The organism is Nocardioides pollutisoli (assembly GCF_040045055.1).
In the GTDB taxonomy this organism is placed as follows: Bacteria; Actinomycetota; Actinomycetes; order Propionibacteriales; family Nocardioidaceae; genus Nocardioides; species Nocardioides tweenelious.
The window spans coordinates 622,160-679,830 of the sequence record NZ_JBDZDU010000001.1; the positions used below are offsets into that span (position 1 = coordinate 622,160).

At 70.7% G+C, this 57,671-nt stretch carries 49 protein-coding genes (2 of these 49 running past the window's edge); 22 read left to right on the forward strand and 27 right to left on the reverse strand.

Annotated elements, in window-relative coordinates:
• A protein-coding gene (locus ABLE68_RS02995; protein WP_348869690.1) for an LLM class F420-dependent oxidoreductase crosses the window boundary here: on the forward strand, nt 1-822 show its 3' portion. It extends 207 nt beyond the left edge of the window; only the last 822 of its 1,029 coding nucleotides appear in the window; its start codon lies off the left edge, out of view; its stop codon occupies nt 820-822.
• A 221-nt stretch (nt 823-1,043) separates the two neighbouring features.
• Nucleotides 1,044-2,297: an HNH endonuclease signature motif containing protein gene (locus tag ABLE68_RS03000; RefSeq protein ID WP_348869691.1), complete on the forward strand. Its 1,254-nt coding sequence runs from the start codon at nt 1,044-1,046 to the stop codon at nt 2,295-2,297.
• A 302-nt stretch (nt 2,298-2,599) separates the two neighbouring features.
• Here the strand turns inward: ABLE68_RS03000 and ABLE68_RS03005 are convergent, their stop codons facing one another.
• Both ABLE68_RS03005 and ABLE68_RS03010 read right to left on the reverse strand, forming a co-directional pair.
• Nucleotides 2,600-2,941, reverse strand: coding sequence for a DUF2200 domain-containing protein (locus ABLE68_RS03005; protein WP_348869693.1), 342 nt, complete (start codon nt 2,939-2,941; stop codon nt 2,600-2,602).
• An 18-nt stretch (nt 2,942-2,959) separates the two neighbouring features.
• The gene (locus ABLE68_RS03010) at nt 2,960-3,646 is read right to left on the reverse strand and encodes a MerR family transcriptional regulator (protein WP_348869695.1); all 687 of its coding nucleotides are present in this window, start codon (nt 3,644-3,646) and stop codon (nt 2,960-2,962) included.
• A gap of 78 nt (nt 3,647-3,724) precedes the next feature.
• Here ABLE68_RS03010 and ABLE68_RS03015 point away from each other — a divergent pair, with 78 nt between their 5' ends.
• Genes ABLE68_RS03015 through ABLE68_RS03030 form a run of 4 tightly spaced genes read left to right on the forward strand, consistent with a single transcriptional unit; the run spans nt 3,725 to nt 9,114 of the window.
• A complete protein-coding gene (locus tag ABLE68_RS03015) occupies nt 3,725-4,873 on the forward strand; it encodes an acyl-CoA dehydrogenase family protein (RefSeq protein ID WP_348869696.1) in 1,149 nt (382 codons plus the stop codon).
• Nucleotides 4,874-4,927: 54 nt separating this feature from the next.
• Entirely contained in the window at nt 4,928-6,781 is a 1,854-nt protein-coding gene (locus ABLE68_RS03020; RefSeq protein WP_348869698.1) for an AMP-dependent synthetase/ligase, read from the forward strand.
• Nucleotides 6,782-6,799: 18 nt separating this feature from the next.
• Nucleotides 6,800-8,212 carry a hypothetical protein gene (locus tag ABLE68_RS03025; protein WP_348869699.1) on the forward strand — a complete coding sequence of 471 codons (1,413 nt, stop codon included), beginning with the start codon at nt 6,800-6,802 and terminating at the stop codon, nt 8,210-8,212.
• A complete protein-coding gene (locus ABLE68_RS03030) occupies nt 8,209-9,114 on the forward strand; it encodes a phosphatase PAP2 family protein (protein WP_348869700.1) in 906 nt (301 codons plus the stop codon). The genes ABLE68_RS03025 and ABLE68_RS03030 overlap by 4 nt, the downstream gene beginning before the upstream one ends.
• On the opposite strand, the gene ABLE68_RS03035 is transcribed toward ABLE68_RS03030, so the two are convergent.
• Nucleotides 9,111-11,315, reverse strand: a complete 2,205-nt coding sequence (locus tag ABLE68_RS03035; protein ID WP_348869701.1) for a CocE/NonD family hydrolase — start codon at nt 11,313-11,315, stop codon at nt 9,111-9,113. The genes ABLE68_RS03030 and ABLE68_RS03035 overlap by 4 nt on opposite strands.
• 139 nt (nt 11,316-11,454) lie before the next feature.
• Here ABLE68_RS03035 and ABLE68_RS03040 point away from each other — a divergent pair, with 139 nt between their 5' ends.
• From ABLE68_RS03040 to ABLE68_RS03060, 5 genes are all read left to right on the forward strand, one after another.
• The gene (locus tag ABLE68_RS03040) at nt 11,455-13,593 is read left to right on the forward strand and encodes an MMPL family transporter (RefSeq protein ID WP_348869703.1); all 2,139 of its coding nucleotides are present in this window, start codon (nt 11,455-11,457) and stop codon (nt 13,591-13,593) included.
• Nucleotides 13,590-16,097 carry a bifunctional FO biosynthesis protein CofGH gene (locus tag ABLE68_RS03045; RefSeq protein ID WP_348869705.1) on the forward strand — a complete coding sequence of 836 codons (2,508 nt, stop codon included), beginning with the start codon at nt 13,590-13,592 and terminating at the stop codon, nt 16,095-16,097. Before ABLE68_RS03040 ends, ABLE68_RS03045 begins: the two co-directional genes overlap by 4 nt.
• Entirely contained in the window at nt 16,094-16,534 is a 441-nt protein-coding gene (locus ABLE68_RS03050; RefSeq protein WP_348869707.1) for a DUF5709 domain-containing protein, read from the forward strand. The genes ABLE68_RS03045 and ABLE68_RS03050 overlap by 4 nt, the downstream gene beginning before the upstream one ends.
• Nucleotides 16,535-16,618: 84 nt before the next feature.
• Nucleotides 16,619-16,765: a GPGG-motif small membrane protein gene (locus ABLE68_RS03055; RefSeq protein ID WP_348869708.1), complete on the forward strand. Its 147-nt coding sequence runs from the start codon at nt 16,619-16,621 to the stop codon at nt 16,763-16,765.
• 82 nt (nt 16,766-16,847) lie between these two features.
• Complete coding sequence (locus ABLE68_RS03060; RefSeq protein WP_348869710.1) at nt 16,848-17,714, forward strand: TIGR03619 family F420-dependent LLM class oxidoreductase; 867 nt, start codon at nt 16,848-16,850, stop codon at nt 17,712-17,714.
• A gap of 141 nt (nt 17,715-17,855) precedes the next feature.
• On the opposite strand, the gene guaA is transcribed toward ABLE68_RS03060, so the two are convergent.
• From guaA to ABLE68_RS03105, 9 genes are all read right to left on the reverse strand, one after another.
• A complete protein-coding gene (guaA, locus tag ABLE68_RS03065; protein WP_348869711.1) occupies nt 17,856-19,424 on the reverse strand; it encodes a glutamine-hydrolyzing GMP synthase in 1,569 nt (522 codons plus the stop codon).
• Between the two features lie 87 nt (nt 19,425-19,511).
• Nucleotides 19,512-20,528, reverse strand: a complete 1,017-nt coding sequence (locus ABLE68_RS03070; RefSeq protein WP_348869713.1) for a hypothetical protein — start codon at nt 20,526-20,528, stop codon at nt 19,512-19,514.
• A gap of 336 nt (nt 20,529-20,864) precedes the next feature.
• Entirely contained in the window at nt 20,865-22,577 is a 1,713-nt protein-coding gene (locus ABLE68_RS03075) for a GMC oxidoreductase (RefSeq protein ID WP_348869714.1), read from the reverse strand.
• Nucleotides 22,577-24,199: a succinic semialdehyde dehydrogenase gene (locus ABLE68_RS03080; protein ID WP_348869715.1), complete on the reverse strand. Its 1,623-nt coding sequence runs from the start codon at nt 24,197-24,199 to the stop codon at nt 22,577-22,579. Before ABLE68_RS03080 ends, ABLE68_RS03075 begins: the two co-directional genes overlap by 1 nt.
• Before the next feature lie 43 nt (nt 24,200-24,242).
• Entirely contained in the window at nt 24,243-25,343 is a 1,101-nt protein-coding gene (locus tag ABLE68_RS03085; RefSeq protein ID WP_348869716.1) for a TIGR03857 family LLM class F420-dependent oxidoreductase, read from the reverse strand.
• Complete coding sequence (locus tag ABLE68_RS03090) at nt 25,340-26,779, reverse strand: aldehyde dehydrogenase (protein WP_348869717.1); 1,440 nt, start codon at nt 26,777-26,779, stop codon at nt 25,340-25,342. The genes ABLE68_RS03085 and ABLE68_RS03090 overlap by 4 nt, the downstream gene beginning before the upstream one ends.
• Before the next feature lie 26 nt (nt 26,780-26,805).
• Nucleotides 26,806-27,927, reverse strand: a complete 1,122-nt coding sequence (locus tag ABLE68_RS03095) for an Rv3169 family protein (RefSeq protein WP_348869719.1) — start codon at nt 27,925-27,927, stop codon at nt 26,806-26,808.
• Nucleotides 27,924-29,060, reverse strand: coding sequence for a phosphotransferase family protein (locus tag ABLE68_RS03100; protein WP_348869720.1), 1,137 nt, complete (start codon nt 29,058-29,060; stop codon nt 27,924-27,926). Before ABLE68_RS03100 ends, ABLE68_RS03095 begins: the two co-directional genes overlap by 4 nt.
• Before the next feature lie 116 nt (nt 29,061-29,176).
• Nucleotides 29,177-30,907 carry a glycerol-3-phosphate dehydrogenase/oxidase gene (locus tag ABLE68_RS03105; protein ID WP_348869721.1) on the reverse strand — a complete coding sequence of 577 codons (1,731 nt, stop codon included), beginning with the start codon at nt 30,905-30,907 and terminating at the stop codon, nt 29,177-29,179.
• Between the two features lie 71 nt (nt 30,908-30,978).
• On the opposite strand from ABLE68_RS03105, the gene ABLE68_RS03110 reads away from it, so the two are divergent.
• From ABLE68_RS03110 to ABLE68_RS03120, 3 genes are all read left to right on the forward strand, one after another.
• Nucleotides 30,979-32,187, forward strand: a complete 1,209-nt coding sequence (locus ABLE68_RS03110; protein WP_348869722.1) for a CapA family protein — start codon at nt 30,979-30,981, stop codon at nt 32,185-32,187.
• 82 nt (nt 32,188-32,269) lie between these two features.
• On the forward strand, nt 32,270-32,620 hold the full coding sequence (locus ABLE68_RS03115) for a YciI family protein (protein WP_348869723.1): 351 nt from the start codon (nt 32,270-32,272) through the stop codon (nt 32,618-32,620).
• Nucleotides 32,617-33,855 (forward strand): RNA polymerase sigma factor, encoded by a 1,239-nt coding sequence (locus ABLE68_RS03120; protein WP_348869724.1) that lies wholly within the window; start codon nt 32,617-32,619, stop codon nt 33,853-33,855. The genes ABLE68_RS03115 and ABLE68_RS03120 overlap by 4 nt, the downstream gene beginning before the upstream one ends.
• Here ABLE68_RS03120 and ABLE68_RS03125 read toward each other — a convergent pair.
• The 7 genes from ABLE68_RS03125 to ABLE68_RS03155 form a co-directional block, all read right to left on the reverse strand.
• Nucleotides 33,846-34,634: a carbon-nitrogen hydrolase family protein gene (locus tag ABLE68_RS03125; RefSeq protein WP_348869726.1), complete on the reverse strand. Its 789-nt coding sequence runs from the start codon at nt 34,632-34,634 to the stop codon at nt 33,846-33,848. The two genes, ABLE68_RS03120 and ABLE68_RS03125, sit on opposite strands and share 10 nt — an antisense overlap.
• A complete protein-coding gene (gene rnhA, locus ABLE68_RS03130; RefSeq protein WP_425475605.1) occupies nt 34,631-35,101 on the reverse strand; it encodes a ribonuclease HI in 471 nt (156 codons plus the stop codon). The genes ABLE68_RS03125 and rnhA overlap by 4 nt, the downstream gene beginning before the upstream one ends.
• Nucleotides 35,094-36,200, reverse strand: coding sequence for a GuaB3 family IMP dehydrogenase-related protein (locus ABLE68_RS03135; RefSeq protein ID WP_348869727.1), 1,107 nt, complete (start codon nt 36,198-36,200; stop codon nt 35,094-35,096). Before ABLE68_RS03135 ends, rnhA begins: the two co-directional genes overlap by 8 nt.
• Before the next feature lie 64 nt (nt 36,201-36,264).
• Entirely contained in the window at nt 36,265-37,065 is an 801-nt protein-coding gene (locus tag ABLE68_RS03140) for a collagen-like domain-containing protein (protein WP_348869729.1), read from the reverse strand.
• 79 nt (nt 37,066-37,144) lie between these two features.
• The gene (locus ABLE68_RS03145; RefSeq protein WP_348869730.1) at nt 37,145-37,756 is read right to left on the reverse strand and encodes a TetR family transcriptional regulator; all 612 of its coding nucleotides are present in this window, start codon (nt 37,754-37,756) and stop codon (nt 37,145-37,147) included.
• 51 nt (nt 37,757-37,807) lie between these two features.
• A complete protein-coding gene (guaB, locus tag ABLE68_RS03150) occupies nt 37,808-39,310 on the reverse strand; it encodes an IMP dehydrogenase (RefSeq protein WP_348869731.1) in 1,503 nt (500 codons plus the stop codon).
• Nucleotides 39,311-39,336: 26 nt separating this feature from the next.
• Complete coding sequence (locus tag ABLE68_RS03155; RefSeq protein WP_348869732.1) at nt 39,337-40,233, reverse strand: GNAT family N-acetyltransferase; 897 nt, start codon at nt 40,231-40,233, stop codon at nt 39,337-39,339.
• 106 nt (nt 40,234-40,339) lie between these two features.
• On the opposite strand from ABLE68_RS03155, the gene ABLE68_RS03160 reads away from it, so the two are divergent.
• Entirely contained in the window at nt 40,340-41,818 is a 1,479-nt protein-coding gene (locus ABLE68_RS03160) for a hypothetical protein (RefSeq protein WP_348869733.1), read from the forward strand.
• Between the two features lie 51 nt (nt 41,819-41,869).
• Here ABLE68_RS03160 and groL read toward each other — a convergent pair whose 3' ends face one another.
• Complete coding sequence (gene groL / locus ABLE68_RS03165; protein ID WP_348869734.1) at nt 41,870-43,495, reverse strand: chaperonin GroEL; 1,626 nt, start codon at nt 43,493-43,495, stop codon at nt 41,870-41,872.
• Nucleotides 43,496-43,579: 84 nt separating this feature from the next.
• On the reverse strand, nt 43,580-43,873 hold the full coding sequence (gene groES, locus ABLE68_RS03170; RefSeq protein ID WP_028643071.1) for a co-chaperone GroES: 294 nt from the start codon (nt 43,871-43,873) through the stop codon (nt 43,580-43,582).
• 192 nt (nt 43,874-44,065) lie between these two features.
• Between groES and ABLE68_RS03175 the strand changes: the two genes are divergently transcribed.
• The gene (locus ABLE68_RS03175; protein WP_348869735.1) at nt 44,066-45,223 is read left to right on the forward strand and encodes a class I SAM-dependent methyltransferase; all 1,158 of its coding nucleotides are present in this window, start codon (nt 44,066-44,068) and stop codon (nt 45,221-45,223) included.
• Between the two features lie 6 nt (nt 45,224-45,229).
• Here ABLE68_RS03175 and ABLE68_RS03180 read toward each other — a convergent pair whose 3' ends face one another.
• Entirely contained in the window at nt 45,230-45,823 is a 594-nt protein-coding gene (locus tag ABLE68_RS03180) for an MBL fold metallo-hydrolase (RefSeq protein ID WP_425475606.1), read from the reverse strand.
• An 8-nt stretch (nt 45,824-45,831) separates the two neighbouring features.
• Nucleotides 45,832-46,920 carry an S-(hydroxymethyl)mycothiol dehydrogenase gene (locus ABLE68_RS03185; protein WP_348869738.1) on the reverse strand — a complete coding sequence of 363 codons (1,089 nt, stop codon included), beginning with the start codon at nt 46,918-46,920 and terminating at the stop codon, nt 45,832-45,834.
• Between the two features lie 130 nt (nt 46,921-47,050).
• On the opposite strand from ABLE68_RS03185, the gene ABLE68_RS03190 reads away from it, so the two are divergent.
• Genes ABLE68_RS03190 through ABLE68_RS03200 form a run of 3 tightly spaced genes read left to right on the forward strand, consistent with a single transcriptional unit; the run spans nt 47,051 to nt 50,880 of the window.
• Entirely contained in the window at nt 47,051-47,563 is a 513-nt protein-coding gene (locus ABLE68_RS03190) for a SigE family RNA polymerase sigma factor (protein WP_348869739.1), read from the forward strand.
• On the forward strand, nt 47,560-48,708 hold the full coding sequence (locus ABLE68_RS03195; protein ID WP_348869740.1) for a hypothetical protein: 1,149 nt from the start codon (nt 47,560-47,562) through the stop codon (nt 48,706-48,708). The genes ABLE68_RS03190 and ABLE68_RS03195 overlap by 4 nt, the downstream gene beginning before the upstream one ends.
• A 48-nt stretch (nt 48,709-48,756) precedes the next feature.
• Nucleotides 48,757-50,880, forward strand: coding sequence for an MMPL family transporter (locus ABLE68_RS03200; RefSeq protein ID WP_348869741.1), 2,124 nt, complete (start codon nt 48,757-48,759; stop codon nt 50,878-50,880).
• Here ABLE68_RS03200 and tsaD read toward each other — a convergent pair.
• Together tsaD and ABLE68_RS03210 are read right to left on the reverse strand one after the other, a co-directional pair.
• The gene (gene tsaD / locus ABLE68_RS03205) at nt 50,854-51,897 is read right to left on the reverse strand and encodes a tRNA (adenosine(37)-N6)-threonylcarbamoyltransferase complex transferase subunit TsaD (RefSeq protein WP_348869742.1); all 1,044 of its coding nucleotides are present in this window, start codon (nt 51,895-51,897) and stop codon (nt 50,854-50,856) included. The genes ABLE68_RS03200 and tsaD overlap by 27 nt on opposite strands.
• A 5-nt stretch (nt 51,898-51,902) precedes the next feature.
• Nucleotides 51,903-52,700 carry a helix-turn-helix transcriptional regulator gene (locus ABLE68_RS03210; RefSeq protein ID WP_348869743.1) on the reverse strand — a complete coding sequence of 266 codons (798 nt, stop codon included), beginning with the start codon at nt 52,698-52,700 and terminating at the stop codon, nt 51,903-51,905.
• Between the two features lie 49 nt (nt 52,701-52,749).
• Between ABLE68_RS03210 and ABLE68_RS03215 the strand changes: the two genes are divergently transcribed.
• Together ABLE68_RS03215 and ABLE68_RS03220 are read left to right on the forward strand one after the other, a co-directional pair.
• Nucleotides 52,750-53,160 carry a DUF2000 family protein gene (locus tag ABLE68_RS03215; RefSeq protein WP_348869744.1) on the forward strand — a complete coding sequence of 137 codons (411 nt, stop codon included), beginning with the start codon at nt 52,750-52,752 and terminating at the stop codon, nt 53,158-53,160.
• 78 nt (nt 53,161-53,238) lie between these two features.
• Nucleotides 53,239-55,044 (forward strand): HAD family acid phosphatase, encoded by a 1,806-nt coding sequence (locus ABLE68_RS03220; RefSeq protein WP_348869745.1) that lies wholly within the window; start codon nt 53,239-53,241, stop codon nt 55,042-55,044.
• 12 nt (nt 55,045-55,056) lie between these two features.
• Here the strand turns inward: ABLE68_RS03220 and rimI are convergent, their stop codons facing one another.
• Nucleotides 55,057-55,521 (reverse strand): ribosomal protein S18-alanine N-acetyltransferase, encoded by a 465-nt coding sequence (gene rimI, locus ABLE68_RS03225; protein WP_348869746.1) that lies wholly within the window; start codon nt 55,519-55,521, stop codon nt 55,057-55,059.
• Nucleotides 55,518-56,156, reverse strand: a complete 639-nt coding sequence (tsaB, locus tag ABLE68_RS03230) for a tRNA (adenosine(37)-N6)-threonylcarbamoyltransferase complex dimerization subunit type 1 TsaB (protein WP_348869747.1) — start codon at nt 56,154-56,156, stop codon at nt 55,518-55,520. Before tsaB ends, rimI begins: the two co-directional genes overlap by 4 nt.
• Before the next feature lie 566 nt (nt 56,157-56,722).
• Between tsaB and ABLE68_RS03235 the strand changes: the two genes are divergently transcribed.
• Nucleotides 56,723-57,671: the 5' portion of an HNH endonuclease signature motif containing protein gene (locus tag ABLE68_RS03235; RefSeq protein ID WP_348869748.1), read on the forward strand. The gene runs 230 nt beyond the window's last position; only the first 949 of its 1,179 coding nucleotides appear in the window; its start codon is at nt 56,723-56,725; the stop codon falls past the right edge of the window.

Consider the following 57,671-nt stretch of genomic DNA (forward strand, 5'->3'; position numbering starts at 1 on the left):
GGCGCGATGCTGCAGACCGCCGCCGGCCTCGACAACGTGTCGGGCGGCCGCGCGATCCTCGGCCTCGGCGCCTCCGGCCCGCAGGTCATCGAGGGCTTCCACGGGCTCCCCTACGACAAGCCGCTGGGCCGCACCCGCGAGATGATCGAGATCCTCCGGATGGGCCTGCGCCGCGAGCCGCTCGTCCACGACGGCATCTTCAAGCTCCCGCTCCCCGCCGACCAGGGCCTGGGCCTCGGCAAGCCGCTCAAGCTGCTCACGAAGCCCGAGCGCTCCGAGATCCCGCTCTACGTCGCGGCCCTCGGCGCCAAGAACGTCGAGATGACCGCCGAGTGCGCCGACGGCTGGCTGCCCTTCCTCTTCGTGCCCGAGAAGGCCAACGACGTCTGGGGCGACGCCCTCGCCAAGGGCAAGGCGCGACGCTCCCCCGACCTGGGTCCGCTGCAGACCAGCGCCGGCGGCATGGTCGCCATCGGTGACGACGTGAAGGGCCTGCTCGACTTCGCGCGGCCGACCGTCGCGCTGTACGTCGGCGGCATGGGCGCCCGCGGCAAGAACTTCTACAACGAGCTGATGGTCCAGTACGGCTTCGAGAAGGAGGCCAAGGAGATCCAGGACCTCTACCTCGACGGCCACAAGCGCGACGCCGAGGCCAAGGTCCCGATGGAGCTCCTCGAGCTCGGCAACCTGGTCGGCCCGGAGTCCTACGTGAAGGAGCGCATCGCCGCCTTCGCCGAGGCCGGCGTCACCAACCTCCAGGTCATCCCGGCCTCCCCCGACCCGGCCGCCACGATCGCGCAGCTGAAGGAGCTCGTCTCCTGACGCCACCGGTGGTTGAGGAGGTCGCGCAGCGACCGTCTCGAAACCCCGCAGCCTGCAGGCCGCTTGTAGTTGCGCGCCAACAGGGCATTGACACGGGTACGGCGGCCTCGAGCTGAGGTCGCTTCCCGGCTTGCGGTGCCTGAGCCTCGAAACCACCCTCGCTGCGAGGGGCATCTGCATTCCTTTCTTGTATTCGAATGTATGTTCGAGTAGAATGTGGTATGGCCCAGCTTCCCGACCCCGAGATCACCCGGTCCCACCGGGTGGCGTCGGCGACCGCGCAGATGCAGGCGGTTGCTGACTCGGTGGTCGACGCATCGGTGTGGTCGATGACCGCGGTCGAAGCCAGCAGGACTCTCGTCGACCTGACTCGTCTCGAGGCCCGGGTCTGCGAGCTGAAGGCACGTGTTGCCGCGCACGCCGACGACCTGGGTGTCGGCGAGAAGGTCGGCGCGACGTCGACCGCGAACTGGTTGGCGCACGAGACGAAGCAGACCCGCCCTGCTGCCCACGGGACCGTTCGACTGGGTCATGACCTCGAGGTCCACACCATCACCCGCGACGCGTTGGCGTCGGGTGACTTGGTGGTGGAGCAGGCGCGAGTCATCGTGCGTGCGGTCGACGCGCTGCCCGACGACCTCGACCAGGAGCTCGTGGCGCAGGCGGAGACGTTCCTGGTCGACCGTGCCTCCGAGCTCGATGCGAAAGCGCTCGCCATCGTAGGCAAGCGGCTCCTCGAAGTCGTCGCCCCCGAGGCTGCGGACGCCCACGAGGCCAGGCTCCTCGCACGCGAAGAAGCGATCGCAGCCCAGTCGTGCCGGTTGACCATGACTGACGACGGCCACGGCACCACCCACGGACGCTTCACTGTCCCAATGGCGCAGGGCGCGATGCTCGCGAAGATCCTCCACGGGTTCGCCGCACCCAGGCACCAAGCCGCGTCCGGCCCGCTCGGTGAACGCCGCCCTGGGCCGCAGCGGATGGGGACGGCGTTCTGCGAGCTCATCGAGCGCTACCCGACCGACCGGGTCCCCGATGCCGGCGGCGTCAACGCCACCGCGGTGGTCATCATGACCCACGAGACCCTGATGGGCGGACTGAAAGCAGCACACCTCGACACAGGCGAACCCATCTCAGCCGGACAAGCCCGGAGGCTCGCGTCCCAGGCCGGCATCATCCCCGTCGTCCTCGGGTCGAAGTCCGAGATCCTCGACGTCGGCCGACGCAAACGGTTCCACACCAAGGCCCAGAGGCTCGCGCTCATGATCCGCGACCAGCACTGCACCGCCGACGGGTGCGACTGGCCCCCCGGCATGTGCCACGCCCACCACGACCACCACTGGGCCCAAGGCGGACCCACGGACCTCGAACACGGCAGGCTTCTCTGCCCCAGGCACCACGCCAGAGCCCACGACCCGGCGTACGAGATCACCAAGCTCCCCGGCGGGAAGGTCGCCTTCCACCGGCGAACGTAAGCCGACGCCCTGCCCTTGGCTTTCCGGGGTTTCGAGACGGTTCCTAGCGGAACCTCCTCAACCAACGGCGAGAGCGCTCCGCGCCTTCCTCAGCCGCCGGCTCTTCTTCTGTCGACCGTCACCACGACGGTCGACCCCAGCGTGCCCGCAAGCCGGCCGCGGACTGGAAATCGCCACCGCAACCACAGACCACGGTGACCACGTTTCTCGTCAACCGCGACCGCAACCACTGACGACCTGAAGGCCGACGTCAGTCCTCCGGGGTTTCGAGGCGGTCGCTGCGCGACCTCCTCAACCGGCGGTCAGCTGCGGAGGACCTTCGCCATCGCCTTGCCCTTGGCGAGCTCGTCGACGAGCTTGTCGAGGTAGCGGATCTTCTGCATGAGCGGGTCCTCGACGTCCTCGACCCGGATGCCGCAGACGACCCCGGTGATCGACGATGCCGCAGGGTTGAGGTCAGCGTCGGCGAAGAAGTCCTCGAAGGTCGTCCCCGCGTCGAGGTGAGCACGCAGAGCGGCCTCGTCGAAGCCGGTCAGCCACGCGATGACCTCGTCGAGCTCGGCCTTCGTCCGGCCCTTGCGCTCGACCTTCGCGACGTACGCCGGGTAGACCGCGGCCACGCTGGTCGTGAAGATCCTGTGCACGCGACCAATCTAGGGCGATCAGCGCGCGAGCGAGCGCCGGATCACGTCGTTCGCGGCGCGCTGGAAGCCGGTGACGACGGCCTCCAGGGTGAGCTGGCGCAGGCGGGAGACGGTGCGCTCGAGGCGTTCGGCGTCCTCGGGCGCGTGGGGTTCGCGGCGGTAGGGCTCGAGCACCTGCGAGTGCAGGATCGTGGTGAGCTCGTCGGCGAGCGCGGTCATGTGCCGGCGGATGGCCTCCTCGGCGAGCCCGGCGCTGGACGCGGGCAGGTCGAGGTCGAGGAGCTCGAGCCCGACGTGCAGGTTGGGCAGCACGAGGTAGCCGTCGTCGACGGGCTCGACGGTGCCGAGCTTGACCAGCAGCGCGAGGTCGTCGTCGGACAGCGCACGGTCGGCCCGCTTCTCCAGCTGCCGCCGGGTCAGCACCTCGGCGGGCGCCGGTGACCACGAGGTCAGCATCGAGCGCTGCAGCATCAGGTCCTCGACCGTGGCGTCGGCCGGCACGGTCGCGAGGTAGCGCTCGATGGCCTGCAACGTGAAGCCGTGGTCCTGCAGGGCGCGCACCATCTCGAGCCGCGCCTGGTGCCCGGCGTCGTAGTAGGCGACGCGACCTCGTCGCTCCGGCGGCGGGATCAGCCCGAGGCTCGCGTAGTAGCGCGTCGTGCGCACCGTGAGTCCGACCGCTGCCGCCAGCTCGTCGATCGTCATACGAAGGACCCTACCTTGAACGTTGACAGTTCTGCTGTCACAGTGTGCCTGTCATCCCACCTGTCTCCGGAGGCCCCCATGCCCGACGCCCCGTCCATCCTCGACCAGGAGCACGACGACTTCCGCCGTACCGTGCGCGCCTTCTTGGAGAAGGAGGTCGTGCCGTTCCACGACCAGTGGGAGAAGGACGGTCACGTCGACCGTGCGGTGTGGACCAAGGCCGGCGAGGCGGGGCTGCTCTGCTTCGACGTCGCCGAGGAGTACGGCGGGGCCGGGGTCTCGGACTTCCGCTACAACATGATCGTCGCGGAGGAGATGTGCCGAGCCGGCGCGAGCGGCCCGGGCTTCCCGGTGCACACGGACATCATCGTCCCCTACATCAGCCAGCTCGGGACCGACGAGCAGAAGCAGCGCTGGCTGCCCGGCCTGGTCAGCGGCGAGCTGATCTCGGCGATCGCGATGACCGAGCCGGGAGCCGGCAGCGACCTCCAGGGCATCCGCACGACCGCGATCGACAAGGGTGACCACTACGTCCTGAACGGCTCGAAGACCTTCATCAGCAACGGCATCCTGTCCGACCTGGTGATCGTCGTCTGCCGCACCGACCCCGACGCCGGCCACAAGGGCATCAGCCTGCTCGTCGTCGAGCGCGGGATGAAGGGCTTCGAGCGCGGCCGCAACCTCGACAAGGTCGGCATGAAGGCGCAGGACACCGCCGAGCTCTTCTTCGACAACGTCGAGGTCCCGAAGGCCAACCTCCTCGGCGAGGAGGGGTCCGGCTTCATCTCGCTGATGATGAACCTCCCTCAGGAGCGCATCTCGATCGCGGTGATGGCGGTCGCCGCGTGCGAGCACGTGCTCAACCTCTGCCTCGACTACGTCAAGCAGCGCGAGGCGTTCGGCAAGCCGATCGGCAAGTTCCAGAACACCCGGTTCGCGATCGCCGAGATGGCCACGGAGACCCACATCGCGCGGGTCTTCGTCAACGACTGCGTCACCAAGCTGAACGCCGGCGAGGTCGACACCTCGCTCGCGTCGATGGCGAAGTGGTGGACCACCGAGCTGCAGACCAAGATCGTCGACCGCGGGGTGCAGCTGCACGGTGGCTACGGCTACATGCTCGAGTACCCGATCGCGAAGGCCTTCGTGGACAGCCGGATCCAGACGATCTACGGCGGCACGACGGAGATCCAGAAGGAGATCATCGGTCGCAGTCTCGGGCTGTAGCGATCCGCACTAACCTGTGACCCACGCCACTCGTTCCACCCGAGGAGTCTTCGCATGACCGACCTGCAGACGGACCGCGCCCGGATCGACGAGATGATCGCGGGCCGCACCATGATCGACGCCCTGGCCGACACGGCGGTCAGCGCGGCCGACCACCCGGCGTACTCCGACAAGCACGACGTGCCCGAGGGCGAGTCCTGGCGGACGATCACCTGGCAGCAGACGCGCGAGCTCGGGCTCGACGTCGCGGCCGCGCTGGTCGAGCTCGGCGTCTCCGCCGGCGACACGGTCGCGATCATGGCCAACAACCGGATCGAGCACTTCCTCGCCGACATCGGGGCCGTGCACGCGGGCGCCACCCCGATGTCGATCTACAACACGCTCTCCAACGACCAGGTCGCGTACGTCGCCGGGCACGCCGAGCCGGCCGTCGTGATCGTCGAGAACGCCGACCACCTGGCTCGCTGGGCGAAGGCGCTCGACACCGCGGCCAGCATCCGCAAGGTCGTCGTGATCGACGCCGACGCCAACCCGGGCGGCGACCGCTACGAGACGTGGGCCGACCTCGTCGCCAGCGGTGCGGCCTACCGCGCCACCCACTCCGACGAGGTGACCGCCCGCGCCGCCGAGGTCACCCCCGACGACCCGGCGACGATCCTCTACACCTCCGGCACCACCGGCAACCCGAAGGGCGTGGTGCTGACGCACTACAACGTGCTGTACGAGGCGATGTCCAGCCAGGAGTCCGCGGGGCTCACCGAACCGCAGGTCGGGGTCAGCTACCTCCCGCTCGCGCACATCGCGGAGCGGGTCCTCGGCCTCTACGGCCCGCAGATCCAGGGCAGCCACATGCACGCCATCGGCGACCCGGCGCTGCTCCTCGGCGCGCTCGGCGAGGTGCACCCGACGGCGTTCTTCGGCGTCCCGCGCGTCTGGGAGAAGATCAAGACCGGCCTCTCCGCCAAGCTCGCTGCGGACCCGAACCCCGACAACGTGACGATGGTCCAGAACGCCATGGCCGCCGGGCTCGCGTGGGTCGAGGCGCAGGAGGTCGGGCGCGAGATGACGCCCGAGATCGAGCAGGCGTACGCCGATGCCGAGGCCCAGATCCTCGGTCTCCTCAAGCTGCTCCTCGGTCTCGACCAGGTGACCTGGGCCGGCTCCGCCGCGGCCCCGATGCCGCTCGACGTCGCCAAGTTCATGGCCGGCCTCGGCATCAAGGTCTACGACGTCTACGGCATGACCGAGACCTGCGGCGCCGTGACGGCCAACGGCCCGGGCGGCTTCAAGCTCGGCACCGTCGGCCGCGCCAACCCGGGCATGGAGGTCAAGCTCGGCGAGGACGGCGAGGTGCTCGTCCGCGGACCGGTCAACACCCCCGGCTACCACCTGCAGGAGGACGCCACCCGCGCGCTCATCGACGACGACGGCTGGCTGCACACCGGCGACATCGGCACCCTGGACGACGACGGCTTCTTCGCGATCGTCGACCGCAAGAAGGAGCTGATCATCACCTCGGCCGGCAAGAACATCGCCCCGTCGAACATCGAGAACTACCTCAAGGAGTCCCCGATCATCGGCCACGCGATGGCGATCGGCGACGGACGCCCGTACGTCGTCGCGATCCTCACCCTCGACGGCGAGATCGCGCCGCTGATGGCCGCCCAGATGGGGATCGAGTTCACCGACCTCGCAGACCTCGCCCAGAAGCCGGAGATCCTCGCGATCGCCCAGGCGGCGGTCGACGCCGCCAACGAGCGCCTGTCGCGGCCCGAGCAGGTGAAGTCGTTCGAGCTGCTCGGCGTCGAGTGGACCGCCGAGTCCGAGGAGCTCACCCCGACCCTCAAGCTCAAGCGCCGGGTCGTCAACACCAAGTACTCCGACGTGCTGGACCGCCTCTACGGCTGAGACCGATAAGGTCACCGGGTGCTGCGGTCGCCCTTCTCCCGGGTCGCCGCACTCGCAGCAGTCGCGGGCGTCACCTGGCTGCCGTTCGCAGGCCGGTCGCTCAGCCCTGACGAAGGTGGGCTGCTGATCCTGGCCCACCAGTGGTCGCCGGGGTCGTCGTTGTACGGCGACTACTTCGTCGACCGCCCACCGCTGCTGATCGCGCTGGTCGGCCTCGCCGACGGCGCCTGGTCGCTCCGGCTCATCGGCATCACGGCACTCGTGTTCACGGTCCTCCTGTCCGGGCTGGTCGGACGACTGGCTGCACCCGGCCTCCCCATCGCCCCGGTCCTGCCCGCGGCGACTGCGGCCGTCCTCGCGGCCACCCCGCTCTTCGGCGGCACGGTCGTGAACGGCGAGCTGCTCGGCCTGCCGTTCATCGTCGGCGGCCTGGCGGCGACGATCGCCGCGTTCCGGGCGACCGCCGCCGGTCCGGCGTACGGCTGGGGGCTCCTCGCCGGTGGGGCCGGCGCGTGCGCGGCCCTGGTGAAGCAGAGCCTGCTCGACGTCTTCGTCTGCGGGGCGGTCCTCCTGCTGACCCAGCGTCGTCTCCGCCCGGTCCTGGGTGCCCTCGTCGGTGCGCTCGCGACCGTGGCGGTGACGGTCTGGCTCGCCTCGTTGAAGGGCACCTCGCCGAGCGAGCTCTGGGACGCGGTCGTCGTCTTCCGCGGGCAGGCGGCCTCGGTGATCGCGACCTACGCCACCGGCTCGACGCCGCGGCGCCTCGGCGGCGTCCTGCTGGCGCTGGTGGCCACCGGCGCACCCCTGCTCGCCGCGGTCCTCGCGCGACCTCTGGCCCGCCGGGCCGACCACTCGCCCGACCTGCGGTGGCCGGCGCTCGCGACCCTGACGTGGGAGCTCGCCGTCGTCCTGCTCGGCGGCAGCTACTGGCTGCACTACCTGCTGGGGCTGGTCCCCGGTCTGGTGCTGCTCACCGCGGCCGCCGTCCAGCGCCCGCTGCCCGGCCGCCGCGCGCTCCGGATCGCGTACGGCGTGGCCGCGGCCTCCACCGTCATCACCCTGACCGCCGCTGCGGTCCACCCCGTCGACCGTGCCGAGGAGCCGGCGATCGCCTGGCTCGCCGACCACGCCGAGCCCGGCGACACCGGCGTCGTCGCGTTCGGTGCCGCCAACATCCTCCAGGCGACCGGCCTGGTCAGCCCCTATCCCGACCCGTGGAGCCTGCCGGTGCGCGTGCACGACCCGGACCTCGTCGACCTGACCGCACTGCTCGACTCCGACGACCGGCCGACCTGGATGATCGTCGCCGGCACCTCGCTCGGGACGTGGGGCATCGACCCGACCACCGCGGACCGCGCGCTGGCCGAGCACTACGAGGTCGCCACCACGACGGGCGAGTGGACGATCTACCGCGAGAGCGAGACCCCGTGACCCTCTCCACCGCGCGGCGCACCCGCGCGATGACGGCGTACGCCGTCGCCCTGCTGGCCTGGAGCCTGGTCGTCGGGATCCCGAACGACCCGGCCGGCGTCATCATCTGGATCTGGTTCGGCACCATCGCCTGGGACATCGACGCACCGACCGCCACGCACCTGCAGTTCTGGCGCGACTGGTGGAAGCCGCTGCTGCTGATGGTCGTCTACTGGCTCGGCCGGGGCGTCGCCGACAGCATCGGCATCGCGCCGCACTACTCGATGCCGATCCGGGTCGACGAGTGGCTCGGCCGTGGCATCGCCCCGACCGTCCGGCTCCAGCACGCGTGGTGCGGCAACCCGTGCACCAACGACGGCACGCCGCACTGGTGGGACACCCTGCTCACCACCGTCTACGCGTCGCACTTCCTGGTCGCGCTGACCCTCGCCGGCGTCCTCTACGTGCGCAACCGGCTGGAGTGGGAGCGCTGGCTACGCCGCTACATCACCCTGCTCTTCGCCGGGCTGACGATCTACGTGCTCTACCCGATGGCCCCGCCGTGGATGGCCGCCCGCGACGGCTACCTGCCCGAGGTGCACCGGATCACCAAGCTGGGCTGGTCGCAGCTCAGCATCGGCGGCCTCGACCTGCACCGGCAGACGATGATCATGTTCGGGATGGGCAACAAGGTCGCCGCCATGCCGTCGCTGCACTGCGGCATCGCCTGCCTGGTGGCGCTCTACGGCATCAGCCGCCTGCGTACGCCGTACCGCTGGCTGCTGCTGCTCTACCCGGTCGCCATGGCGACCGCCCTCACCTACTTCGCCGAGCACTACGTGATCGACGCGATCTGCGGGTGTGCCCTGGCTGGCCTGGTGATGCTGTTCGTCGGCCGGTGGGAACGCAGGCGCGCCGCCTAGGGGTACTGCCGGCACGGCTGGCTGCGCAGCGAGGCGCAGGCCGGCGCCTTCTTCGGGACATCGACGCCCGCGACCACCGGCAGCACCAGCTTGGACGGGTGCGCGGCGTCGGTCGCGATCTCGACCTGCTCACCGTGCGAGATCGTCTGGTCGAAGGCCCACAGCGGCCGGGCGCCACCGGGTGCGTCCACGGTGATCCGGATCCGGGAGCCGGCCCGGAACGGCTGGGCGAACGGCAGCAGTGCCAGTCGCACCTGGGTGAACTCCCCGGCCGGCAGCGGACTGGCGTCCGCCTCCAGGTCGGTGTGGGCGGGGTAGATCGCGGTCGACAGCGCGTCGTCGAGCTTGCGATGGCTCGCCCGCAGCCAGCCGGACTGCACGTAGATCTCGGTGCCGTTGGGACGCACCTCGCTGATCGTCGCCTCGAGGTCCGTGTCCGCGGCCGAGGAACGCACCCAGAGGTCCAGCGAACCGGTGCCGATGGTCACGACCGTCTTCCTCAGCGGCGCGGTGATCCAGCCGAGGCCCTTGCCCGCCGGGATCTGCCGCCAGTCGTACGTCGGGTGCGCCGCCCAGATGCCCGAGCTGGAGCCGGTGTAGGTCGTCGCCGGGAGCGCCGACGGGTCGGCCGTGTAGCTGCGCGGCGTGGTGTCCGCGGCGGCGACCGTCGGCGCCTTGCCGGCGAGCGCGCCGTCAGGCGTCAGGAACCACGACGTCGGCGTCGCGCTCGCGATCGGCCACGAGCCGAACGACTTCGAGAAGCGGGGCAGCGGGGAGCCGGACGGCTGGCCGTCGGCCGCGCCCTCCTCGAAGAGGATCCTGACCGGCTTCTGCGCCTCGAACTTCCTGAGTGCCTGCTGGTAGTTCAGGCCGCTGAAGTCCATGCCCTTCGGCAGGCTGAGCCCGTCGACCCCGGTGAGGGTCTTCGCGAGCGTCTTCGCGATGTACTGCTTGATGACCTCGTTGCCCGGCACCCGGCGTCCGACGTAGAGGTCGAGGAAGTTGGCGTAGCGCCGGAAGACGCCCAGGCTCAGGGACTCCGTGTGCGAGCCGTTGACCATCGTCGCGTAGACGTGCGGCGAGCCCGTGAAGTCGTCGAGCATCGCCGGGAAGTGGCCGCCGGTCTGCTCGTCCTGCCAGGCGCCGGCGATGAAGATCGGCACGTTGATCTTCGGGGCGAAGAGGCTCGGGGTGATCGGGTCACCGATCTCGGCCGAGTAGTAGGGGTTGTCCTCGATCAGCGCGAGCTGGTCCGGGTTCTGCAGCCGCACGTCCTGGTTGGCCTTGCAGACCAGGTCTCCGGCGTCGACCTGTCCCTGCTCCCAGCCCTGTCCGTAGGGCTCGGCCTGCTCGTCGCGCTCGTTGGCCCACGAGACGGCGAACCCGGTGTTGAGGATGCCGCCCGGGAAGAGCGTGCCGCGGTAGGTGTCGTCGATGACCGACAGCGGCGAGATCGCGGCGAGGTGGGGCGGCTCGGTCTGGGCGACGTAGAGCTGCTCGATGCCCGGGTAGGAGATGCCGACCATGCCGACCTTGTGGAACTTGGCCCAGGGCTGGGCCGCGATCGTCTCGATCACGTCGTAGCCGTCCAGGCTCTGGATCGGCTCGAAGGCGCGGAAGGAGCCGCCCGAGCAGCCGGTGCCGCGGACGTTCACACCGACGTAGGCGTAGCCGAGGTTGGTGTAGATCTGGGCGAACGTGGAGTCGGCCGGGTTGCTGGGGGCGTAGCCGGAGTACTCGACCACGGTCGGGAACGGGCCCTTGCCGGGCGGGAGCGAGACGTTGGCCGACAGGGTCGTGCCGTCACGGGTGGTGATGTAGCCGAAGCCCTTGGTCATCGTCTGGCCGGCGTAGAACGAGTGGGGCGGCGCCGGGTCGTCGAAGTCCGTGACGGTCGCGGGGTCGGAGACGGTCGCCGGGCTGCTCGTCGTACGCACCCGGTAGGTGCCGGCGTCCAGGTCGCGCCAGGCGAGGCTGCCCGCCGTGTCGACGGTGCCGGACGCGACGACGGCGTCGGCGGCGTCGATCAGCTCGAGCGCCTGGCCGGGGGTCGCGTCGAGCACGTAGAGCTGGTTGACGCTCGGCCGGACGGTGAACGAGACGGGGTCGGCTGCGCTGGCGGTGTCCGTCGCCACGAGCGTGCCGAGGAGCAGCGCGACCAGCGCCAGGACAGCAAGTGACGCGCGTCTCATCGTTCCCATGAGCGGATGGTGTCACGGGGCGGACGCCGTGTCCCCGGAAAGACCCACCCGGCATCCGCCGATGAAAAACCCGGACCCCCGCGGTCAAATCAGGGCAAACCCGGATGCGAGTGTCCCCGCCGCCTGAAAGAGTTGAGCCATGCACCGTCAGATCGCCGGAAGCCTCACGAACCGCAGGACCAAGTGGGTCGTCGCCGTCGTCGCGCTCCTCATCTTCTTCCCCATGGCAGCCCTCGGCGCCAAGCTGACCGACGTCCAGAACAACGAGGCGTCGTCCTGGCTCCCGTCCAGCGCCGAGTCCACGCGGGCGCTGGACCGCCTCGCGCCGTTCCAGGACCAGAACGACATCCCGACCATCGTCGTCTACCACCGGGCCGGCGGGCTGACGCCGGACGACCTCGCGGCCATCAAGGCCCAGCTGCCCGACATCTCCGCGATGGACGGCGTCGTCGGCGAGGCCCAGGGCCCGCTGGTGTCCGACGACGGCGAGGTCGCGCAGACCGTCGTCACCTACAACTTCGGCAAGAACGGCTGGAACGACCTCCCGGACACCGCTGACGAGCTGCGCAAGATCGCAGCCATCGACGGCGTCGACGTCAACATCGCCGGGCAGGGCGGCCAGGCCGCCGACTCCGCCGAGGCGTTCGCCGGCATCGACGGCACCCTGCTCTTCGCGACCCTCGGCGTCGTCATCCTGATCCTGCTGTTCACCTACCGCAGCCCGATCCTCTGGGTGGTCCCGATCCTGTCGGCCGTCTGCGCCCTCGAGATCTCCCAGGGCCTGGTCTACCTCCTGGCCAAGTACGCCGACCTCACGGTCAACGGCCAGAGCCAGGGCATCCTCACGGTGCTCGTCGTCGGCGCCGGCACCGACTACGCGTTGCTGCTCGTCGCGAGATATCGAGAAGAGCTCCGTCGTCATGACGACCGGCACGAGGCGATGGCGTTCGCGCTGCACCGCGCGGCGCCCGCGATCATCGCGAGCGCGTCGACGGTCGCCGTCGGCATGCTCTGCCTGACGCTGGCCGAGATGAACTCCACGGCCGGCCTCGGCCCGGTGCTCGCTATCGGCGTCGGCGTCACGCTGCTGGTGATGCTGACCGTGCTGCCCGCCTGGCTGGTCATCTTCGGCCGGTGGATCTTCTGGCCGAAGCGTCCCGCCTTCGGCTCCGACGAGCCGACCGCCTCGGGCCTCTGGTCCAAGGTCGGGCGCTCGATCGCACCTCGCCCGCGCGTCGTCTGGGTCACCACCGCGCTGATCCTCATGGTCGCCTGCCTGGGCGTCTTCAAGCTCGACACCGGTGGCCTGAGCTCGACCGACCAGTACACCAAGACGTTCGAGTCGGTGAAGGGACAGCGCCTGCTCGAGCAGCACGGCATGGTCGACACCTCGAGCCCGATCATGATCGTGGCGAACGCCGACCAGGCCGAGGCCGTCGCCGACGCCGTCCGCACCGTCGACGGCGCGGGCGAGCCCAACACCGACATCCCGCCCCAGGACGGCACCGCGTTGATCACCGTCCCCGTCGGCGGTGACGTGGCGAGCCAGGCGGCCTTCGACGTCGTGAAGGACATCCGTGACGCCGTCCATGCGGTGCCAGGCGCCGACGCGGAGGTCGGCGGCACGTCGGCGATCTACCTCGACATCCAGGAGGCCTCGCACCGCGACAACTGGGTGATCATCCCGGTCGTCCTGCTCGTCGTGATGCTGATCCTGATGCTCCTCCTACGAGCCGTGCTGTCGCCGGTGCTGCTGATCCTGACGGTGATCTTGTCCTTCGGCGCCGCGCTCGGCATCTCGACGCTGATCTTCCGGGGCGTCTACTCCCACCTGTTCACCGAGGGCAACGGCTTCCTGCACGCGGACGCGTCGTTCCCGCTGTTCGTGTTCACGTTCCTCGTCGCCCTCGGGATCGACTACAACATCTTCCTGATGACCCGGGTCCGCGAGGAGACCCAGGCTCGCGGCACCCGCCAGGGCAGCCTGGTCGCGCTGCGTGCCACGGGTGGCGTGATCACCTCCGCGGGACTCGTGCTCGCGGCGACGTTCGCGGTCCTCGGGTCCCTGCCGCTGGTGTTCCTGAGCGAGCTCGGCACCGCCGTGGCGTTCGGCGTCATCCTCGACACGATCATCGTGCGGTCGGTGCTGGTCACGGCGATCAACCTCGACCTGGGCGGCAAGATCTGGTGGCCGAGCGCGCTCGACCGCAAGCCCCCCGTCCAGCCGCCGGAGGCCACGGAGGGTGATGTGCCGGTCCCGGCTAGCCTGAACGGGTGAGCGAGCAGCCGACACCCCAGCAGGTACGCCGGGCCCTGGCCCGAGCCGAGCGCGGTGCGGCGCTGGACGTCGCCGAGGCGACCGTCCTGCTCGCTGCCGTGGGCGAGGACCTCGACCGGCTCTGCGCGGTCGCGGGCCGGGTCCGCGACGCAGGCCTGGTGGCCGCCGGCCGGCCCGGGACGGTCACCTACTCGCCCAAGGTCTTCATCCCGGTCACCAAGCTCTGCCGCGACCGCTGCCACTACTGCACGTTCGTCGAGTCGCCCGGCCAGCTCACGCGGGCCGGGCACGCGATGTTCCTCTCCCCCGACGAGATCCTCGCGATCGCGTCCGAGGGCGCGGCAATGGGCTGCCTGGAGGCGCTGTTCACGCTGGGCGACCGTCCGGAGGACCGCTGGCCCGAGGCCCAGGCCTGGCTTGACGAGCAGGGCTACGACTCGACGCTCGCCTACGTGCGGGCGATGGCGGTCCGGGTGCTCGAGGAGACCGGGCTGCTCCCCCACCTCAACCCGGGCGTCATGACGTGGGAGGAGATGAACCGGCTCAAGCCCGTCTCGCCCTCGATGGGGATGATGCTCGAGACCACCTCGCGCCGGCTCTTCGAGACCAAGGGCGAGGCCCACTACGGCTCCCCCGACAAGGACCCGGCCGTGCGGATGCGGGTGCTCGAGGACGCCGGGCGCCTCTCGATCCCCTTCACCACCGGCCTGCTGGTCGGCATCGGCGAGACGCTCGAGGAGCGCGCCGAGACGATCTTCGCGCTGCGCCAGGTGTCCCGCGCCTTCGGTGCCGTGCAGGAGGTCATCGTCCAGAACTTCCGGGCCAAGCCGGACACCGCGATGCGGCACGCCGACGACCTGGCGCTCGACGACTACCGGGCCACGATCGCGGTCACCCGGATCGTGCTCGGGCCCAAGGCCCGGGTGCAGGCGCCGCCCAACCTGGTCGACCTGGCGGAGTGCCGGGCGCTGCTCGAGGCCGGCGTCGACGACTGGGGCGGCGTCTCCCCGCTGACCCCCGACCACGTCAACCCCGAGCGGCCGTGGCCGTCGCTCGAGCGGCTGCGCGACCTCACCGAGACCTGCGGCTTCGAGCTGAAGGCCCGGCTGACCGTCCACCCGGAGTACGTCCGCCAGGGTGAGCCGTGGCTCGACCCGCGGGTCTCCGGTCACGTCGCCGCCCTCGCCACCGAGGACGGCCTGGCCGAGCCCGGCGTACGCCCCGTCGGCCTGCCGTGGCAGGAGCCCGACGGTGGCTTCGCCAGCGTCGGTCGCACCGACCTCTTCTCCGCGGTCGACACCGAGGGCCGCACCGACGACCGGCGCTCCGACTTCGAGAACGTCTACGGCGACTGGGACTCGGTCAAGGACGCGGCCGCCCTCACGGGTGGACCGGCGGTGATGCACGCCGAGGGTGCCGATGCGCTGCGGGCCGCCGAGGCCGACCCGGGCAACCTGTCCGACGAGCACGCCTACACGTTGATGACGGCCGAGGGTCCGCTGCTGGACGAGGTGTGCCGCCTCGCCGACGACCTGCGCCGGGAGACGGTCGGTGACGCCGTGACCTACGTCGTCAACCGCAACATCAACTTCACCAACGTCTGTTACGTCGGTTGCCGCTTCTGCGCCTTCGCCCAGCGGCGTACCGATGCCGACGCCTACTCGCTGTCGCTCGACGAGGTCGCCGACCGGGCCGAGGAGGCCTGGGAGCTGGGCGCGACCGAGGTCTGCATGCAGGGTGGCATCGACCCGGAGCTGCCGGCGTCGGCGTACTTCGACCTGGTCAGCGCGGTCAAGCAGCGGGTGCCCGACATGCACGTCCACGCCTTCTCGCCGATGGAGGTCGTCAACGGCACCGCCCGCACCGGCCTCTCGATCGAGGACTTCCTGATCAAGGCCCGCGAGGCCGGCCTGGGCTCGCTGCCCGGCACCGCCGCGGAGATCCTCGACGACGAGGTCCGCTGGGTGCTCACCAAGGGCAAGCTCCCGACCCGCACCTGGATCGAGGTCGTCTCCACAGCCCACCGCGTGGGCATCCCGACGACGAGCACGATGATGTACGGCCACGTCGACAACCCGCGCCACTGGGTCAACCACCTGCGGGTGCTGAGCCGGATCCAGGACGACACCGGTGGCTTCACCGAGTTCGTGCCGCTGCCGTTCGTGCACACCTCGTCGCCGATCTACCTCGCCGGCGTCGCTCGCCCAGGTCCGTCGATGCGCGACAACCTGGCCGTCCACGCGATGGCCCGGATCCTGTTGCACGGCCGGATCCGCAACATCCAGACCTCGTGGGTCAAGCTCGGCGTCGACGGCACCCGCGCCATGCTCCAGGCGGGCGCGAACGACGTCGGCGGCACCCTCATGGAGGAGACCATCTCCCGGATGGCAGGCTCCGACCACGGCTCGGCCAAGACGGTCGAGGAACTCACCGAGATCGGCGCCGGCATCGGCCGGCCCGTGCGTGAACGCAGCACGACCTACGGCGCAGGAGGCCACGCATGACCAGCAACGGCGGCGACAACGACGCGGAGATCTACGACGGCTACAGCGTCGACGACGAGGACCAGCCGGGCAACATCGACGACCTGGGTGACCCCGCGGTCGCGGACGAGCTGGACCGCGGCTACTCCCCGCCGGAGAAGTACTCCGCCGGCCAGGGCTACGGCAACACGCCCTGGGAGGAGGAGCACCGCGAGTCGATCGACCAGCGGATCGGCCAGGAGGAGCCCGACGTCGACCCGTACGCCGAGACCGACGACGACTTCCTGGACGACGGCGAGGTGGGCGGAGTCCGCGCCGGCCGGCTGGTCGACACCGACCAGGGCCTCGGCGAGGACGAGGAGAAGGACCTCGTGGGCGACGACGTCGGCATCGACGACGGCGCCGCGTCGGCCGAGGAGGCCGCGATCCACATCGTCGAGGACTTCCCTGAAGAGTGACCGGACGAGTGAAGTCCCCGTCAGCGGGGTAAGGACTCTCCGGCGCGCGGGACGTCCGCGCACCAGGGAGGGAGATCAACCCCAATGGCATTCATTCTGTGGATCCTGGCCGTCATCCTCGTGGTGAGCGGCATCGTGTCGCTGTTCCGCGGGCAGATCCTGTGGGGCGTCGTCCTCATCATCGTCGGCCTGCTGGTCGGCCCGGGCGGCGTCAGCATCTTCACGAAGTAGCGCCCGGTCTGACCGGCGCTTGATCTGACACAGGTCGGCCGGTTGGTAGGCGGAAAACGAGAACACGTTCTAGTCTGAGCGCGTGCGCTTCTCGATCAGTACCGCCTTCCAGCCGGTCGACCACCTGCCCGTCCTCGCCCGAGCCGCCGACGAGCTCGGCTACCACTCGATCGCGGTGCCCGACCACGTGGTCGACATCGAAGAGCTCGAGACGCCGTACCCCTACACCGCCGACGGCGGCCGCCGCTGGGACTTCTCCGCGGCGTGGCCCGACCCGTGGGTGCTGATCGGGTCGCTCGCCGCCGTCACCACCCGGCTGCGCTTCATGACGTCCGTCTACGTCCCGTCGATCCGCAGCCCGTTCCAGGTCGCCAAGAGCGTGGGTACGGCGGCAGTCCTGTCCGACAACCGGGTCGCCCTGGGTGTCGGCATCGGCTGGTGCCGCGAGGAGTTCGAGCTCCTGGGCCACGACTTCCACACCCGCGGCAAGCGGACCGACGAGGCGCTCGCGCTAATGGCCGAGCTCTGGAAGCCCGGCTGGACCGAGTTCGAGGGCGAGTTCTACACGGCGCCCCGACTGGTCATGGAGCCCACGCCGACCGAGCCGATCCCGATCATCATCGGCGGCCTGTCCGACGTGGCCTTCAAGCGCGCCGCCCGCCACGACGGCTGGGTCGGCGACCTCTACACGATCGACGAGGCGACCGCGCTCGCGGCCAAGCTCGCCGAGGCGCGTCGTGCGATCGGTGCCGAGGGTGACTTCTCGGTGATCACCGCCCTCAACGACGCCTTCCTGCCCGAGCACTTCGCGCGGGCCGAGGCCGGCGGGGTCACGGACTGCTGGACGATGCCGTGGGCCTACTACCACGGCCTCGAGGCCAGCCTCGACCAGAAGGTCGACGGCATGGAGCGCTTCGCGAAGGACATCCTCGTCCCGCTCAACGGCTGACGCGGACTGCGAGCACCGGGGCCGGGGACCCCGGAAATTGAAGAACCGCTGGCGTCTCGGGTCGCCAGCGGTTCGTGGAGAACATTATCGGTATCGCGTGCCAACGTCAGGAAAACGACGAAATCAGCAGGAAATTTCTTCCTACTCCCACTCGATCGTCCCCGGCGGCTTCGAGGTGATGTCGACGGCGACCCGGTTGACCTCGCGGACCTCGTTGGTGATCCGGGTCGAGATCCGCTCCATGACCTCGTAGGGCAGGCGGGCCCAGTCGGCGGTCATCGCGTCCTCGGAGGTCACCGGGCGGATGACGACCGGGTGGCCGTAGGTGCGGCCGTCGCCCTGGACGCCGACCGAGCGGACGTCGGCGAGCAGCACGACCGGCATCTGCCAGATGTCGCGGTCCAGGCCGGCCCGGGTCAGCTCCTCGCGGGCGATCGCGTCGGCCTGGCGCAGGATGTCGAGCCGGTCGCGGGTGACCTCACCGATGATCCGGATACCGAGGCCGGGGCCGGGGAACGGCTGGCGCCACACGATCTCGGCCGGGAGCCCGAGCTGCTCGCCGACCAGGCGGACCTCGTCCTTGAAGAGCGTGCGGAGCGGCTCGACCAGCTCGAACTCGAGGTCGTCGGGCAGGCCACCGACGTTGTGGTGCGACTTGATGTTGGAGGTGCCCGCTCCCCCACCCGACTCGACGACGTCGGGGTAGAGCGTGCCCTGCACGAGGAAGGCCACCTTCGAGTCGGCGTCCGAGAGGATCTCGGCCTCGGCCGCCTCGAAGACGCGGATGAACTCGCGGCCGATGATCTTGCGCTTGTCCTCCGGGTCGGAGACCCCGGCGAGCGCGTCGAGGAACTGCTTCTCGGCGTCGACCACCTTGAGGTCCACGCCCGTGGCAGCCACGAAGTCGCGCTCGACCTGCTCGGTCTCGCCCTCCCGCATCAGTCCGTGGTCGACGTACACGCAGGTCAGCCGGTCGCCGATCGCGCGCTGCACGATGGCGGCCGCCACGGCGGAGTCGACGCCGCCGGAGAGGCCGCAGATGGCCTGGCCGCGGTCGCCGATCTGGGCACGGATCGCCTCGATCTGCTCCTCGACGATGTTGACCATCGTCCAGGTCTGGCGGCAGTGCGCGATGTCGTGGAGGAAGTGCTCGAGGACCTTCTGACCGTGCTCGGTGTGGAGCACCTCCGGGTGCCACTGCACACCGGCCAGGCCGCGGTCGACGTCCTCGAACGCCGCCACAGGCGTGACGTCGGTCGACGCGAGGACGGTGAAGCCCGCGGGGGCGGCGGCCACCGAGTCGCCGTGGGACATCCAGACGTTGTGCTGGCCGGGGATGTCCGCCAGCAGCGTGCCGGCGGTCGAGACCGACACCGGGGTCCGGCCGTACTCGCGAGCGCCCGTGTGGGCGACCTCGCCGCCGAGGCCGCGGGCCATCAGCTGGAAGCCGTAGCACATGCCGAAGACGGGGGTGCCGGCCGTGAAGACGGCCGGGTCGATGCTCGGCGCACCCTCCTCGTAGACCGAGGACGGGCCGCCGGACAGGATGATCGCCTTCGGCTGGCGGGCCAGCATCTCGGCGACCGGCATCGTGTGGGGCACGATCTCGGAGTAGACCCGCGCCTCGCGCACCCGCCGCGCGATCAGCTGGGCGTACTGCGCCCCGAAGTCGACCACCAGGACCAGATCGTGCTCCGCCACCGCCGTCATGGGCTGAGCCTATCGAGCGGTCCGGCGCACCTGACGTTTGTGTCCCGATATCGGCGCTTTCGCAGCACGAGCGTCAGGTACGACGGCTCAAGCCGCCCGCCGACGCAGCCAGATCGCCCGCTCCTCGGCGCTCAAGGTCCGCCTAGCGGCGACGGACGAGGTGTCGACCCACCAGTCCGGTTGCTCGACCGTCCAGCTCCTCGGCGCGCCTGTCCGCGCGGCCGCGCGACGGTAGGCACCGCGCAGACGGGCGAGGAAGTCCGTCACGTCACGCGTGTCGGCCGACATCATCGTGACGAGCTCGATCCCCAGGTCGCGGTAGAGCGCATCGCGGTTGAGATCACGCCGGAAGGCAGCGCGCTCGAGGTGGACCGCACCGTCGTACTCACCAGCGACACCGTGCTCCACGTCCAGCAGGTCCGGGGTCAGCATGTGGTTGCCCCGGAGATCGAAGATCGGGCGGTTGGTCCAGACCCGCGTGCGCGGGTGCGCATCGCGCCAGTAGAGCCGCATGATCACCTCCTGCGGCGACCAGGCGTTCTCGTCGGCCCACCGCAGCGCGTGACGGAGCTGCTTCGTGCCCGGGCGACCGCGAAGGCGGGACGCGTAGGCCGTGAGCGAGGCGATGTCGACCAGATCGTCGTACGCCGCCATGTCGATCACCTGCACCGCCGCGTGCAACGACCAGGCGCGGCGGACCTCGTAGGAGACCGAGCGCTCCGCCCGGGTCAGCGGGAGGCCGTCGAGCTCCACGACGTCGTCGGCGAACAGCCAGTCCTCGGAGAGCGTCACCCCGGGTCGGGCTCGCACCTGCCTGCTGTCACCGAGCGCGATCGGTACGGGGTGGTTGGCCCGGAACCACCGTCCTCGTTGCCACGCCAACCCGGCCCAGCCCGTCACGCCCGCGCCACCGGGGCAGCCCAGGACCGCTTCCACGATGCGCTGGTCGAGCGAGGTGCCGTCGGCCGACGAGGGCACGTAGAGCCCCGGTCCGACGCGCCGCCAGCCGGAGCCGCGCGCCTGGCCCGGTGTCGGGCCCGCGCGACCGCTCGGATCCAGGCGCACGGGCACGACGACGCCGGGACGGGAGATGACGCGACTCATGCCGCGAGGGTGCCCTGGAAGCCGCGACCGGCGCGCTGGTCTTCCACAGGGAGCCGCGCACCTGACGCAAATGTCGTACTTCTGGCGGAATCACGACACTTACGTCAGGTGCGCGGGTAAACGACGGGCCCGGAACGCGCATCAGGGCCCGGCCGGGGAGGGAGGGATGGCCGGGCCCTGACCGTCCACGCCTCTTCTGGACAGCACGCGGACTTGGGACCCGGCGGTGGGAGGGAGCGTGTTTGCCGGGTCCGCTGGCTCAACGAGGGGTCCAGACCCGGGTCACGGGCACTTCTCAGGAATTTCAGAGTTTTCGCGACCGGTAACGAGACGGGGTCAGCTGACCCCGACGATCGGCAGCCGCAGCGCGCCCGGAGCGTCGTCCGGGACCACCGGCGAGACCGGTCGGACCGGGTCGATCCGCTGGTAGGCGGCGCCGAGCGGCGGGCGGTCGTCGCCCTCCCCCTTGTTGGGCCAGAACGCCATCGCCCGCTCCGCCTGCGCGGTGATCGTCAGCGACGGGTTCACGCCCAGGTTGGCGGTCACGGCCGAGCCGTCGGCGACGTGCAGGCCGGGGTGGCCGTAGACCCGCTGGTAGGGGTCGACCACGCCGGTCTCGCTCGAGTCACCGATCGGGCAGCCGCCGAGGAAGTGGGCGGTGAGCGGCTTGTTGAAGGCGTCGCCGACGGCGCTGCCCGGGAAGCCGTTCATGATCCGGGCCATGATCCGGATCGCCTCGTTGCCGGCCGGGATCCAGGTCGGGTTGGGCAGGCCGTGGCCCTGCTTGGAGGTGACGTAGCGCTTGCGGGTGAAGGGGATCCGCTTGGTGTACGTCGTGATCGAGTTGTCGAGGCTCTGCATCACCAGGGCGATGACGGTGCGCTCCGACCAGTGCTTCATGTCGTAGAGATCGGCGACGTCGCGGCGCTGGCGCCACATCTCGCGCAACCAGGTCCGCCAGCGCGGCTCGTCGCCGTCGCCGTCGGTCAGCACCGACTGGAGCAGCGACATCAGGTTGCTGCCGGGGCCGTAGCGCACCGGCTCGATGTGGGTGTTGGGGTCGGGGTGGAAGCTCGACGTGATCGCGATGCCCTGGCTGTAGTCGACCGAGGAGTCGGGGGCGATCACGCCGCCGATCGACTCGGAGTTGGTGCGCGCCAGGTGACCGAGACGCTGCGAGATCGCGGGCAGGTGGCCCTCGTCGCGCATCTTGTGGAGCAGCCGCTGCGTGCCGAGCGCGGACGCCGCGAAGACGACCTGCTCCGCGGTGAGCACGCGACGCACCGACCTCCGGCCGACCTTGGCCTTCGTGTAGCGGACGTGCACGTCGTACCCGCCACTCCCCCGCGGCGCGACCCGGGTGACCGTGGTGAGCGGGAGCACCGTCGCGCCGTTCTGCTCGGCGAGGTAGAGGTAGTTCTTGACCAGGGTGTTCTTGGCGTTGTGGCGACAGCCGGTCATGCACGAGCCGCAGCCGATGCACGTCCTGCGCTCGGGGCCGGCGCCCCCGAAGAACGGGTCGTCGACGGTCTGGCCCATGCCGGCGCCGGGTCCGCCGAAGAAGACGCCGACCGGGGCCGGGTGGAACGTGTCGGCGACGCCCATCTCGGTGGCGACCTTCTCCATCACGTCGTCCGACGGCGTGCGGAGCGGGTTCTCGACGACGCCGAGCATCCGCTTCGCCTGGTCGTAGTACGGCGCCAGCTCGTCCTGCCAGTCGGTGATGTGGCTCCACTGCTTGTCGGCGTAGAACGCGGGCAACGGTTCGTAGAGCGTGTTGGCGTAGACGAGCGAGCCGCCGCCGACGCCCGCACCGGAGACGATCAGGCAGTCCTTCAGCGCGTCGATGCGCTGGATGCCGTACATCCCGACCTCGGGCCGGAAGAGGTACTTGCTGGTCTCGAACGACGTCTCGGGGAGGTCGTCGTCCTCGAACCGGGCCCCCGCCTCGAGGACGCCGACGCGGTAGCCCTTCTCGGTGAGCCGGAGCGCGGTGACCGAACCACCGAACCCCGAGCCGACGACCAGGACGTCGAAGTCAAAAGCCATCAGGCGCGACCCATCTTCTTCAGGAGCCGGAGGTTGAACGTCATCACCTTGGCGTAGAGCTCGTCGGACATGCCGTGCTGCGGACCGAGCGCCATCACGCGCTGCGTGGCGACCGACTGCGTCTCGGTGAAGCGCAGCACGCCCTCGGCGCCCTGACGGCGGCCGGTGCCGGACTGGCGCATGCCGCCCATCGGGGTGTCGAGGCTGGCGAACGTCGCGCCGAAGGCCTCGTTGATGTTGACCGTGCCGCACTTGATGTGGCGGGCGATGTAGCGGGCGCGAGCGCCGTCCTGGCTGTAGATCGAGGCGTTCAGCCCGTAGTCGCCGCCGTTGGCCCGCGAGATCGCGTCGGCCTCGTCGTGGAAGCGGTAGAGCGACACGACGGGACCGAAGGTCTCCTTGCCGAAGCAGGTCATGTCGGGGGTGACGCCCTCCAGGATCGTGGGCTCGAAGTAGTAGGGACCGAGGTCCGGCCGGTGGTTGCCACCGGTCAGCACGCGGGCTCCCTTGGCCACGGCGTCCTCGACGTGGGCGACGACGGTGTCGAGCTGCTGCTGGGAGATCAGCGTGCCCATGTCGTTGCCCCAGTCGAGCGTCGCGCCCAGCGTCATCGCCTGGGTGCGGGCGACGAAGCGCTCCACGAACCGGTCGTAGACCTGGTCGGCCACGAACATCCGCTCGATCGAGACGCAGAGCTGGCCGGAGCTCGAGAACGACGCGCGTACGGCGCCCTCGGCCGCCTTCTCCAGGTCAGCGTCACGCAGGACGAGGAGCGGGTTCTTGCCGCCGAGCTCGAGCGAGCAGCCGATCAGCCGGTCGGCGCACGCCCGGGCGACGACCTTGCCGGTCGCGGTCGAGCCGGTGAAGCAGACGTAGTCGGCGCGCTCGATGATCGCGCCCCCGATCTCGGGGCCGGGACCGGCGACGACCTGCCAGATGTCGCGCGGGAAGCCGGCCTCCTCGAGCAGCTCGGCCGCCAGGAGCGCGGAGAGCATGGTCTGGGCGTCCGGCTTCGTGACGACCGCGTTGCCCGCGACGATCGCGGCGAGGCCGTCGATGAGCGCCAGGTTGAAGGGGTAGTTCCACGGCGAGATGATCCCGACGACGCCCTTGGGCACCCGGTTGATCTCGGCGCGCGTCAGCACGGGGAAGACACCCGGCACCCGGCGGGTGCCGAGGTGGCGGCCCGCCGTACGCCCGTAGTAGCGAGCGGTGAGCGCGACGTGGAGCGGCTCGTCGAAGGCGTGCTTGCGGGCCTTGCCGTTCTCCCACACGATCAGGTCGACGATCTCGTCCTGCCGGTCGAGCACGATGTCGTGGAGGCGCAGCAGCATCTGGGCGCGCGCCTCGACCGGCACGCGCGACCAGGCGAGCTGGGCCTTGCGAGCGCGGGTGAACGCCTCGGCCACGTCGACCTCGGTCGACTGCGGGATGTGGGCGAGCGGCGCGTCGTTGAGCGGCGACCGGACCTCCGCGGTGGTGCCGCTGGTCGCGACGAGCCGGGCGGTCAGCGCCGCGGCGTACTCGGGCTCGAGGGCGTACGACGCCCGCGGGTCGTGCTCGGGGTCGTGGGGACCTTCGACGACCGGACCACCGGACGGGGTGGGGTTCTGGGCGCTCATGAGACCGAGAGTATGTGAGCCCGGTCTCCCAGACCACCGAGTCTCAGGTGAAGAGCCCCGGATTCACCGAGACGGGACGCGGAAGCGTCGGCCTGATCTCCCGGTAGGCGTTGACCATCGGTGCGATCTCGTGCGGCTCGGCGCCGTGCAGGATCACCGAGTGGCAGCCGAGCTCGATCTCGCGCGCGATCGTCGCGGCGGCGTCCTCCGAGCGACCGCGGGCGGACGCCGAAAGCCACTCGTCGGGCACCAGCTCGGCGATCCGCAGCAGCGTCTCGGTGTCGGCCGACGCGTCGATGGCGCCGGCCGCCGCGGCGGTCGTGAACACCTCCGAGGTCTTCAACCGCTCCCACGGCGCCGGGTCCCAGCCGTTGACCGAGACCAGGGTGTCGCCGTACGCCTGGAAGTAGGTCACCAGGCGACCGACCCCGCGACGCAGCTCGTCCTCCTCGGAGAGCCCGTCCGGGACGGCGGCCAGGCAGGACCAGATGCGTACGGCGTCGGGGTCGCGCCCCGCGCGCTCGGCGCCGCGGCGTACGGCCTCGATCGAGCTCGTGGTCGCCTCCTCCGAGAAGAACGTGTGCATCACGACGAAGTCGCAGAGCTCGCCGGCGAGCGCCATCGTCCTCGGCCCGACCGCCACCAGACCGAGCGGCGGCCCCTCGCCGAGGCCGCTGCGGTTGTGGAGCACCGGCCACTTCCCCGCTGGCCCGTCGTGGTCGAGCACGAAGCCGTCGGCCCACAGCTGGCGCAGGATGCCGATGAAGTCGCGCAGCACCGCCTCCGTCACCAGCGGCTGACCGATCGCCTTCCAGTGCTCGGCCGCGCCCCGACCGAAGGCCATCGCGTAGCGACCCTCGGTCAGGGCGTGCATGGTCGAGCCCATCGTCGCCGTGATGATCGGGTGCCGCATGTGGTGGTTGATGGCCGCGGCCGCGATGCCCAGCGACGGCGCCCGACCCGCGACCGCACCCGCGAGCACCCCCGCCTCCTTGACCGTGAAGCGCTCGCTGATCATGCAGGAGCCCAGGCCGAGCCCTTCGGCGTCGGTGGCCTCCGAGAAGATCTTGCGTGCGTCGGCGGGGTGGTGGGTGATCGCGTAGTAGGCCAGCTCCGTCAGTTGTTCGGGGAGCTGCTCGGTCACGGCTTGTAGATGGACTTCAGCTCGGTGTACTGCGCGAGGCCCTCGGGGCCGAACTCGCGACCGATGCCGGAGTTCTTGAAGCCACCGAACGGCGCCGAGAAGTCCATCGTGTAGGTGTTGACGCCGTACGTGCCGGCGCGCACCTGACGAGCGACGTCGAGACCTGCCTCGACGTCACCGGTCCACACGGTGCCGGCCAGGCCGTACTCCGAGTCGTTGGCGATCCGGACCGCGTCGTCGACGTCGTCGAACGGGATGACCGAGAGGACCGGGCCGAAGATCTCCTCCTGGGCGATCCGCATCCCGTTGTTGACGTTCGCGAAGATCGTCGGGCGGACGTACCAGCCGGACGAGAGCCCGTCGGGCATGCCGTTGCCGCCGAGGACGACGCGGGCGCCCTCCTCCTGGCCGAGCGCGATGTACTTCTCGACGCGCTCCTGCTGGCGCTGCGCGACCATCGGGCCGATCTCGGTGGCGGGGTCGAGCGGGTCGCCGACCTGCATGCCGCCGATGCCGGCCGCGAGGGCCTCGACGACGTTGTCGTAGTTGGCGCGCGAGGCGAGGATCCGGGTCTGGGCGACACAGGCCTGGCCGGAGTTCATCAGCGCGGTGAACTTGAGGCCCTCCACGGTCGCGGCCAGGTCGGCGTCGTCGAGGACGATCGCCGCGGACTTGCCGCCGAGCTCGAGCGAGACGCGCTTGAGCTGCTCACCGCAGACGGCGCCGATCTTGCGACCAGCTGCGGTGGAGCCCGTGAAGGCGACCTTGTCGATGCCCGGGTGCGCCACCAGGTGTTCGCCGACCTCGCGCCCGGCCGCCACGATGTTGACGACACCGGCGGGTACGCCGGCCTCCTGGAGCAGCTCGGCCATCAGGTAGGTGTCGAGCGGGGTCTCCGGGGCGGGCTTGATCACGATCGTGCAGCCGGCCAGCAGCGCGGGGATCAGCTTGGACATGATCGTGAACTGCGGGACGTTCCACGGCGGGATCGCCGCGACGACGCCGACCGGCTCGTGGCGCACGATGACCTCGCCCAGCGAGCCGGCGCGGGTCTCCTCCCACGGGAAGCTGCGGGCGATGGCGAGGAACGCCTCGATCTGCATCCACGGCGCGGGAGCCTGCGCCAGGTTGGAGAACGACAGCGGCGAGCCCATCTCGGTCGAGATGATCTCGGCCATGTCGCCCATCTTGCCGGCGTACAGGTTCGAGAAGTTCTGGACGACCTCGATCCGCTGCTCGGGGCTCATCCGCGGCCACGGGCCGGAGTCGAACGCCCGTCGGGCGGCCGCGACGGCGGCATCGATGTCGGCGACGCTGCCCTCGGGCACGGTCGCGATGACCTGCTCCGAGTGGGGCGACACGACCTGGATGGTGTCGCCACTGGCCGGGGCGGCCCAGTCGCCGTCGATGAAGAAGGTGCTCTGGTCGAGGCTCATCAGGATCTCCTGTGATTGCAGGCGGGTTAGGGGGCGACGCTGAAGAAGTCGGCGAAGCCGGAGGGGTCGTGGCGACCGATGCAGAAGTGCTCGAAGAGGCCGAAGCCCTCGGCACCGCTCTGCCCATTTTCTTGGCTGGTGGCACGCCCGACGTGGTCGACGCAGCCGAACATGAACCGGCCCTTCACGGCGTCGTCGTCCATGTCGTAGGTGAGCCGCTCGGTGAACTTCTCGCCCTTCCAGGTGCCGTGGATCCAGTCCGGGTCACCGCCGTAGCCGCCGCCGACGTGGAGCGGGACGGCGAGCCGAGACTCGACCTCGAACACGAGCGGGGTGCCGTCGGGCGTCGTGCAGCTGATCGTCGCGCCGGTCGGCGTACGGCCACCGGACGTGTAGTGGATCTTCACGAGCGGCCAGCCGAGCTGCTCGACGCGGCCGTCGTTCCAGACCCGCGTGCAGTCGTTGAGGGTGCGGTGACCGTCCGGGCTCTCCTGGATGATCAGGCAGATCGCGTAGTCCTCGAACTGCATCGGGACGTAGAGCCACCACATGCCCTCGAAGGGCGGGTTCGCGGGCGCGCCCGGGGGCTCCGCCTCCCCCACGGGGCGGATCCCCCAGGAGCGGTCCCGGCTGCCGAGCCAGGTGCTGGGGTCGACGGCGATCTCCTCGCCGTCGATCGTGATGGTGCCGCTCCAGGTCCCCATCTGGGCGAACCGCTGGGCGTCGAGCGTCACCCGGCTGCCCGAGCGGAGCACGTGCGGCATCTCCTGGACGACCTCGCAGGTGCCGTCCCAGGTCAGGTCGGCCGAGATGCCCTCGGTCTCCTCCAGGACGACGCGGAGCTGCTTCAGCGGGTCCGGGACGTCGACGCGGAAGTCGCCGACGTGCGGGTTGAGGCGGTCCTGGTCCATCAGGTCGGAGAGGTGCACCGCCGTCTGCTTGCCGTCGCGCGCGACCAGGAAGAAGGCGTCCTTGGTGCCGAGGTTGGGGTAGTAGCCCATCCCGAAGATCACGAAGATGTCGCCGCTGCGGTCGTGGGCGTTGAAGTACCAGCGGTCGTAGAAGTTGCGGTCGCTGCTGTTGGCGTAGGCCATCGGCAGCGGTGCCTGGTGCAGGGGGAACTCGTCGAGAGGCGTGATGTCACTCATGCGCCGACCTCTTCCAGGAGACGCTCGATGAGGGGCTTGCAGTGGAAGAGGGTCTCGATGTCCTCGGGACGCTCGATCTCACCGAAGTGGATCTGCCGGGCGCTGGTGCGCATGAAGACGATGCACCACTGGACGCCGTTGTAGACGTGGTACCACTGCAGGTCTCCGAGCGTGACCCCCGTGAGCCGCTCGTACTCCGCCTTGAGGTCGTCCTCGTGCATGAAGTGCGGCATGCCGTCCATGCCCATCACGCCCGCGATCGACTCGAAGACGCTGTGCGCGAAGGCCATCCACGAGACGTCGAGCTCGCGGGGGCCGATCGCGGCCATCTCCCAGTCGAGCACGGCGACCGGCTCGAAGTCCTGGTACATCATGTTGCCGATGCGGGAGTCGCCCCAGCACAGGACCGTGTCGTCCGGGCTCGGCATGTTGGCCTCGAGCCAGGCGAGCGCGCGCTCGACCATCGGCGAGCGGCCGATGTCGGCGACGGCGAACTCGTACCACTCCTTGGTGCGGGACAGGTTGCGCTCGAGCAGGGTCTCGCCGGCGTGGCCGTGGCGGGCCGGGTCGAGGAAGTCGAACGTGGTCGCGGCGTCGGGGATCGCGTGCAGCTGGGCGAGCACCCGTGCCGAGTTGTCCTGCAGGCGGCGCTGGTCCTCGCGGCTGGCGTCGAACAGCCAGTTGTCACCGAAGTTGTAGGGCAGCACGTCCTGCGGAACGATGCCCTCGATCCGGTCCATCAGGAAGAACGGCGTCCCGAGCACCTCGCCGGTCGGCTCCATCCAGCGCACGGCCGGGACGGGGACGGCGGTCTGCTCCGCCACGATCCGCATCGCGTCGTACTGGTCCTGGAGCTCGTAGTGGGCGAACACCGGGATGTCGTGGGCGGCCGGGGCGACGCGAGCGACGTACTCGCCGTGCTGGGCCTGGCCGTCCTCGGTCCAGTCGACGTCGAGGATGATCGTCTCGGACGACATGCCGTTGGCGTCGATGCCAGCGTGCAGCGTGACGACCGGGTCGGCTCCGGCCGGCAGCAACGGCGCCAGCCACTCGGCCAATCGGGCGGGCAGGGTGGTCGCATCCCTGCTCGAACGCTGCATCTTCATGTCCGCCGGCGGGGGTGCCTGGGTCACGTGCTTTCCTCCCTTGTGTGCGTGTGACCGGGGTCTCACACGCTGAGGCCAGCATCGGTGGAACGTGTTCTAGTTGTCAATGAACCGGGCGGGCTATTCGACACGTGTCAGTTCGCTCAGACGATGTCGGCGACCCGCACGCGGGCCTCGTCGGCCTCCTGGTCGGTGAGCTTGAGCTGGGACTGACGCTCGGCCTCGACGCGACGCAGGTAGTGGTCCACCTCGTCGGCGGTGCGGGCCGCGTCCCAGCCCAGCTCGGCGGCCATCAGCGCGGCGGCGGCGGGGGCTGCGGAGACGCCGCGGTCGAAGGTCTCGATGGAGATCCGGGTACGACGCGTGAGCACGTCGTCGAGGTGCCGGGCGCCCTCGTGGGTGACGGCGTAGACGACCTCGGCTGCGAGGTAGTCCTCGGCGCCCTCGAGCGGCAGCCCGAGGGGACGCCGCGCCTCCACGAGCGCGAGCAGGTCGTCGACGAGACCGCCGTACCGTCCCAGGAGGTGGTCGATGCGGGCGACGTGCAGACCGGACCGCCGCGCAAGCAACACTCTCTGGTTCGCGCGCGTCTCCCAGTCAGCGGCCCCGAGCAACGGCACCCGGTCGGTGATCGAGTCGCGGATGGTGAGGTTGACCGTGGTCTTCAGCGAGTGGGCGGCCGCATCGACGGCATCACGGCCCATCACGCGGTACGTCGTGAGCTTGCCGCCGGCGATCATGACCAGGCCCGGGACCGGTGTGACGACCGTGTGCTCGCGCGAGATCCGCGAGGTCGGCTCGGACTCCCCGGACAGCAGCGGGCGGAGGCCGGCGTACACGCCCTCGACGTCGTCGTGGTCGAGCGGCTCGCGCAGGATGGCGTTGACGTGCTCGAGGATGTAGTCGATGTCGGCCTTCGACGCCGCCGGGTGCGCCTTGTCCAGGCTCCACGGGGTGTCGGTGGTGCCGATGATCCAGTGCCGCCCCCACGGGATGACGAACAGCACGGACTTCTCGGTGCGGACGATGAAGCCCGCCTCGGAGCGGATCCGGTCGCGCGGCACGACCAGGTGGATGCCCTTCGACGCCTGCACGTGCAGCGAGCCGCGGCCGCCGACCATCTCCTGGATCTCGTCGGTCCACACGCCGGCGGCGTTGACCACGACGCGGGCGCGCACCTCGAAGTCCTCCTGGTTCTCCAGGTCCCGAGCGCGTACGCCGACCACGCGCTCCCCCTCGCGCAGGAAGCCCAGCACCTGCACGCGGGTGGCGACGTGGGCGCCGTTCGCGGCCGCCGTACGAGCGACGGTCAGCACCAGCCGGGCGTCGTCGACCTGGCAGTCGTAGTACTTGATCGCGCCGGTGATCGCCTCGGTCTTGAAGTCCGGCGCGATCCGGGCGACCTGGCGGCGGAAGAGGTGCTTGTGCCGCGGGACGCCCATCTCGGACTTGCCGAACATCGCCATCGCGTCGTAGAGCGTGAGACCTGCCCCGACGTACGGCCGCTCCCACCCGCGATGGGTCAGGGGGTAGAGGAACGGCACCGGCCGGACCAGGTGGGGTGCGAGCCGGGTGAGCAGCAGACCGCGCTCCTGGAGCGCCTCGCGGACCAGGCCGAAGTCGAGCATCTCGAGGTAGCGCAGGCCGCCGTGGATCAGCTTGCTGCTGCGGCTGCTGGTGCCGCTCGCGAGGTCGCGCTGCTCGAGGAGGCCGGTGTTGAGGCCCCGGGTGACGGCGTCGAGCGCGGTCCCGGCGCCGACCACACCCCCACCGACGACGAGCACGTCGAGCTCGGCCTGTCCGCCGATCCCCCGCATCGCGGCGAGCGCCTCGTCACGGGCCAGCGGGCTGAGGGCGGAGCTGGTACGGACCATGTGTCCAGTGTCGCAAACGCACATGACGGCAATGTTCCGCGCGGGTCCGCCTCCACCCGGTTGAATGCACCGTGACCACTCGACCGGGGCGCGCGATCGCCGCCGTGGTGGCGCTCGTCGGCGCCGTCGGCCTGCTCGTCGTCGCCGTCGTCGCCGCCTGGGCGATCCGCCCCCAGCCGACCGGTGCGAGCGAGCCGGACGCCGAGGTGACGATCTCCCTGGGCGAGCCGTCCGGTGGTGCGACCCCTCACCCGGCGGACCCCACCGAGCCCGCCCCGCGCACCGCCGACATCGTGATGAGCGGCGACCTGCTGTGGCACAACACGGTCTGGTTCAGCGCGGCCGAGGACCACGCCCGAACCGGCGTCGGCGCACGCTTCGACTTCGACCCGGCGTTCGCGGCGATGAAGCCGGTCGTCGAGTCGGCCGACGTGGCGATCTGCCACGAGGAGGTGCCGTTCGCGGCGCCGGGCGACAAGCTGCGGAGCTATCCGGTCTTCGCGGCGCCGCCGGCGATCGCGCCCTGGATCGGCACCATGGGCTGGGATGCCTGCACGACGGCGTCCAACCACAGCATGGACGCGGGCGTCGACGGGATCCTCCGGACCGCCGACCTCCTCGACGCAGCCGGGGTCGCGCACGTCGGCTCCTTCCGCAGCCCCGAGGAACGCCGTACGCCGGTCATCATCACCACCGACCAGGGCGTCAAGGTCGGCATCGTGGCGGCGACGTACGGGCTGAACGGCTACGTCCTGCCCTCCGGCCAGGAGTGGGCGGTCTCGCAGCTCGGCGACACCGACGACCTGCACGCACAGGCGGCGCGGGCGCGCGCGGCCGGCGCCGACATCGTCGTCGCCCACGTCCACTGGGGCACGGAGTACGACCACCTGCCCGATGCGACGCAGACCGCCCTGGCCCAGGACCTCACCGCCGACCCGGACATCGACCTGGTGCTCGGCGAGCACGCCCACGTCGTCCAGCCGATCACCCGGGTCAACGGCACGTGGGTCGTCTACGGCATGGGCAACATGATCGCCCAGAACGACGTCACCACCCCCGACGCCTACGAGGGCATCACCGTGGAGTTCGGCTTCACGCAGGCGCCCGACGGGACGTACGACGTCACCCGCGCGGCGTACGTGCCGACCCAGTGGAACCACTACGCCCGCGGCAACCCGATCCGCATCGTCGGCGCGAGCGGCGAGCACCTGGCCTCCATCCGGTCCGCGGTCAACGGCCTCGGCCACAACGCGGGACTGATCGAGGACTCCCTGCCCTGAGACCTGTCGGTTCTGCCGGTGCGCTTCGACATCCCCACGTCAGGATGAGCACGAGGCCCATCCCCGTCCGAGGAGCCAGACCATGGAGTACATGTTCCTGATCACCGTCGACGAGTCCCAGGCGACGCCGGCCGACCCCACCGCCGACGGGTTCGAGGACCTGATGGGCGCCTGGTTCGCCTACAACCAGATGCTCGTCGACGGCGGCCACTTCATCACCGGCGCGAGCCTGCGGCCGTCCACGACCGCCACGGTCGCCAACCTCGCGACCGGGACCGTCACCGACGGTCCCTACGTCGAGACCAAGGAGCAGGTCGGCGGTTTCTACCTCGTCGAGGCCCGCGACCTCGACGAGGCGATCATGCTCGCCCAGAAGATGCCCGTCCCGGCGGCGGTCGAGGTCCGCCCGGTGATGTACCGACCGGGGGCGTGACGCTCGACGACGCGCTCACCCGGCTGGCGCGCGAGGACAGCGGGCGGGTGCTCGCCATCCTCGCGCGCCAGCACGGCGACCTCGACCTCGCGGACGAGGCCGTCCAGGACGCCCTGCTCGAAGCCGTGCGCACCTGGCCCGAGCGCGGCGTCCCCGACAACCCTGCGGCCTGGCTGCTGACGGTCGCGCGCCGCCGCGCCGTCGACCGGATCCGGCGTACGACGTCCGCGCGACGCCGCACCGACACGGCGGCGTACGACCTGGCGGAGGCGGCCGAGCCCGCCGCCGACCGCGGCCTGGTGGAGGAGGACCCGGACCAGATGGACGTCTCCGACGAGCAGCTGCGGCTGGTCCTCCTCTGCTGCCACCCGGCGCTCAACCGCGACGCCCAGGTGGCTCTCACCCTGCGCCTGGTCGGCGGCCTGACGACCACCGAGATCGCGGCGGCCTACCTGGTGCCGGAGCCGGCGATCACCCAGCGGATCGTGCGGGCGAAGCGCAAGATCCGCGACGCCGGCATCCCCCTCACCATCCCGGACGCGCTCGACGAGCGGGTCGACACCCTGCTCACCGTGCTCTACCTGGTCTTCAACGAGGGCTACCTCAGCCAGGGCGATCCCGGGCTGCTCCGCGTCGACCTCGCCGACCAGGCGATCCGGCTCACCCGGGTGGTGCGGTCGCTGCTGCCCGAGTCGGGTGAGACCGCGGGCCTGCTCGCTCTCGAGCTCTACCAGCGCGCCCGCTTCGCCACCCGCCTCGACGGCGCCGGCGAACTCGTCCTGCTCGAGCACCAGGACCGCAGCCGGTGGGACGCCGCGATGGTCGCCGAGGCCAACCGCCTCCTCGCCGACGCCCTGCGCGCCGGCCGGCCCGGCGCATTCCAGCTGCAGGCCGTGATCGCTGCCCAGCACGCCAACGCCCGCACGTACGCCGACACCGACTGGCCGGCGATCGTCGGCGCCTACGCGCAGCTCGACGCGCTCACCGGCTCGGCGGTGGTCCGGCTCAACCATGCGGTGGCCGCCGGTCAGGCCGACGGCCCGCACGCCGGGCTGCGACTCCTCGCCACGGTCGAGGGTCTCGACGACTTCCACCTGCTGCACGCGACGCGGGCCGACCTGCTGGCCCGCGCCGGCGAGCCCGACGCGGCGCGGGCGGCGTACGAGACCGCCATCGGGCTGACCACCAACCCGGCCGAGCGCCGCCACCTGGAGCGCCGACGCGATCAGCTGTAGGTGCGCTCCCCCAGTGACGGCCGGTGGTCGCTGGTCATCGTGTGCGTGGCCCGGGTCTGGGCGACCAGCTCGACGTCGAGGTCGGCGATCGCGAGGCCTTCCTCGTCGTCGAGCCGCGCGATCGGCCGACCCTCGGGGTCGTAGACCGCAGACCCACCGATGAACTCGAGGTCGCCGCACCGGCCGGTCAGACCGGAGAAGACGACGTACATGCCGTTCTCCAGCGCCCGCGCCGCGTAGTAGAGGTCGCGCCGGTGCGCACCGCCCGGGAAGTACGCCGCCGAGCTCAGGTAGCCGACCGCGCCGTCGAGCGCCGCGGCCTGGGCGTGCTCGGGGAAGCAGCCGTCGTAGCAGATCGACAGCCCGAGCTGGTGTCCGTCGACGATGATCGAGGCACCGTGGTCACCGGTGGTGAAGGTCGACTTCTCGAGGCCGTCGAGGTGCTGCTTGTCGTACGGCGCCGTGGCGGTCCCGTCGGGTCGCACCACGACCTGCGAGAGCCGCCGCGCGCCGTCACGTCGCAGGGCGGTGCCGACGACGACCGTGACTCCGGGCGCAGCCGCCGACCGCAGCGGGTCGAGCCAGGAGCCGTCCAGGTCGCCCGCGTCGGGCAGCGGTCCGTCGAACGCCGCGACGTCGTACCCCGTCAGGAACGCCTCGGGCAGCACCAGCAGCCGGACGTCCTGGCCGGCCGCCAGGTCGGTGAGCCGAGCCGCCTGGCGGACGTTGGCGTCGAGGTCGCCGGAGACCGAGGCCGCCTGACCCGCTGCCACCCTCATGCCTGGGCCGCCTGGACGGCTTCCTCGAGGCCGCGCGCGGCGAGCCGGTCGGCACGCTCGTTGCCCTCGTCACCTGCGTGGCCCTTGACCCAGTGCCACTCGACGTCGTGGTGGGTGACCGCCTCGACCAGCTGCTGCCAGAGGTCGACGTTCTTCACCGGCTGCTTCGCGCTGGTCCGCCAGCCGTTGCGCTGCCAGGAGATCACCCACGAGGTGATGCCGCTGCGGACGTAGGTGCTGTCGGTGTAGATGTGCACCACGCTGCGCCGCTTGAGGGCCGCGAGCGCCTGGATCGGCGCCATCAGCTCCATCCGGTTGTTGGTGGTGGCGCCGGCCTCGCCGCCGCAGAGCTCGAGCTCGTGCGGACCCTGGCGCAGCAACGCTCCCCAGCCGCCGGGCCCGGGGTTGGGGATGCAGGCGCCGTCGGTGTGGATGACGACCTCGTCCGCCAGGGGGCCGTCACTCAACGACGACCTCGACCCGCTGGAACTCCTTGAGCTCGGTGTAGCCGGTCGTGGCCATCGAGCGCTTGAGGGCGCCGACCAGGTTCATCGTGCCGTCGGCGACGCGGGACGGACCGAAGAGGATCTCCTCGAGCGTGCCGACGGTGTCGAACTGCACGCGCTGGCCGCGCGGGAGGTCGTGGTGGTGGGCCTCGGTGCCCCAGTGGAAGCCGCGACCCGGCGCGTCGGTGGCGCGCGCGAACGGCGAGCCGACCATCACGGCGTCGGCGCCGCAGGCGACCGCCTTGGCGAGGTCGCCGGACTTGCCGATCGAGCCGTCGGCGATGACGTGGACGTAGCGACCGCCGGACTCGTCGAGGTAGTCGCGACGGGCGGCCGCGACGTCGGCCACCGCGGAGGCCATGGGTACGGCGACGCCGAGCACCGTCCGGGTGGTGTGGGCCGCTCCGCCGCCGAAGCCGACGAGCACGCCGGCCGCACCGGTGCGCATCAGGTGGAGCGCGGCCTGGTGGGTCGCGCAGCCCCCGACGACGACCGGGACGTCGAGCTCGTAGATGAACTCCTTGAGGTTGAGCGGCTCGGCCTGCGAGGAGACGTGCTCGGCGGAGACGGTGGTACCGCGGATGACGAACATGTCGACGCCCGCGTCGACCACGGCCTTCGCGAACTCCTTGGTGCGCTGGGGCGAGAGCGACCCGGCGACCGTGACCCCGGACTCGCGGATCTCGCGCAGCCGCTCGGTGATCAGCTCGGGCTTGATCGGCTCGGTGTAGATCTGCTGCAGCCGGCGGGTCGCGTCGACGCCCTGCAAGCCGGCGACCTCCTCGAGCAGGTCGGTCGGGTCCTCGTAGCGGGTCCAGATGCCCTCGAGGTTGAGCACGCCGAGGCCGCCGAAGCGGCCGAGCGCGACCGCCGTGGCCGGCGACATCACCGAGTCCATCGGTGCCGCGAGGATCGGCAGCTCGAACCGGTAGGCGTCGATCTGCCAGGTGGTGCTGACCTCCTCGGGGTCGCGGGTGCGCCGCGACGGCACGATCGCGATGTCGTCGAAGGAGTAGGCACGCCGGCCCCGCTTGGCCCGGCCGATCTCGATGTCCGTCACGCCATGAGTTTCCCATCGGGAGCCGACGGTGTCGAAGCGGGCACCCTCGACCGCCCGGGCGCCGTCAGCTCACGGACGCGCACAGCGCGAAGACCGTGACCCGGACACTGCCCTGGGCGCCGTTGGCCAGCTGCACCACCCAGCCGGACTGGTTGTCGGCGGGGAAGCTCTCCGTGGCGGTCACCGAGGAGCTGGTCACGAAGCCTCCGCCCAGCTCCCGGGCGCGGTAGCCCCCGCCCAGCACGTGGGTGCCCTCAGGGCACGCGACCCGGGCATCGTCGGTCGTGCCGGCGTCGACGACGGTGTCCGTGTACACCTGCTGGTAGCCGGAGACCCCGTCGGCGCCGTCCGCTCCCGCCGCACCCGAGGGACCGGGCGAGCCCGGCGCCCCCGACGGGCCGGCAGGCCCGGAAGGCCCCGCGTCTCCCTGAAGGCCGCGTGGTCCCTGCGAGCCCGCCGCGCCCGACGGGCCCGGCGCACCCGACGGACCCGGCGCACCCGACGGACCGACGTCCCCGGGCTCGCCCGCCGGTCCCCTCGCCCCCGTCGCCCCCGTTGCGCCGGTCGGACCCGTCGCGCCGGTCGGACCCGCGGCGCCCGCCTCGCCCGTCGGACCGGCCTCGCCAGGCTGGCCCTTCTGGTTCCAGGACACGGCCGTCTCCTTGCCGGTGCAGCCCTTGGCCACCTTGGCACCGTCGACCGAGACGATCCGCACCTTGCCGGTCTCGCGCTGGTAGCAGGCACGCACGACCGAGTCGGCGTCGCGCGACACGGCGGAGAACGCCGCCGCCCCGGACATGACCAGCACGGCCGCCGAGACCCCGACCACGACGGTGCGCGAGCGCACCAGCTCCCCGAGCTTCATGACTGTTTCCTCCCGTAATTTGGATACAGGTGGACAGTAATCAATAGACGAGGCCCGCGCAGGCGTTTCGCAGGAGTGCTCAACCGGAGTCGAGGACGGCGCGCAGCGAGCGCCGCAGCCAGGCGGCGTACCGCTCCGTGCTCCAGCCCCGCTGCTGGACGAACGCGAGGTAGGTCTCCGCGAGGGTCAGCACGTAGACCTCGTCGACGACGTCGTCGCCCACCGGACCGGGAGCCAGGAGCCGCACGACCTCGCGGGCCGTCTCGGCGTGCCCGAGCTCCGCTGCTCGCACCAGTCGGCGGAGGTCGGCGTCGTGCTCGGCGCCGGCGGTCATCACCGGCACGAGCGGCGCCATCGGCACCAGCGATGCACAGGCGAAGTCGACCAGCCGGTCGAGACGTACGTCGAGGTCGGGCTCGTCCTCGAGCCGCAGCTCGGCGAAGACGCCGGGCAGGTCCGTGCTGCCCCCGAAGCTCGCCTGCCGGAAGGCAGCCATGAAGAGCCCCGGCTTCCCGTCGAAGGCCTTGGTCACCAGCTCGGTGGAGACACCGGCCTCCGCGGCGACCGCAGCGACCGTCGTCCCGACCCAGCCCCGTTCGGCGAACAGCGCCGCCGCGACCTCGGCCACCCGGGTCCGACGCTCCTGGGCAGCGGCCTGTCGGCGAGTCGTGTCATAACGCCGCGCGGTCACGACGCCACCCTAGGGAACCAGGGCCCCGTCAGGTCACCACGCCCTGCTGGTCTACCGACCGGAGTAGTTGGGCGCCTCGACGGTCATCTGCACGCCGTGCGGGTGGCTCTCCTGGAGCGAGGCCTGGGTGATCCGCACGAACCGGCCGTTCTCCTGCAGGTCACCGATCGTCCGGGAGCCCGTGTAGAACATCGACTGGTTGAGCCCACCGATCAGCTGGTGGGCGACGGCGGAGAGCGGGCCGCGGTAGGCGACCTGGCCCTCGATGCCCTCGGGGACGATCTTGTCGTCGTTCTCGACCTCGGCCTGGAAGTAGCGGTCCTTGGAGTAGGACTTCTTGCCACGGCTCGACATGGCGCCCAGCGAGCCCATGCCGCGGTAGGACTTGAACTGCTTGCCGTTGACGAAGACCAGGTCGCCGGGCGACTCGTCGCAGCCGGCCAGGAGCGAGCCGATCATCACGGTGTCGGCGCCGGCGACCAGCGCCTTGGCGATCTCGCCGGAGTGCTTGAGGCCGCCGTCGGCGATCACCGGGACGCCGGCGGGCTTGCAGGCGAGCGAGGCCTCGTAGACCGCGGTCACCTGGGGTACGCCGACCCCGGTGACGACCCGGGTCGTGCAGATGGAGCCCGGCCCGACCCCGACCTTGACCGCGTCGGAGCCGGCGTCGACGAAGGCCTGGGCGCCCTCGCGGGTCGCGACGTTGCCGCCGATGACCTGGACGTGGCGGGTGGCGGGGTCGCTCTTGAGGCGCTGGACCATGTCGAGCAGCATCCGGACGTTGCCGTGGGCGGTGTCGGCCACGAGCACGTCGACGCCGGCGTCGATCAGGGTGGTCGCGCGCTGCCAGGCGTCGCCGAAGTAGCCGATCGCCGCACCGACCATCAGGCGGCCGGCGGCGTCGTTGGACGCGAGCGGGAACTGCTCGCCCTTCACGAAGTCCTTGACGGTGATCAGGCCGGTGAGGCGGCCCGCGTCGTCGATCAACGGCAGTCGCTCACGCTTGTGCCGGCGCAGCAGCACGGTCGCGTCCTCGCGGGAGATGTCGGAGGGGCCGGTGATGAGCGGCATCGGCGTCATCACCTCGTCGACCTTGGTGGTCGCCCACTCGGCGACCGGGGTGAAGCGCAGGTCGCGGTTGGTGATGATGCCGAGGAGCCGGTTGTCGGTGTCGACCACCGGGAGGCCGGAGACGCGGTACTCGCCGCAGATCCGGTCGAGGTCTTCCAGCGTCCGGTCAGGGGTGATCGTGACCGGGTTGGAGATGATGCCGGTCTGGGTCCGCTTCACGAGGTCGACCTGGTAGGCCTGGTCCTCGATCGAGAGGTTGCGGTGGAGGACGCCGAGGCCGCCTTCGCGGGCCATCGCGATCGCCATCCGGGACTCGGTGACCGTGTCCATGGCGGCGCTGACGAGCGGCACCTTGAGCGAGATCTCGCGGGTGAGCCGCGAGGTGAGGTCGATGTCGGCCGGCGCCAGGTCGGAATGACCGGGCAGCAGGAGGACATCGTCGTAGGTCAGACCCAGTGCGGCGAACTTCTCCGGCAGCTCCACTCCCCCAGCCTACCGGCGCAGCGCGCCTAACTACGAAGCGGCTTGAGGTCGCGGACGGGCACCCGCACCGTGAGGGTGTCGGCGGCCATCCGGATCCGCCCGCGCAGGCCCGCGGCCATCACCATCGGCAGCACCGCCTGGTTGTCGGACCGGGTGGTCAGCACGATCTCGGTGGCACCCAGCGTGTGGGCCAGTCGGGCCGCGTCGACGAGCAGACGGGTGCCGATGCCTCGCCGCTGCCACGCCGGGTCGACGCGCAGCGTCACCGGTCGTACGCCGGGCTCCTCGGCCGCCGGCCGCACCACGGCCAGCCCCACGGGGGTCCCGTCGATCATCGCGGCGACCGAGTCACCGTCCACGGTGTACTCCGGTGTCGCCCCACCACCGACCCGGCGGCTGTGGCTCGGCGACATCGCGCTCTCGCGGCTGCGCTCGAGGACGTCGGAGACCAGGTCGGCGATCGCCGCGCCGCGCGCGTGCTCGGTCGCGGTGAACGGCGCCGAGCGGCGCACCTGCACCTGCACGTCGCCGACGGTCATGTCCATGACGTCGAGGTCCTGACCCCTCCCGGCGGTCGGGTCCGCCTCGGCGTCGAAGAGCCGCGCGACCACCTCGGGGAAGGAGGCCGGCTGGGCCAGGATCGTGCGCGACGCCTGGACGTAGCGCGTCGGCTGGTCGCTCAGCGCGGCCTCGGTGCACGGCCCGGCGCTCACGGACAGGCCACCGCTCCGGCCGATCAGGTCGGCGAGGTCGGCCTCGGTCCAGTCGTCCGGGGTGCTGAGCACCAGCTCGTCGGTCACCGACTCGATGCCCGGGAAGATCTGCAGTCCCAAGATGTTGACGCCGGCCTCGCCACAGGTCGCCGCCAGCATGGCCAGCGCCCCGGGTCGGTCGGGCAGCGTCGTACGTACCCTCCACAACATGGGCCCAGCGTGGCCGCCCGACGTTGCCGGATCGAGACCTCAGTGTTTCCGCAGTGCTACATGTGCCGCGCACCATGCGCACGGTGGGACCTGAGAGGCTGATCGCGTGCTCGGACTCCTGAGGCGCCACCCGGTCGCCGTCGCCGTCGTCCTGGTGTTCCTCGCACGACTCCCCGCACTCACCCGGCCGCTCCGCGCCGACGAGGCGGGCTTCCTGCTCGTGGCGCGGTCGTGGGACCCGCAGCCGGACAGCATGTTCGGGCCCTATTGGGTCGACCGGCCCCCGTTGCTGATCGCGGTCTTCAAGGTCGTCGACCTGACCGGCGGTGAGATCACGCTCCGCCTGCTGGGTGCCGCCGTCGCGGCGGCGGTCGTCGTGCTCGCGGCGTACGTCGCCCGCCTCGCGACCGGCCTGCGAGCGGCACCGTGGGCGGCCTTCATCGCGGCGGCCCTGCTGGCCAACCCGATGATCGACGTCGTCGCGGTCAAGGGCGAGCTGCTGGCGCTCCCCCTCCTGCTCGGCAGCATGCTGCTGACGCTGAGCGCCGTACGCCGCGGCTCGACCTGGTCCGCCTTCGCGGCCGGCCTGGCCGGCGCCACGGCGCTCGGCATCAAGCAGAACCTGGCATCCGCCCTGGTCTTCGCGGCGGTGCTGCTCGTCGCCTCTGCGCTCGCCGGTCGCCTCCACGTCCGCGAGACGCTCCGTCTCGCCGGCGCGGGTGTGGCGGGCGCAGCCGTGCCGGTGCTGGCCACCGTGGGCTGGGCGCTGGAGTCCGGCGTACGACTCTCCACGCTCTGGTACGCCGTCTACGGCTTCCGCACCGATGCAGCCCGGGTGATCGCCGACGGGGCGAGCGACGCCCCGCAGCGCCGGGCCATGATCCTCATCGCGATCGCGATCGGCTGCGGGCTGCTGCCGGTGATCGCGGGGCTCTTCGTACACCTGCGACGGCTCTGGCCCGACGACCCGCCGCTCGTGTCGGCGACGGTCTCGGTGGTGGCGTTCGACGTGGTCGCGCTCGTCGCGGGCGGCAGCTACTGGCAGGACTACCTGGTGCCGCTGGTGCCGAGCGCCGTGCTCTGCGTCGCGCTGGTCGCGGGGCGGCCGGACCGGGCCGGGCGGATCATGCGCGGCGTGGTGGTCGCCTCGGTGGTCTCAGCCGTGCTGGCGATGGTCTTCTGGATCGTCTGGAACGCCACCGGGCAGCAGGAGTTCGACGAGGTCCACACGGGCCGGGCGATCGCCGACGCCGCGGAGCCCGGGGACACCCTGGTCGTCTTCGGCGGACGGGCCGACCTCCAGGACACCAGCGGGCTCTCCTCGCCGTACCCCTACCTCTGGAGCCTGCCGATGCGCACCCGCGACCCGGGGTACGCCGACCTGGCGGCCCTGCTCGGCGGGCCGGACGCGCCGACCTGGCTGGTCGAGTGGGTCGACTTCGACGCCTGGACCGACACCGGCGTCGGTCAGCTCGGGTCGGTCGTCGACCAGCGCTACGTCGAGCACGGCACCGGCTGCAACGGCGGCACCATCTACCTGCTCAAGGGCGTCGAGCGCCCCGAGGTCACTCCCGACTGCGGCTGAAATGACGTCGACCCGCCCGAAAGCTTCGGGCGGGTCAACGTCAGGGGTGGATCAGTGGCCGTGGCCGTGCCCGTGGCCTGCAGCGGCCGGGGCGTCGTCTTCCTCTTCGGGCTTCTCGACGACCAGCGTCTCGGTCGTGAGCAGCATGCCCGCGATCGAGGTGGCGTTGACGAGTGCCGAGCGGGTGACCTTGACCGGGTCCAGGACGCCCTGGGCGACCAGGTCGCCGTACTCCTCGGTGGCGGCGTTGTAGCCGTTGCCGAGGCCGAGCTCGCGGACCTTGGTGGTGACGACGTAGCCGTTGACACCACCGTTCTCGGCGATCCAGCGCAGCGGCTCGTCGGCCGCCTTGCGGACCACGCGGACACCGGTGGCCTCGTCGCCGGTCAGGCCGAGGTCACCCTCGAGCACCGACACGGCGTGGATCAGAGCGGAGCCACCGCCGGGGACGATGCCCTCCTCGATCGCGGCGCGCGTCGCGGACACGGCGTCCTCGATGCGGTGCTTCTTCTCCTTGAGCTCCACCTCGGTGGCGGCGCCGACCTTGATCACGCACACGCCACCGGCGAGCTTCGCGAGGCGCTCCTGGAGCTTCTCGCGGTCCCAGTCGGAGTCGGTGTTCTCGATCTCGGCCTTGATCTGGTTGACGCGGCCCTCGACCTCGGCCGTGTCGCCCGCGCCGTCGACGATGGTGGTGTCGTCCTTGGTGACGACCACGCGACGCGCCTGACCGAGCACCTCGAGACCGACCTGGTCGAGCTTGAGGCCGACCTCGGGAGCCACGATCTGGCCGCCGGTCAGGGTCGCGATGTCCTGCATCATCGCCTTGCGACGGTCGCCGAAGGCCGGAGCCTTCACCGCCACGGCGTTGAAGGTGCCGCGGATCTTGTTGACGACCAGCGTCGAGAGCGCCTCGCCGTCGACGTCCTCGGCGAGGATGAAGAGCGGCTTGCCGGCGGCGATGACCTTCTCGAGCAGGGGGAGCAGGTCGGAGACCGACGAGATCTTGCCCTGGTGCAGAAGGATGTAGGGGTCGTCGAGGACGGCCTCCATGCGCTCCGGGTCGGAGACGAAGTACTGGCTGATGTAGCCCTTGTCGAACTGCATGCCCTCGGTGAACTCGAGCTCGGTGCCCATGGTGTTGGACTCCTCGACCGTGATCACGCCGTCCTTGCCGACCTTGTCGAAGGCCTGCGAGAGCAGGTCGCCGATCACGGCGTCGCGGCTCGAGATGGTCGCGACCGACGCCATGTCCTCGACGGACTCGACCTCGCGCGCGGCCTCCTTGAGGGCGTCGCCCACGGCCTCGGCCGCGGCGTCCATGCCCCGCTTGAGGCCCATCGGGTTGGCACCCGCGGCGACGGCGCGCAGGCCCTCGTGGACCATCGCCTGCGCGAGCACGGTGGCCGTGGTGGTGCCGTCACCGGCGATGTCGTTGGTCTTGGTGGCGACTTCCTTGCACAGCTGCGCACCGAGGTTCTCGAACGGGTCGTCCAGCTCGATCTCACGGGCGACGGTGACACCGTCGTTCGTGATGGTCGGGGCGCCCCACTTCTTGTCGAGGACGACGTAGCGGCCCTTGGGGCCGAGCGTCACCTTGACGGCGTTGGCGAGCTTGTCCACGCCGCGCTCGAGGCTGCGGCGGGCGTTCTCGTCGAACTCCAGGATCTTGGGCATTTCTCTCCTACGTCAGAAAAACAAGATCGGGTCGTGCGCCTGACAACGGCCGAAGGACCGTCGTCAGGCACACGACCCGTCAGATCAGGAAACGATCGCGAGGACGTCGCGCGCGGAAAGGATGAGGTACTCCTCGCCGGCGTACTTGACCTCGGTGCCGCCGTACTTGCTGTAGATGACCTTGTCGCCGACGTTGACGTCGAGCGGGACCCGGTTGCCGTTGTCGTCGATGCGACCCGGACCGACGCTCAGGACCTCGCCCTCCTGGGGCTTCTCCTTGGCGGTGTCCGGGATGACCAGGCCGGAAGCCGTGGTCTGCTCGGCCTCGAGGGCCTTGACGACGATCCGGTCCTCGAGAGGCTTGATGTTGACCGACACGATGTCGACCTCCACTTTCTGGCACTTCGATGTGTGGGTGGTTCACGTCTGTGCTCGCGGTTCCGGTACGCCGTCGCGGGGGTCGCACCGAGCTCGCAAGCGCTGGCACACTCACGGGGAGAGTGCCAGATCCGAAACTAGCACTCCCCCCAACCGAGTGCCAACGGTGCCCCCGGCTGACACGATCACCCGGTGGACCTCGACGCCTTCCGCTGGCTGCTGACCGACGACGGTCAGCGGTTGCTCGCGGCCGCGGTCGAGGCGGGGGACGACTCGCTGCAGACCCAGACCCGGCTGCGGCGTACGGCGGAGGCGGCCCACGTCGCCGCCGCGATCACCCAGGCCCGCCTGCGCGTCCGGGCACGTGACAAGTTCGGCGAGCTCGCGGACCGGATGTACTTCACGCCCGACGGCTACGAGCAGGCCACCCGGCTCCGGGTCGCCGAGCACCGCGCGGCCCGCCTCGTCGCGGCCGGCACCGAGACCGTGATCGACCTGGGCTGCGGGATCGGAGGCGACCTGATCGCGTCGTCGCGAGCCGGTCTCGTCTGCGCCGGTGTCGACCTGGACCCGCTCCGCGTCTACGTCGCCCGCGCCAACCTGGATGCCCTCGGGCTCGACGGTGCTGTCAGCGTCGCCGACGCGACGAGCGTCGACACCACGCCCTTCGAGGTCGCCTTCGCGGACCCCGCCCGTCGTACGGCGCGCGGCCGCACCTTCGACGTCGACGACTGGACTCCGCCGTGGCCGTTCGTCCTCGGCCTGCTCGCTCGCGACGCGTGCGTGAAGGTCGCGCCCGGCATCCCCCACGACCTGGTCCCCGCGGGGGTCGAGGCGGAGTGGGTCAGCGACCACGGCGAGGTGAAGGAGGCCGCGCTCTGGTCCGGCCGCCTGGCCACGACCGCACGACGGGCCACCGTGATCGGCGACGGCGGGCTCGCGACCCTGACCGACGAGGACGACCCGGGCGCTCCGGTGCGCGCGGTGGGCGACTACCTCTACGAGCCCGACGGCGCCGTGATCCGGGCCGGGCTGGTCACCGCGGTGGCCGCCGGCGTCGACGGCGGCCTCGTCGACGAGCACATCGCCTATGTGACGTCCGACCAGTCGTTCCGCACGCCCTTCGCCCGTGGCTACCGGGTCGTGGAGGAGCTCCCCTACCGCGAGAAGCCGCTGCGGGCAGCGTTGCGCGAGCGCGGCATCGGCCGGCTGACCATCAAGAAGCGTGGCGTCGACGTCGTCCCCGAGGAGCTGCGCAAGCGGCTCGCCCTGCGGGGCGACGAGGAGGCGACCATCGTGCTCACCCGGGTCGCCGGCGACGGCACCGCCCTCCTCGTCACGCCGTTCTGACGGTCCTCAGAAGTCGGCCTTCTCCGCACCGATCGTCGTGTCGTCACCGTGCCCGGTGTGCACGACCGTCTCGTCGGGCAGCGCGAAGAGCTTCGCCCGGATCGACTCCTTGATGAGGTCGGAGTCCGAGTAGGAGCGACCGGTCGCGCCCGGGCCGCCGTTGAAGAGCGTGTCGCCGGTGAAGACGCAGCCGAGGTCGGGCGCGTAGAGGCAGACCGCACCGGGTGCGTGGCCCGGCGTGTGCAGCACCTGGAGCGTCGTACCCGCGACGTCGATGGAGAGGCCGTCCTCGAGGTCGAGGTCCCACAGGTAGTTCTGGTGGGTCAGCTCCCACAGCGGCTTGTCGGCCGGGTGCAGCATGATCGGCGCGATCACCTCCTCGCGCAGCGCCGGCGCCACGCGCACGTGGTCGTCGTGCGCGTGGGTGCAGATGATCGCCCTGACCTTGCGGTCGCCTACGACGGCCAGGATGTCGGCGACGTCGTGCGGGGCGTCGATGACCACGCACTCGGTGTCGTCACCGATCACCCAGATGTTGTTGTCGACGTCGAAGGTCTCGCCGTCGAGGCTGAAGGTGCCGCTCGAGACGGCATGGTCCACGCGTGCCGTCACTGGAACAGCACCACCGAGCGGAGCACGTCGCCGTGGTGCATCTTCTCGAAGGCGGCCTCGACGTCGTCGATGCCGATCTCCTCGGTGACGAAGGCGTCCAGGTCGAGACGGCCCTGCTGGTAGAGGTCGACGAGCATCGGGAAGTCGCGCGACGGCAGGCAGTCGCCGTACCAGCTGGACTTCAGCGAGCCGCCGCGACCGAAGACGTCGATGAGCGGGATGTCCGGGATCTTCATGTCGGGCGTGGGCACGCCCACCAGGACGACGGTGCCTGCCAGGTCGCGGGCGTAGAACGCCTGCTTCCAGGTCTCGGGCCGGCCGACGGCATCGATGACGACGTCGGCGCCGTTGCCGCCGGTGAGCTCCTGGATCGCGGCCACCGGGTCGACCTGCGAGGAGTCGACGGTGTGGGTCGCGCCCATCTTCTTGGCCTGCTCGAGCTTCTTGGCGTCGATGTCGACCGCGATGATCGGGCTGGCCCCGGCGAGCGCCGAGCCGGCGATCGCGGCCACGCCGACACCACCGCAACCGATGACGGCGACGGACTTGCCGCGGGTGACGGCACCGGTGTTGATGGCGGCACCGATGCCGGCCATCACGCCGCAGCCGAGCAGGCCGACGGCAGCCGGGCGGGCGGACGGGTCGACCTTCGTGCACTGGCCGGCCGCCACCAGCGTCTTCTCGGCGAAGGCGCCGATGCCCAGTGCGGGCGAGAGCTCGGTGCCGTCCTCGAGGGTCATCTTCTGGGTCGCGTTGTGGGTGGCGAAGCAGTACCACGGCTCGCCGCGGTCGCAGGCGCGGCAGTCACCGCAGACCGCGCGCCAGTTGAGGATCACGAAGTCGCCGGGAGCGACGGCGGTCACGTCGGGGCCGACGGCCTCGACCACGCCCGCGGCCTCGTGGCCGAGCAGGAACGGGAAGTCGTCGTTGATGCCGCCCTCGCGGTAGTGCAGGTCGGTGTGGCAGACCCCGCAGGCCTGCACCTTCACGACCGCCTCGCCCGGACCCGGGTCCGGGACGTTGATGGTGACGACCTCGACCGGCTCACCCTGGGCGAGTGCCACGAGACCCTTGACCTGCTGCATGGGAATCCTCTTTCTCGGATCGACAAGCCCATCTGGCTGGTGCCCAGCCAACCGTACGGGCGGTGAATTGCAACCATCTCGCGAGGGTTCGCGTCATGGTGGTGTGCAGACGACGGAGACAGGAGCGACGATGACGGACCGGGACGCCGACTTCACGGCGTACCTCCAGGCCCGCCAGGCTCCACTGCTGCGGACGGCGTACCTCCTCACCGGTGACCAGCACCAGGCCGAGGACCTCCTGCAGACCTCGCTCGCCAAGCTCTATCTCGCGTGGGACCGGGTGCGCGAGCGCGAGTCGGTGGACGCCTACGTGCGCCGGATCATGGTCAACGAGCACAACTCCCTGTGGCGGCGGGCGTGGAAGCGTCGCGAGGTCTCGACCGACCTCGTGCCCGAGACGACACCGGTCATCGATGACTACGACGACGGCAGCGGGACCCAGCTCTGGGCGGCTGTGCAGACCCTGCCGCGCAAGGCCCGCGCCGTGCTGGTGCTCCGCTACTACGAGCAGCTCACCGAGCGCGAGACCGCCGACATCCTCGGGATCTCCGTCGGCACCGTGAAGTCCCAGACCAGCCGTGCGCTCGCCGCACTCCGCGAGCGAACACCTGACGACCTGCGACCCCGGGAGGAGGAGCGATGACCGACGAGACCCGACTCACCGACGAGCTGACCCGCCGCGCCGAGCGCGTCCACGCCGCTCCGCTCTCCTTCGAGAGCGTCCGCGGCCGGGCGCAGACCATCCGCCGTCGGCGCCGCGCCGCCGCCGCGACCGGCGTGGCCGCTGCAGTCGCTGCGGTCGTGCTGCTCCCCGCGGTGCTGTCCGGCGGCAGCGACCGGTCGGCACCCGACCCGGCACCTCCGGCTCCGGCCCCGCCGGGCTCCTCGGTGCTCCACGACGGGGTCGTCACGCTGCCGGACGGATCGACGGTGCCGGTCGACGTCGACAACGCGGACGTGAGCCAGATGGGCGTCCTGACCGACGGCCGGATCGTCCTCGCGTTGGCGCAGCCCCAGTCCATCCGCGTCTACGGCGCCGACGGGTCGCTCGACGATACCTACCCGGCCTTCGCCAACGAGATCACGGTGAGCGCCGACGACGGGGCGGTGGCCTGGGTCGCGAAGGACCGCACGGTGCGGGTGCTGACGAGCGGCACCGCCGAGCCGGCGACGTTGCCCGGCATCCCCCTGCAGAACCAGACCTCGGGCAACATCGACGCCGTCCTCGACGCGGAGCACCTGCTCGTCGGCGACGGCTCGACGACCAACGGCCTGCTCACGTCCACAGGGATCGAGGACCTCCGCACGAGCGAGGACCTCAGGGTCCAGGACGTCAGCCCCGATGGCGACCTGTGGGCCGTCTCGTACGCCGCGCCCGAGGACCCGCAGTTCGGGTGCTCCGGCCTCTACGACCCCGGTGCGCAGACGATGGTCGCTCGCAGCTGCGACACGTCGGGCCTGCGCTTCTCCCCCGACGGCCAGCACCTGCTGGGCATGCGTGGCGACAACAACATGTACGGCGAGGTGTCCACCTTCGACCTCGACCTCGAGCAGGTCGGGACGTTCACCCCCACGGGCAAGACAGCCGTGGTCAGCCGCGCCGGGTGGGCAGACGCGACCCACCTGCTCGTCGGCGTAACCGACTGGAAGCTCGGTCTGGCCGACGTGGACACCAACCCGTGGTCGCTCGTCCGGGTCGGTCTCGGGGGCGAAGACCCCGAGGTCGTGACACCGGAAGGGCCCGGACGCAACCCGGAGTTCGTCGCGGAGTTCGTGGTCTCGGAGTAGCCGAAAGTCGGAAGCGCCCCGGCGATCGGGATCGCTAGGTTAAGAGCCATGTTTAAGCTGCTCGGTCGCCTCGCCTCCCGTCGTCCCTGGTGGATCATCGGCGCCTGGGTGGTCGCCACGGTCCTGCTCGTCGCCTTCGCGCCGAAGGTCGACTCGACGACCGACCAGGCCGACTTCCTGCCGGACAAGTACGAGTCGATCAAGGCGACCAACCTGGTCACCGACGCCTTCCCGCAGCAGCAGGACTCGGGCGCGACGATCGTCTTCGACCGCACCGACGGCGACCCGCTGACCGACGACGACGTCGCCGAGGTCTCCACGGTCATCAAGGGCCTGGACCTGCCGCCGGTCTTCACCGGGGCCGAGGACCCCCAGGTCTCGCCGACCAAGCAGGTGGCGATCGTCAACCTCACGCTCGACCCGGACGCCACCGGTCAGGACCCCGACGAGTACAACCAGGTCAAGGACCTGCGCGACGGCCTCGCCGACGCGACCGACGGCACCGACCTGCGCGCCCAGACGACCGGCAACCTGCCCCAGACCTACGACCAGGCACAGTCCGGCAGCAGCGCCGAGGCGATCGTCGGGATCGCGACCGTGGTCCTGATCCTGGTGCTGCTCGGCATCATCTTCCGCAGCGTCCTGATCGCGTTGATGCCGATCCTCGCGGTCGGCTTCATCCTGTCGCCGGTCTCCTCGGCGCTGATCAACATCGCCGCCAAGCTCTTCGACCTCCAGAAGGACGACTCGACCACGGTCATCCTCATCGTCGTCCTCTTCGGCATCGGCACCGACTACATCCTCTTCTTCCTCTTCCGCTACCGAGAGCGCATGCGCGAGGGCGAGGAGCACCGCGAGGCGGTCGCCCACGCCCTCGAGCGCGCCGGCGAGGCGATCGCCTCGGCAGGCGCAGCCGTCTTCGTCGCGTTCATGACGCTCGTCCTCTCCTCGCTCGGCATCTTCCGCTCGATCGGTCCGTCGCTGGCCATCGCCGTGGCGGTCACGCTCGTGGCGGCCCTGACGCTCTTCCCGGCGCTCGTGACGGTGCTCGGTCGCGCGCTCTTCTGGCCGTCGAAGAAGTGGAAGGAGCCCTCGAAGGGCGACCGCTTCGCCCGGCTCGGCGGCTCACTCGGGAGGCACCCGGTGCGGTACGCCGTGGCCTCGGGTGGCGCCCTCGCGGTCCTCAGCCTCTTCGCGCTCGGGTTCAACCCGACCTTCGACCTCGGCTCCTCGTCCTCGTCGAGCACGGTCGAGTCAGCGGAGGCGACCAAGACGCTGGAGGACGGCGGCTTCGCGGCCGGCGCCACCCAGCCCACCCCGATCGTGCTCCACTCGCAGGGAACGCTCACCCAGGCCGCGGTCGACCAGTTCGCCGCGGGCGTGCAGAAGGTCGACGGCGTCGCTCAGGTGATCGGCGCGCAGCTCTCCCCGACCGATCCGTCGACGGCGATCGTGATGACGGTCCTGAAGGAGGACCCGACGTCCGACGCGGCGCTCGTCGACGTCCGCGACATTATCCGACCCGACGTCCACGAGCTCGCGCCCGAGGGCACCTCGGCGTACGTCGGCGGCATCACCTCGGTGTTCGTCGACTTCCAGGCAGCGATGAACCGCGACTACTCGGTGGTCTTCCCGGTCGCGGCGCTGATCATCATGCTGATCCTCGCGCTGCTGCTGCGCTCGCTCGTCGCGCCGGTCTACCTGATGCTGTCGGTCGGACTCGGCTTCGGCGCCACCCTGGGCGCCTCGGTGATCGTCTTCCAGCACCTCGCCGGCCACCAGGGCCTGATCTTCCTGCTGCCGATCTACATCTACCTGTTCGTGGTCGCGCTCGGCACCGACTACAACATCTTGATGATCGCGCGGTTGCGCGAGGAGTCACGCGAGGGGAAGCCGCCTCGCGAGGCGGCCGCCCTGGCCGTCCGGCACGCCGGTCCCACGGTCGCTGCGGCCGGCCTGATCCTCGCGGGCACGTTCGCCTCGCTCATGCTCGCCGGCAACTCGCTGCTCACCCAGATGGGCTTCGCGATCTCGTTCGGCATCGCGGTCGCGGCGTTCGTGATGGCGATGTTCTTCACCCCGGCGCTGACTGCGCTGCTCGGGCACGCCGCCTGGTGGCCCGGCCACCAGGACGAGACCCAGACGTCAGACGAGGACGCTGGTCACCGGTAGCGACGAGTCGGCCGGGAGGTCGAGCGCGGACGGCGTACGCCCGCGCGCGACCATCTCGGCCCCGAGGGCGGCGACCATGGCTCCGTTGTCGGTGCACAGGCCAGGGCGCGGGACGCGCACCCGGATCCCGAGCTTGGACGCACGCTCCTCGGCCATCGCACGCAGCCGGGAGTTCGCCGCCACACCGCCGCCGATGAGGATGTCCTCGATGCCCTCGCTGACCGCGGCGTCGAGCGCCTTGCGGACGAGCACGTCGCACACCGCCTCCTGGAAGGAGGCCGCCACGTCGGCGACCGGCACCGACTCACCGGAGCGCTCGCGCGCCTCGACCCAGCGCGCGACAGCCGTCTTGAGGCCGGAGAAGGAGAAGTCGAAGCGGTGCCGCTCCAGGTCGCGACGCGCGGTCAGGCCGCGCGGGAAGTCGACGTAGACGCTGCTGCCCTCGCGGGCGACGCGGTCGATGTGGGGCCCACCCGGGAAGGGCAGCCCGAGCAGTCGCGCGACCTTGTCGAAGGCCTCCCCCGCGGCGTCGTCGATGGTCGCGCCCATCGGGTCGACCCCCACGGTGACGTCCTCGACGCGCAGCAGGCTGGAGTGGCCACCGCTGACGAGCATCGCCAGGCAGGGCTCGGGAAGCGCACCGTGCTCGAGCTGGTCGACGGCGACGTGGGCGGCCAGGTGGTTGACGCCGTAGATCGGCTTGCCGAGCCCGACCGCGAGCGCCTTCGCCGCGGCCACTCCGACCATCAGGGCGCCGGCGAGGCCGGGGCCGCTGGTCACGGCGATCGCGTCGACGTCGCGCAGCTGGATCCCGGCCGTCTCGCAGGCGCGCTCGATGGTCGGCACCATCGCCTCGAGGTGGGCGCGGCTGGCGACCTCGGGCACGACGCCGCCGAAGCGGGCGTGCTCCTCGACGCTGCTCGCGACCGCGTCCGCCAGCAGCGTGTGGCCGCGCACGATCCCGACGCCGGTCTCGTCGCAGGACGTCTCGATGCCGAGGATCAGGGGCTCGTTCACAGCACTCATTGTGCCGACCGTGCGTACGCCGCGGGGGTGACCCCCAGCAGCCGGCGGAAGTGCCGGGTCAGGTGGGCCTGGTCGTGGAAGCCCACCGCGACCGCGACGTCGGCCGCCCGCTCCCCCGCCAGCAGCATTCGACGGGCCCGGTCGAGGCGTCGTCCGGTGAGGTAGCGGTGCGGCGGGATCCCGAACTCGGCACCGAACGCCCGCACCAGGTGGGTCGGGTGCGCGCCGAGCACGCCGGCCGCCACCGGGAGCGAGACGCCCTCGACCACCGCGTCGTCGATCAGGTCGCGGAGCCGGTGCGCCAGCTGCGGGTCACGCCGTACGCCGGCGGGCGCGGTCGCGCCGGCCAGCCGCTGTCGCAACCCGTCGACGACGAGGGTGAGGCGGACCTCTGCCTCCAGCTCCTCACCGGGCTGCTCGAGCGAGCGGTGCAACAGGTCCACGGCCTCCCGCAGCGCCGGGTCCGCCCACCCCGGGTGGTCGACCGCCGCCCCGATCCGGCCGGCGCCGATCACCTGCTCGTCGAGGTAGACGACCCGCTTGCGGAAACCGGTGGCCTCCACCGATCGGCCGTCGTGGGGCACATGCGGCGGCAGCAAGGTGACCCGGTCGCCGAGCGCACCGTGCTGGTGGTGCTCCAGGTCGTAGCGGACCGTGCCGCTGTCCACGAGGAGCAGCGTCCAGGTGTCGTGGGTGTGCGCGGGGTAGGCGTGCTCGGGGAAGTGCGCGTGCAGCACCTCCGACACCCCGGCGACCCGCGGGCGCCAGGCCCGGATCGTCGGCCGCGGCGGCATGTCAGGAACGTACAAGACCCGCGGGCGCCCGGGAGGTCACCGTGAGCGCATGGGATTCGACACCAAGATCGCCGTGCTGGTCCGCGACGACCTCGCGACCTGGCAACGCCTCAACGTCACCGCGTTCCTCGTCAGCGGCATCGCGCACGAGTGGCCGCAGCTGGTCGGGGAGCCGTACGCCGACGCCGACGGCACGACGTACCTCGCGATGCTCGGCCAGCCGGTGCTCGTCTTCGAGGCCGACGCGGAGCTGCTGACGGCCGCTCACGGCCGCGCACTGTCACGCGACCTGACCGTGGGCGTCTTCACCGCCGACCTGTTCCGCACCGGCAACGACGAGGACAACCGGGCCGCGGTCGCGGCCGTCGCGCGCGCCGACCTGGACCTGGTCGGACTCGCGCTGCACGGACCGCGCAACGCGGTCGACAAGGTCGTCAAGGGCGCCCGCCTGCACGGGTGACGACCACCTCTTCACAGAGCGCGACCGCAGACGTAGGTTGACCCGGTCAACCACGCCCTCTTCACTCTCGGAGAACACATGCGAATCTCGGGACGCGCCGTCGCGCGCACTCTCGTTGGCTCCACCTCAGCCATCGCTCTTCTCGTCGGCACGACGGCCATCGCCAACGCGCGGACCGTCGACGACTCGACCCTCACCCCGAAGACCGAGTTCACGATGTCCGTGAACCCGTACGACGGCGCCGTCGCCGCCCCCGCCTCGGGAGCGGACATCCCCAACATCGACTCGGTGAAGTCGACGATCCGGGCCTACTACGCCGCCACCAAGGACGCGACCAGCGGCCTCTACGTGGCCAACAAGACGGCGTCGCCGTACATCACCCAGGTGAAGGCCCTCGAGCAGGGCATCCTGGCCGACCTCCCGCAGGCAGCCCCGGCCAACAGCACCGTCGTCTTCGACGTCGACGCCACGCTGCTCTCGGACTTCGACTTCGAGGAGGCGACGCACTACAACTACGACGCCACCGTCGCCGGCCAGTGGGTCAGCGGCCACCTCTACCCCGCCGTCGCCGGCATGCCCGACCTGGTCCGCACCCTCGAGACGCGTGGCTACGACATCCAGGCCGTCACCGGCCGCCCCGCCGCGCAGGAGGCCGACACCGTCGCCAACCTGACCGAGCAGGGCTTCACGACGACCGGAGGCACCCCGATCTTCACCGCCGACAACGTCACGACGACCGGCTCCTACACGCCGGCCGCGAAGCCGGCGTACGTCGACTGCGCCGCTGACGGCAACGCCGCCTCCTGCTCGACGGTCGAGAAGAAGGCCTTCACCCGCAAGAACATCGAGGACACCGGCGGCGCCAACGTCGTCCTCAACGTCGGCGACCAGTGGAGCGACCTGATGGGCGGCTACGCCGACGACACCGTCAAGCTGCCGAACCCGACGTACTTCCTGGCCAGCCTCGACATCGCCGGCGCCCCGGCCGGCGACAGCACGATGAAGCCGCCGACGACGTACACGATGAAGCCGGACGGCTCGAGCGGTACGACGGTCGCCAGTGGTGACGACATCCCGAACCTCGACCCGCTCCGCAAGGAGATCCGCGCCTACTACAACGCGCCGGCCGGGCTGGCGAACCGCTCCACCTCGAACTACATCACCGAGCTGGGCAGCCTGCAGCAGGCGTGGGCTCCCGAGATCGAGAACTCGTGCACGGCCGGCAACGCCGCCATCGCCAAGGCGAAGGACAAGATCGCTGGGACCAAGGCGGACCTGGCCCGGGCCAAGAAGGCGCTCGCCGACTCGAAGGGCAAGAAGGCGAAGGACTTCTACCGCAAGAAGGTGCAGCGGCTCGAGGCGAAGCTGGCCACGCTGTCGGTGCCCGGCAAGCCGGCGGTCGTGTTCGACGCCGACGACACCACGCTGTGGACCTACGACATGGAGGACGCGGCGATGAAGTTCAACTTCGACCCGGCGCTCCAGGACACCTGGGTGCAGGACGAGAAGTTCGCCGCCGTCCCCGGCATGCCGGAGTTCGTCGCCGACGTCGCCGACGCCGGCTGCACGGTCTTCGGCCTGACCGGCCGCAACACCGGCCAGAAGTACGCGACCCTGGGCAACCTCTCCAAGGTCGGCTACTCCGACTTCCGGGCCAACCGCTACTACACGAAGTGGGTCAGCGGCGCGACGCCGCCGGCGTACATCGACTGCGGTGCTGACAACACGTGCTCGACGATCGAGTACAAGTCGCAGACGCGTGCCCACATCGAGGACACCGGGTTCGACATCGTCGCCAACCTGGGCGACCAGTTCAGCGACCTGATCGGCGGCTCCGCCGACAAGGTCTACAAGCTGCCGAACCCGACGTACTACCTGCCGTGACCTAGCCCTTGTCTAGGCGGATGCGCCGCAGCCTCTGACCAGGCTGCGGCGCATCACCACGGCGGTCGTGCCGTCGCGGTAGTACTTCCGCCGGCGGTCCACCTCCACGAAGTCGCGCGCGGCGTAGAACGCCAGTGCACCGGCGTTGTCCTCCCGCACCTCCAGCAGCACCCGATCGGCGCCACCCTCCCGGGCGGCGCCGATCACTGCGTCCAGGAGCAGTGACGCCAGGCCCGTACGCCGGTGGGCCGGGTCGACCGCGATCCGCTGGAGCTCGGCGATGTCGGCGACGATGCTCGCGACCGCGTGCCCGACCAGCTGGCCCTCGACCTCCGCGACCAGGTAGCGGATCGTCGGCAGGTTGCCGAGCACGCCCTCGGCGACCAGGCCCTCGGACCACGCATCGGCGCCCAGGTTGGCGCGCTCGAGCTCGGCGACGGCCAGCACGTCGTCGGCCCTGGCCGGCCGGATGCTCACGAGACGCGCTTCGGCGCGTGCGCCGCCTCGGCATCGGGACGGCGGAGGTAGAGCGGCTCGGGATCGACCAGCTCGGCGCGCTCCTCGGCGACGACGCGGGCCAGCCACCCGGCGCTCGGGGCGGCCGGGCCGGTGCGGTTCGGGAACGAGTCGGGGTAGAGCGCGCCGCCCTCACCGACCACCCACTGCTCGGTGGCGAGGGCGGCCGGCTTGTCGACGACCGGCCCCTCGAGGCGGGCCCCCCGCTCGTCGTACCGCGCGAGGTAGACCTCCTTGCGGCGTGCGTCCGTCGCCACGGAGAAGTCGCCGGTCACGACGCCGGTCTCGACGGCCTCGACCGCGAGCGCGTCAAGGGAGCACGCGCCGTACACGGGGATCTCCAGCACGTAGGCGAGTGTCCGCGCGGTCACCAGGCCCACGCGCAGCCCCGTGAACGGACCGGGCCCGACCCCGACCGCGATCGCGGTGAGGTCCTGGCGCACGATGCCCGCGTCGCTCATGACCCGCTCGATGAGGGGGGCCAGCTGCTCGGCGTGCTTCATCGGCCGCTCCGCGACGTGTTCGACGACGACGTCGTCCCCGTCGTGGAGGGCGACGCTGACCAGCGGGGTCGCGGTGTCGAAGGCGAGGAGCACGGTGTCGAGGCTAGCCAACAGTCCCGTTGCCGAACTATGGGGATCCTGTGGACGTCTCGTGGAAGAGGTGTTGCTCGGCGCCCTCTAACGTTCCAGTTGAAAGTGGACTTGCTGTGGAACGCGGAACATGGGGATCCGCGGGCGCTGGGGGGCGCGCCACCGGTTGGTCCAGAAAGGCCCGTTCCGCGCGCTTGGCTTCGGCCCTGAAGGCGGAGCGGGCCTTTCTCATTTCTCTCCCGGCCCTCACAGCCTGCGGGAGGTCGCCGGTGGTTGAGGAGGTCGCTCTGCGACCGTCTCGAAACCCCCGCAGCCAACGCAGGGCGATGTGTGCGGGTTGGGGGCCACCGGTGGTTGCGACCGACATGGCTTTTACGGGGTACGGCGGCTCGGGTCGAACTTGCCTCCCGGCTTTCCGGTGGTTGAGGAGGTCGCGCAGCGACCGTCTCGAAACCCCCGCACCCAACAGGCGACGACGACCGAAAACAATTTCTGGAAAGTGTCCACATCCCGGTCAAACACAGGATTCTGAGCACCTGACTGTCGGTGGTCAGTGCTTGGCTTGAACCATGACCACGACAGCAGACCTCGACTCCCCGACCGGGGTCCTCGACGCTGTCCGCGACGTCCATGCGTCGATCACGGGATTGGAGATCGACAAGTTCCGCCTCGCGGTGGAGTGGGCGGTCATGCACCCCGCCGAGTCCGTGGTGCACGCGGCGATGGTCGACGGCACCGAGGACGAGCTCGCAATCGCCGGCCCCGGCGCACCGCTCGTCGCGGAGTTCTGCGTCGCCGAGCTCGCGCTGGCATTGGGCATGTCGACCGATGCCGGGAAGCGGTACCTCGGTGACGCGGTCGAGACCCGCTACCGGCTCCCGCGCCTCTGGTCGCGGGTGATGCGCGGTGAGGTGCCGGTGTGGAAGGCCCGCCAGGTCGCCACGAGGACCATCGGGCTGTCCGAGGATGCGGCCGGGTTCGTCGACACCCACGTCTCCCCCGTCGCCCACCGGTGCTCCTACGCCCAGATCAACCGGGCCGTCGACCACGCACGGGACCTCTACGACCCCGACGAAGCAGAAGCCAGAAGAGCCGAGCAGGCCGAGCACAGGAACGTCACCGTGCGGTTGGGTGACGTGACCACCGACGGGCTCGTCTACATCGAAGCCACCACCGACCTCGCCGACGCGTTGGCTTTCGAAGCCCAGGTCGCCGCGAAGGCCCACGACCTCCTCGAACACCACCCGCACCTGCCGCTCGACGTCCGCCGCTCCATGGCGCTGGGACACCTCGGCGACACCGTCGGGCGCGAGCTGGTGATCCACGCCCACCACGACGTCTCGAGCACCGACGGACTGGTCCGGGTCGACAACACCAAGTCGTGGATCACCGTCGAACAGCTCGGCGAGTGGTGCCAGCAAGAACACACCCGCGTCACCATCCGACCGGTCCTCGACCTCAACGAACACCTGCACACCGACAGGTACGAACCCACCGACAGGCTGCGCGAGCAGGTGA

Excerpts from the sequence above, each read along its gene's own strand:
- ABLE68_RS03000 (WP_348869691.1), top strand. The coding sequence starts at position 1,044 with ATGGCCCAGCTTCCCGACCCCGAGATCACCCGGTCCCACCGGGTGGCG.
- ABLE68_RS03010 (WP_348869695.1), bottom strand. The coding sequence starts at position 3,646 with ATGACGATCGACGAGCTGGCGGCAGCGGTCGGACTCACGGTGCGCACG.
- ABLE68_RS03015 (WP_348869696.1), top strand. The coding sequence starts at position 3,725 with ATGCCCGACGCCCCGTCCATCCTCGACCAGGAGCACGACGACTTCCGC.
- ABLE68_RS03020 (WP_348869698.1), top strand. The coding sequence starts at position 4,928 with ATGACCGACCTGCAGACGGACCGCGCCCGGATCGACGAGATGATCGCG.
- ABLE68_RS03035 (WP_348869701.1), bottom strand. The coding sequence starts at position 11,315 with ATGGGAACGATGAGACGCGCGTCACTTGCTGTCCTGGCGCTGGTCGCG.
- ABLE68_RS03040 (WP_348869703.1), top strand. The coding sequence starts at position 11,455 with ATGCACCGTCAGATCGCCGGAAGCCTCACGAACCGCAGGACCAAGTGG.
- ABLE68_RS03050 (WP_348869707.1), top strand. The coding sequence starts at position 16,094 with ATGACCAGCAACGGCGGCGACAACGACGCGGAGATCTACGACGGCTAC.
- ABLE68_RS03055 (WP_348869708.1), top strand. The coding sequence starts at position 16,619 with ATGGCATTCATTCTGTGGATCCTGGCCGTCATCCTCGTGGTGAGCGGC.
- guaA (WP_348869711.1), bottom strand. The coding sequence starts at position 19,424 with ATGACGGCGGTGGCGGAGCACGATCTGGTCCTGGTGGTCGACTTCGGG.
- ABLE68_RS03070 (WP_348869713.1), bottom strand. The coding sequence starts at position 20,528 with ATGAGTCGCGTCATCTCCCGTCCCGGCGTCGTCGTGCCCGTGCGCCTG.
- ABLE68_RS03075 (WP_348869714.1), bottom strand. The coding sequence starts at position 22,577 with ATGGCTTTTGACTTCGACGTCCTGGTCGTCGGCTCGGGGTTCGGTGGT.
- ABLE68_RS03080 (WP_348869715.1), bottom strand. The coding sequence starts at position 24,199 with ATGAGCGCCCAGAACCCCACCCCGTCCGGTGGTCCGGTCGTCGAAGGT.
- ABLE68_RS03090 (WP_348869717.1), bottom strand. The coding sequence starts at position 26,779 with ATGAGCCTCGACCAGAGCACCTTCTTCATCGACGGCGACTGGGCCGCC.
- ABLE68_RS03095 (WP_348869719.1), bottom strand. The coding sequence starts at position 27,927 with ATGAGTGACATCACGCCTCTCGACGAGTTCCCCCTGCACCAGGCACCG.
- ABLE68_RS03105 (WP_348869721.1), bottom strand. The coding sequence starts at position 30,907 with ATGGTCCGTACCAGCTCCGCCCTCAGCCCGCTGGCCCGTGACGAGGCG.
- ABLE68_RS03115 (WP_348869723.1), top strand. The coding sequence starts at position 32,270 with ATGGAGTACATGTTCCTGATCACCGTCGACGAGTCCCAGGCGACGCCG.
- ABLE68_RS03125 (WP_348869726.1), bottom strand. The coding sequence starts at position 34,634 with ATGAGGGTGGCAGCGGGTCAGGCGGCCTCGGTCTCCGGCGACCTCGAC.
- ABLE68_RS03140 (WP_348869729.1), bottom strand. The coding sequence starts at position 37,065 with ATGAAGCTCGGGGAGCTGGTGCGCTCGCGCACCGTCGTGGTCGGGGTC.
- ABLE68_RS03155 (WP_348869732.1), bottom strand. The coding sequence starts at position 40,233 with ATGTTGTGGAGGGTACGTACGACGCTGCCCGACCGACCCGGGGCGCTG.
- groL (WP_348869734.1), bottom strand. The coding sequence starts at position 43,495 with ATGCCCAAGATCCTGGAGTTCGACGAGAACGCCCGCCGCAGCCTCGAG.
- ABLE68_RS03185 (WP_348869738.1), bottom strand. The coding sequence starts at position 46,920 with ATGCAGCAGGTCAAGGGTCTCGTGGCACTCGCCCAGGGTGAGCCGGTC.
- ABLE68_RS03190 (WP_348869739.1), top strand. The coding sequence starts at position 47,051 with ATGACGGACCGGGACGCCGACTTCACGGCGTACCTCCAGGCCCGCCAG.
- ABLE68_RS03195 (WP_348869740.1), top strand. The coding sequence starts at position 47,560 with ATGACCGACGAGACCCGACTCACCGACGAGCTGACCCGCCGCGCCGAG.
- ABLE68_RS03200 (WP_348869741.1), top strand. The coding sequence starts at position 48,757 with ATGTTTAAGCTGCTCGGTCGCCTCGCCTCCCGTCGTCCCTGGTGGATC.
- ABLE68_RS03210 (WP_348869743.1), bottom strand. The coding sequence starts at position 52,700 with ATGCCGCCGCGGCCGACGATCCGGGCCTGGCGCCCGCGGGTCGCCGGG.
- ABLE68_RS03215 (WP_348869744.1), top strand. The coding sequence starts at position 52,750 with ATGGGATTCGACACCAAGATCGCCGTGCTGGTCCGCGACGACCTCGCG.
- ABLE68_RS03220 (WP_348869745.1), top strand. The coding sequence starts at position 53,239 with ATGCGAATCTCGGGACGCGCCGTCGCGCGCACTCTCGTTGGCTCCACC.